56 protein-coding genes, 1 tRNA gene and 2 pseudogenes (1 of these 59 only partly in view) are annotated in these 55,788 nt (G+C 62.9%); 30 read left to right on the forward strand and 29 right to left on the reverse strand.

The genetic code is table 11. The annotated features are described in order from the left end of the window. The 4 genes from ACZYOF_RS00765 to ACZYOF_RS00780 all read right to left on the reverse strand — a co-directional run. On the reverse strand, positions 1 to 305 hold a 305-nt coding region (locus ACZYOF_RS00765; protein WP_463714457.1), incomplete at its 3' end, for a transposase. Positions 306 to 630: 325 nt separating this feature from the next. Then, a complete protein-coding gene (locus tag ACZYOF_RS00770; RefSeq protein ID WP_463714458.1) occupies positions 631 to 2,889 on the reverse strand; it encodes a xanthine dehydrogenase family protein molybdopterin-binding subunit in 2,259 nt (752 codons plus the stop codon). Further along, positions 2,886 to 3,368 carry a (2Fe-2S)-binding protein gene (locus ACZYOF_RS00775; RefSeq protein ID WP_463714459.1) on the reverse strand — a complete coding sequence of 161 codons (483 nt, stop codon included), beginning with the start codon at positions 3,366 to 3,368 and terminating at the stop codon, positions 2,886 to 2,888. The genes ACZYOF_RS00770 and ACZYOF_RS00775 overlap by 4 nt, the downstream gene beginning before the upstream one ends. Before the next feature lie 3 nt (positions 3,369 to 3,371). Beyond that, on the reverse strand, positions 3,372 to 4,232 hold the full coding sequence (locus ACZYOF_RS00780; protein WP_463714553.1) for an FAD binding domain-containing protein: 861 nt from the start codon (positions 4,230 to 4,232) through the stop codon (positions 3,372 to 3,374). Between the two features lie 331 nt (positions 4,233 to 4,563). Here ACZYOF_RS00780 and ACZYOF_RS00785 point away from each other — a divergent pair, with 331 nt between their 5' ends. The 6 genes from ACZYOF_RS00785 (at position 4,564) to ACZYOF_RS00810 (ending at position 11,001) form a co-directional block, all read left to right on the forward strand. Beyond that, entirely contained in the window at positions 4,564 to 5,181 is a 618-nt protein-coding gene (locus ACZYOF_RS00785) for a PilZ domain-containing protein (RefSeq protein WP_463714460.1), read from the forward strand. Between the two features lie 334 nt (positions 5,182 to 5,515). After that, the gene (locus ACZYOF_RS00790) at positions 5,516 to 6,142 is read left to right on the forward strand and encodes a transglutaminase-like cysteine peptidase (RefSeq protein WP_463714461.1); all 627 of its coding nucleotides are present in this window, start codon (positions 5,516 to 5,518) and stop codon (positions 6,140 to 6,142) included. A 931-nt stretch (positions 6,143 to 7,073) separates the two neighbouring features. Continuing rightward, positions 7,074 to 8,627, forward strand: coding sequence for a coiled-coil domain-containing protein (locus tag ACZYOF_RS00795; protein ID WP_282527191.1), 1,554 nt, complete (start codon positions 7,074 to 7,076; stop codon positions 8,625 to 8,627). A 70-nt stretch (positions 8,628 to 8,697) separates the two neighbouring features. Then, the gene (locus ACZYOF_RS00800) at positions 8,698 to 9,744 is read left to right on the forward strand and encodes a TAXI family TRAP transporter solute-binding subunit (RefSeq protein ID WP_463714462.1); all 1,047 of its coding nucleotides are present in this window, start codon (positions 8,698 to 8,700) and stop codon (positions 9,742 to 9,744) included. Beyond that, on the forward strand, positions 9,741 to 10,370 hold the full coding sequence (locus tag ACZYOF_RS00805; RefSeq protein ID WP_282527193.1) for a hypothetical protein: 630 nt from the start codon (positions 9,741 to 9,743) through the stop codon (positions 10,368 to 10,370). Before ACZYOF_RS00800 ends, ACZYOF_RS00805 begins: the two co-directional genes overlap by 4 nt. 25 nt (positions 10,371 to 10,395) lie before the next feature. Then, positions 10,396 to 11,001, forward strand: a complete 606-nt coding sequence (locus ACZYOF_RS00810) for a DsrE family protein (protein ID WP_245476352.1) — start codon at positions 10,396 to 10,398, stop codon at positions 10,999 to 11,001. 540 nt (positions 11,002 to 11,541) lie between these two features. On the opposite strand, the gene ACZYOF_RS00815 is transcribed toward ACZYOF_RS00810, so the two are convergent. From ACZYOF_RS00815 to ACZYOF_RS00850, 8 genes and pseudogenes are all read right to left on the reverse strand, one after another. Next, positions 11,542 to 11,802 carry a hypothetical protein gene (locus tag ACZYOF_RS00815; protein WP_245476353.1) on the reverse strand — a complete coding sequence of 87 codons (261 nt, stop codon included), beginning with the start codon at positions 11,800 to 11,802 and terminating at the stop codon, positions 11,542 to 11,544. Between the two features lie 75 nt (positions 11,803 to 11,877). Next, a complete protein-coding gene (locus ACZYOF_RS00820) occupies positions 11,878 to 12,135 on the reverse strand; it encodes a hypothetical protein (protein ID WP_463714463.1) in 258 nt (85 codons plus the stop codon). A gap of 154 nt (positions 12,136 to 12,289) precedes the next feature. Continuing rightward, positions 12,290 to 12,523, reverse strand: coding sequence for a hypothetical protein (locus tag ACZYOF_RS00825; RefSeq protein ID WP_282527194.1), 234 nt, complete (start codon positions 12,521 to 12,523; stop codon positions 12,290 to 12,292). Between the two features lie 159 nt (positions 12,524 to 12,682). After that, the gene (locus ACZYOF_RS00830; RefSeq protein ID WP_130580040.1) at positions 12,683 to 12,976 is read right to left on the reverse strand and encodes a hypothetical protein; all 294 of its coding nucleotides are present in this window, start codon (positions 12,974 to 12,976) and stop codon (positions 12,683 to 12,685) included. A gap of 138 nt (positions 12,977 to 13,114) precedes the next feature. Further along, a complete protein-coding gene (gene rpsU / locus ACZYOF_RS00835; protein ID WP_130580041.1) occupies positions 13,115 to 13,402 on the reverse strand; it encodes a 30S ribosomal protein S21 in 288 nt (95 codons plus the stop codon). A 309-nt stretch (positions 13,403 to 13,711) separates the two neighbouring features. Further along, positions 13,712 to 13,921 (reverse strand): cold-shock protein, encoded by a 210-nt coding sequence (locus ACZYOF_RS00840; RefSeq protein ID WP_130580042.1) that lies wholly within the window; start codon positions 13,919 to 13,921, stop codon positions 13,712 to 13,714. Positions 13,922 to 14,155: 234 nt separating this feature from the next. Further along, positions 14,156 to 14,632, reverse strand: a pseudogene (locus ACZYOF_RS00845) (autotransporter outer membrane beta-barrel domain-containing protein); the annotation flags it as partial. Positions 14,633 to 14,793: 161 nt separating this feature from the next. Then, a pseudogene (locus ACZYOF_RS00850) lies at positions 14,794 to 15,012 on the reverse strand (IS5/IS1182 family transposase); the annotation flags it as partial. Positions 15,013 to 15,310: 298 nt separating this feature from the next. Here ACZYOF_RS00850 and ACZYOF_RS00855 point away from each other — a divergent pair. Beyond that, positions 15,311 to 16,954, forward strand: a complete 1,644-nt coding sequence (locus tag ACZYOF_RS00855) for an ATP-binding protein (RefSeq protein WP_463714554.1) — start codon at positions 15,311 to 15,313, stop codon at positions 16,952 to 16,954. A 230-nt stretch (positions 16,955 to 17,184) separates the two neighbouring features. On the opposite strand, the gene ACZYOF_RS00860 is transcribed toward ACZYOF_RS00855, so the two are convergent. From ACZYOF_RS00860 to ACZYOF_RS00880, 5 genes are all read right to left on the reverse strand, one after another. Beyond that, complete coding sequence (locus ACZYOF_RS00860; RefSeq protein WP_463714464.1) at positions 17,185 to 20,340, reverse strand: AAA family ATPase; 3,156 nt, start codon at positions 20,338 to 20,340, stop codon at positions 17,185 to 17,187. Between the two features lie 65 nt (positions 20,341 to 20,405). Next, a complete protein-coding gene (locus ACZYOF_RS00865; protein WP_463714465.1) occupies positions 20,406 to 21,728 on the reverse strand; it encodes a catalase family protein in 1,323 nt (440 codons plus the stop codon). After that, entirely contained in the window at positions 21,725 to 23,146 is a 1,422-nt protein-coding gene (locus tag ACZYOF_RS00870; protein WP_463714466.1) for a Dyp-type peroxidase, read from the reverse strand. Before ACZYOF_RS00870 ends, ACZYOF_RS00865 begins: the two co-directional genes overlap by 4 nt. A 30-nt stretch (positions 23,147 to 23,176) precedes the next feature. Further along, positions 23,177 to 23,770: a hypothetical protein gene (locus tag ACZYOF_RS00875; protein WP_463714467.1), complete on the reverse strand. Its 594-nt coding sequence runs from the start codon at positions 23,768 to 23,770 to the stop codon at positions 23,177 to 23,179. Positions 23,771 to 23,796: 26 nt separating this feature from the next. Next, a complete protein-coding gene (locus tag ACZYOF_RS00880; RefSeq protein WP_130580049.1) occupies positions 23,797 to 24,399 on the reverse strand; it encodes a hypothetical protein in 603 nt (200 codons plus the stop codon). Positions 24,400 to 24,788: 389 nt separating this feature from the next. On the opposite strand from ACZYOF_RS00880, the gene ACZYOF_RS00885 reads away from it, so the two are divergent. From ACZYOF_RS00885 to ACZYOF_RS00895, 3 genes are all read left to right on the forward strand, one after another. Then, positions 24,789 to 25,676 carry an alpha/beta hydrolase gene (locus ACZYOF_RS00885; RefSeq protein ID WP_463714468.1) on the forward strand — a complete coding sequence of 296 codons (888 nt, stop codon included), beginning with the start codon at positions 24,789 to 24,791 and terminating at the stop codon, positions 25,674 to 25,676. A 147-nt stretch (positions 25,677 to 25,823) separates the two neighbouring features. Further along, the gene (locus ACZYOF_RS00890; RefSeq protein ID WP_282527200.1) at positions 25,824 to 26,306 is read left to right on the forward strand and encodes a hypothetical protein; all 483 of its coding nucleotides are present in this window, start codon (positions 25,824 to 25,826) and stop codon (positions 26,304 to 26,306) included. A gap of 468 nt (positions 26,307 to 26,774) precedes the next feature. Then, complete coding sequence (locus ACZYOF_RS00895; protein WP_463714555.1) at positions 26,775 to 27,584, forward strand: dienelactone hydrolase family protein; 810 nt, start codon at positions 26,775 to 26,777, stop codon at positions 27,582 to 27,584. Here ACZYOF_RS00895 and ACZYOF_RS00900 read toward each other — a convergent pair. After that, positions 27,559 to 29,688, reverse strand: coding sequence for a heavy metal translocating P-type ATPase (locus tag ACZYOF_RS00900; protein WP_463714556.1), 2,130 nt, complete (start codon positions 29,686 to 29,688; stop codon positions 27,559 to 27,561). The genes ACZYOF_RS00895 and ACZYOF_RS00900 overlap by 26 nt on opposite strands. Before the next feature lie 105 nt (positions 29,689 to 29,793). Here ACZYOF_RS00900 and ACZYOF_RS00905 point away from each other — a divergent pair, with 105 nt between their 5' ends. Next, on the forward strand, positions 29,794 to 30,195 hold the full coding sequence (locus ACZYOF_RS00905) for a MerR family transcriptional regulator (RefSeq protein ID WP_463714469.1): 402 nt from the start codon (positions 29,794 to 29,796) through the stop codon (positions 30,193 to 30,195). Between the two features lie 103 nt (positions 30,196 to 30,298). Here ACZYOF_RS00905 and ACZYOF_RS00910 read toward each other — a convergent pair whose 3' ends face one another. Next, a complete protein-coding gene (locus tag ACZYOF_RS00910; protein WP_165421210.1) occupies positions 30,299 to 30,442 on the reverse strand; it encodes a hypothetical protein in 144 nt (47 codons plus the stop codon). A gap of 137 nt (positions 30,443 to 30,579) precedes the next feature. Beyond that, complete coding sequence (locus ACZYOF_RS00915; RefSeq protein WP_463714470.1) at positions 30,580 to 31,113, reverse strand: hypothetical protein; 534 nt, start codon at positions 31,111 to 31,113, stop codon at positions 30,580 to 30,582. A 268-nt stretch (positions 31,114 to 31,381) separates the two neighbouring features. On the opposite strand from ACZYOF_RS00915, the gene ACZYOF_RS00920 reads away from it, so the two are divergent. Both ACZYOF_RS00920 and ACZYOF_RS00925 read left to right on the forward strand, forming a co-directional pair. Next, a complete protein-coding gene (locus ACZYOF_RS00920) occupies positions 31,382 to 31,624 on the forward strand; it encodes a hypothetical protein (RefSeq protein ID WP_130583540.1) in 243 nt (80 codons plus the stop codon). After that, positions 31,621 to 31,788 carry a hypothetical protein gene (locus tag ACZYOF_RS00925; protein ID WP_463714471.1) on the forward strand — a complete coding sequence of 56 codons (168 nt, stop codon included), beginning with the start codon at positions 31,621 to 31,623 and terminating at the stop codon, positions 31,786 to 31,788. The genes ACZYOF_RS00920 and ACZYOF_RS00925 overlap by 4 nt, the downstream gene beginning before the upstream one ends. Before the next feature lie 16 nt (positions 31,789 to 31,804). On the opposite strand, the gene ACZYOF_RS00930 is transcribed toward ACZYOF_RS00925, so the two are convergent. Beyond that, on the reverse strand, positions 31,805 to 32,335 hold the full coding sequence (locus ACZYOF_RS00930; protein WP_130583541.1) for a gamma carbonic anhydrase family protein: 531 nt from the start codon (positions 32,333 to 32,335) through the stop codon (positions 31,805 to 31,807). A gap of 156 nt (positions 32,336 to 32,491) precedes the next feature. After that, a complete protein-coding gene (locus tag ACZYOF_RS00935; RefSeq protein ID WP_130583542.1) occupies positions 32,492 to 32,821 on the reverse strand; it encodes a DUF6949 family protein in 330 nt (109 codons plus the stop codon). A gap of 220 nt (positions 32,822 to 33,041) precedes the next feature. Here ACZYOF_RS00935 and ACZYOF_RS00940 point away from each other — a divergent pair, with 220 nt between their 5' ends. Beyond that, positions 33,042 to 33,749, forward strand: coding sequence for a hypothetical protein (locus ACZYOF_RS00940; RefSeq protein ID WP_463714472.1), 708 nt, complete (start codon positions 33,042 to 33,044; stop codon positions 33,747 to 33,749). A 213-nt stretch (positions 33,750 to 33,962) separates the two neighbouring features. Here ACZYOF_RS00940 and ACZYOF_RS00945 read toward each other — a convergent pair whose 3' ends face one another. From ACZYOF_RS00945 to ACZYOF_RS00960, 4 genes are all read right to left on the reverse strand, one after another. Next, positions 33,963 to 34,175, reverse strand: coding sequence for a DUF3126 family protein (locus ACZYOF_RS00945; RefSeq protein ID WP_027583509.1), 213 nt, complete (start codon positions 34,173 to 34,175; stop codon positions 33,963 to 33,965). 131 nt (positions 34,176 to 34,306) lie between these two features. Further along, positions 34,307 to 35,134: a serine O-acetyltransferase gene (gene cysE, locus ACZYOF_RS00950; protein ID WP_463714473.1), complete on the reverse strand. Its 828-nt coding sequence runs from the start codon at positions 35,132 to 35,134 to the stop codon at positions 34,307 to 34,309. A gap of 251 nt (positions 35,135 to 35,385) precedes the next feature. Continuing rightward, the gene (locus ACZYOF_RS00955) at positions 35,386 to 36,138 is read right to left on the reverse strand and encodes an alpha/beta fold hydrolase (RefSeq protein ID WP_463714474.1); all 753 of its coding nucleotides are present in this window, start codon (positions 36,136 to 36,138) and stop codon (positions 35,386 to 35,388) included. A gap of 60 nt (positions 36,139 to 36,198) precedes the next feature. Next, a complete protein-coding gene (locus ACZYOF_RS00960) occupies positions 36,199 to 37,347 on the reverse strand; it encodes a hypothetical protein (protein ID WP_463714475.1) in 1,149 nt (382 codons plus the stop codon). A 235-nt stretch (positions 37,348 to 37,582) separates the two neighbouring features. Here ACZYOF_RS00960 and ACZYOF_RS00965 point away from each other — a divergent pair, with 235 nt between their 5' ends. Further along, positions 37,583 to 37,828 carry a zinc-finger domain-containing protein gene (locus ACZYOF_RS00965; protein ID WP_021077734.1) on the forward strand — a complete coding sequence of 82 codons (246 nt, stop codon included), beginning with the start codon at positions 37,583 to 37,585 and terminating at the stop codon, positions 37,826 to 37,828. Between the two features lie 21 nt (positions 37,829 to 37,849). Then, on the forward strand, positions 37,850 to 39,049 hold the full coding sequence (locus ACZYOF_RS00970) for an FAD-dependent monooxygenase (protein WP_463714476.1): 1,200 nt from the start codon (positions 37,850 to 37,852) through the stop codon (positions 39,047 to 39,049). Between the two features lie 7 nt (positions 39,050 to 39,056). Here ACZYOF_RS00970 and ACZYOF_RS00975 read toward each other — a convergent pair whose 3' ends face one another. Beyond that, a complete protein-coding gene (locus tag ACZYOF_RS00975) occupies positions 39,057 to 39,479 on the reverse strand; it encodes a hypothetical protein (RefSeq protein ID WP_282527208.1) in 423 nt (140 codons plus the stop codon). Positions 39,480 to 39,698: 219 nt separating this feature from the next. Here ACZYOF_RS00975 and ACZYOF_RS00980 point away from each other — a divergent pair. The 4 genes from ACZYOF_RS00980 to ACZYOF_RS00995 all read left to right on the forward strand — a co-directional run bounded on the left by ACZYOF_RS00980 (position 39,699) and on the right by ACZYOF_RS00995 (position 41,261). After that, a tRNA-Leu gene (locus ACZYOF_RS00980) sits at positions 39,699 to 39,785 on the forward strand. Positions 39,786 to 39,903: 118 nt separating this feature from the next. After that, complete coding sequence (locus ACZYOF_RS00985) at positions 39,904 to 40,167, forward strand: DUF3551 domain-containing protein (protein ID WP_394570176.1); 264 nt, start codon at positions 39,904 to 39,906, stop codon at positions 40,165 to 40,167. Between the two features lie 678 nt (positions 40,168 to 40,845). Continuing rightward, positions 40,846 to 41,016: a hypothetical protein gene (locus ACZYOF_RS00990; RefSeq protein WP_165421271.1), complete on the forward strand. Its 171-nt coding sequence runs from the start codon at positions 40,846 to 40,848 to the stop codon at positions 41,014 to 41,016. Between the two features lie 89 nt (positions 41,017 to 41,105). After that, positions 41,106 to 41,261 (forward strand): hypothetical protein, encoded by a 156-nt coding sequence (locus ACZYOF_RS00995; protein WP_463714477.1) that lies wholly within the window; start codon positions 41,106 to 41,108, stop codon positions 41,259 to 41,261. A 77-nt stretch (positions 41,262 to 41,338) separates the two neighbouring features. Here the strand turns inward: ACZYOF_RS00995 and ACZYOF_RS01000 are convergent, their stop codons facing one another. Next, complete coding sequence (locus ACZYOF_RS01000; RefSeq protein ID WP_130580776.1) at positions 41,339 to 42,943, reverse strand: ABC transporter substrate-binding protein; 1,605 nt, start codon at positions 42,941 to 42,943, stop codon at positions 41,339 to 41,341. A gap of 268 nt (positions 42,944 to 43,211) precedes the next feature. Between ACZYOF_RS01000 and ACZYOF_RS01005 the strand changes: the two genes are divergently transcribed. The 10 genes from ACZYOF_RS01005 (at position 43,212) to ACZYOF_RS01050 (ending at position 54,834) form a co-directional block, all read left to right on the forward strand. Beyond that, a complete protein-coding gene (locus ACZYOF_RS01005) occupies positions 43,212 to 44,342 on the forward strand; it encodes a M20/M25/M40 family metallo-hydrolase (RefSeq protein ID WP_463714478.1) in 1,131 nt (376 codons plus the stop codon). 245 nt (positions 44,343 to 44,587) lie between these two features. Next, the gene (locus ACZYOF_RS01010; RefSeq protein WP_463714479.1) at positions 44,588 to 45,529 is read left to right on the forward strand and encodes an ABC transporter permease; all 942 of its coding nucleotides are present in this window, start codon (positions 44,588 to 44,590) and stop codon (positions 45,527 to 45,529) included. Next, entirely contained in the window at positions 45,529 to 46,419 is an 891-nt protein-coding gene (locus tag ACZYOF_RS01015; protein WP_463714480.1) for an ABC transporter permease, read from the forward strand. Before ACZYOF_RS01010 ends, ACZYOF_RS01015 begins: the two co-directional genes overlap by 1 nt. Positions 46,420 to 46,561: 142 nt before the next feature. Beyond that, positions 46,562 to 48,202: an ABC transporter ATP-binding protein gene (locus tag ACZYOF_RS01020; RefSeq protein ID WP_130580773.1), complete on the forward strand. Its 1,641-nt coding sequence runs from the start codon at positions 46,562 to 46,564 to the stop codon at positions 48,200 to 48,202. 214 nt (positions 48,203 to 48,416) lie between these two features. Continuing rightward, positions 48,417 to 49,940 carry a M81 family metallopeptidase gene (locus ACZYOF_RS01025; protein ID WP_463714481.1) on the forward strand — a complete coding sequence of 508 codons (1,524 nt, stop codon included), beginning with the start codon at positions 48,417 to 48,419 and terminating at the stop codon, positions 49,938 to 49,940. 7 nt (positions 49,941 to 49,947) lie between these two features. Beyond that, positions 49,948 to 51,120 (forward strand): M20 aminoacylase family protein, encoded by a 1,173-nt coding sequence (locus ACZYOF_RS01030; protein ID WP_463714482.1) that lies wholly within the window; start codon positions 49,948 to 49,950, stop codon positions 51,118 to 51,120. Then, positions 51,113 to 52,534 (forward strand): amidase, encoded by a 1,422-nt coding sequence (locus tag ACZYOF_RS01035; protein ID WP_463714483.1) that lies wholly within the window; start codon positions 51,113 to 51,115, stop codon positions 52,532 to 52,534. Before ACZYOF_RS01030 ends, ACZYOF_RS01035 begins: the two co-directional genes overlap by 8 nt. 184 nt (positions 52,535 to 52,718) lie before the next feature. Then, positions 52,719 to 53,609, forward strand: a complete 891-nt coding sequence (locus tag ACZYOF_RS01040) for a crotonase/enoyl-CoA hydratase family protein (protein ID WP_463714484.1) — start codon at positions 52,719 to 52,721, stop codon at positions 53,607 to 53,609. Then, on the forward strand, positions 53,606 to 54,280 hold the full coding sequence (locus tag ACZYOF_RS01045; RefSeq protein ID WP_130580768.1) for an esterase/lipase family protein: 675 nt from the start codon (positions 53,606 to 53,608) through the stop codon (positions 54,278 to 54,280). The genes ACZYOF_RS01040 and ACZYOF_RS01045 overlap by 4 nt, the downstream gene beginning before the upstream one ends. 38 nt (positions 54,281 to 54,318) lie before the next feature. Beyond that, positions 54,319 to 54,834 carry a hypothetical protein gene (locus ACZYOF_RS01050; protein ID WP_282527218.1) on the forward strand — a complete coding sequence of 172 codons (516 nt, stop codon included), beginning with the start codon at positions 54,319 to 54,321 and terminating at the stop codon, positions 54,832 to 54,834. 120 nt (positions 54,835 to 54,954) lie between these two features. Here ACZYOF_RS01050 and ACZYOF_RS01055 read toward each other — a convergent pair whose 3' ends face one another. After that, positions 54,955 to 55,788, reverse strand: partial view of an NADPH:quinone oxidoreductase family protein gene (locus tag ACZYOF_RS01055; RefSeq protein WP_463714485.1) — the 3' portion only. It continues 141 nt past the right edge of the window; 834 of the gene's 975 nt are visible here — the last part of the coding sequence; its start codon lies beyond the right edge, outside the window — the gene reads right to left on this strand; its stop codon occupies positions 54,955 to 54,957.

The following is a 55,788-nucleotide window of genomic DNA, read 5'->3' on the forward strand; positions in this document are numbered from 1 at the left end:
GCCTCGATCCGCCCGTCCTTCTCGATCGCCGGCAACACCATCTCGCGGACCTTGGCCAGCACTTTCTCATCCGACCATGTCGCGACGCCGACGAAGTGCAGCAGCGACTGATGCTGCGGCGCCGTCCTGGCCGGAGCTGTCCGCGCCGCCATCGGCTCGACGCTCTTGCGCTCGCCGGGCAGTATCAAGCCCGTGCAATAGTCGCGCAGCGGCGCCGTCCGGTCCGCGTGCCCGATCACGCTCGCAAGCCCGTCCACATATGTCGCAAACCGCGCTTCACTCTCTCCATGCTGATCGAGATTCATCTGGCCCCTCCGTGCGCCAAATTCTGAATCTCTCCAAATACTTGATTCTCAGCCCTAACGGCCGCGACCTTCTGACTCAGTAAGATTAGCATTAGCGTAACCCGCCGTCTCTCCCGCGTGTGGTTCGGCGGATTACGCGGAGCCTGTCATCGGGCCGCGCGAAGCGCGGACCCGGTGGCTCATCCGCCCTACGCTCTACCCATCCAGCCGCAGCGTCATTGCGAGGAGCGCAAGCGACGAAGCAATCCATCTCTCCGCAAGTGGTGAAATGGATTGCTTCGCTCCGTTCGCAATGACGGGGGGCGCGGGTTGAGCGCCAATCTGGCTACTCTGCCGCCTGCCGTATCGGCTCCTCCAATCGCGCCAGCACCTTCGGTGGCGACATTGGCAGCGCGTAGAAGCGCTTGCCTGTCGCGCGGTAGATCGCGTTTGCGACGGCGGCCATCACGGGGACCAAGGGCACTTCGCCGACGCCCTTGACGCCTTGCGGGTGCTTCGGGTTCGGGACTTCGACCAGGATGGTGTCGAGCATCGGCAAATCCGAGCACACCGGCATGCGGTAGTCGAGGAAGCCGGGGTTATCGACCTTGCCGTCGCTGCGGTAGATGTATTCCTCGTTCAGCGCCCAGCCGATTCCTTGCGCGACGCCGCCCTGGAGCTGGCCTTCGACATAGCCGGGGTGCACGGCGCGGCCGACGTCCTGGACCGCCGTGTAGCTGATGACGCGCGCGATGCCGAGCTCGATGTCGACCTCGACGTCGCAGATGTGGGTGCCGAAGCCGCCGTCCGCGCCTTGGGTGTTGAGCTGCACGCCGGCGCCGATCGGGCCGCCCTGCTGCGGGGCTTTCTCGGCAAGCTGCTCCAGCGTCAGCGGCTCGAACTGGCCGGCGTTCGGGCTGGCGGGATGCGCGGCGCCGTTCTCCCATTTCACCGCTTCGGGATCGATTTCCCAGATTTTTGCCGCGCGCTCGCGCAGAGTGTTGATCACCTTCTCGGTCGCCTGCGTCACCACCATGCTGGAAGCAAACAGCACGCGGCTGCCGCCGGTGAGATTGGAGAAGCCGACCGTCTGGGTGTCGCCGATGATGACGGAGACGCGGCGGTAGTCGATGCCGAGCAGTTCGGCGCAGACATTGGCGATGCCGGCGCGCGAGCCGCCGATATCGGGATGGCCTGTCGTGACGACGACGTTGCCGTCCTCGGTGATGTTGACTTGCGCCGAGGATTCACCGCCGGCGTTGAACCAGAAGCCGGAGGCGACGCCCCTGCCCTGCAGTTTGCCTGTTGGCGTGCTGTAATGCGGCGAGTTCTTGGCCGCTTCCAGCGTCTCGATATAGCCGATGCGGGGGAAGACCGGGCCGTGCGCCGCTTTCGTCCCCTGCTTCGCGGCGTTCTTCAGGCGGAAGTCGAGCGGGTCCATCTTGAGCGCTTCTGCGACCTCGTCGAGCACGCATTCCACCGCATAGGCGCCGATCGGCGCGCCGGGCGCGCGATAGGCTGCGACCTTGGAGCGGTTGGAGCAGACGTCGTAGCCGACCGACAGCACGTTCGCGATGTCATAGGGCGCGAAGCTGCAGCCGGCGGCGCCGCGGATCGGCGAGCCCGGGAAGGCGCCGGCCTGCAGATAGAACGTGCCTTGCGCGGCGACGATGGTGCCGTCCCTCTTGGCGCCGATCTTCACCGTGCTCTTCGAGCCTGACGTCGGGCCGGTGGCGCGCATCACCTCCTCGCGCGTCATCACCATCTTGACCGGGCGGCCGGATTTCTTCGCGAGCAGCGTCGCCAGCGGTTCGAGATAGACGATGGTCTTGCCGCCGAAGCCGCCGCCGATCTCGGCGGGGATGGCGCGGATGTCGCTCTGCGGGATACCAGATAGCATCGATGTCATCGCGCGGACCATGAACTGGCCCTGGCTCGAGCTCCAGATCGTGGTCTTGCCGTCGGCTGTGACCGAGATCAGGCAGGCGTGCGGCTCGATATAGCCCTGGTGCACCGGGCGGGTGGTGAAGGTGCGCTCGATGACGACGTCGGCCTGCTTGAAGCCCTGCTCGATGTCGCCCTTCTTGTGCTCGAGTTGGCCTACGATGTTCGAGGGCTTGCCTTCGAACTTGTTGAACTCGTGCAGGATCGGGGCGTCAGGCTTGATCGCGTCCTCGATCTCGATCGACCAGGGCAAGACCTCGTAATCGACCTCGATCAGTTCGCAGGCTTTGGCGGCAATCGCTTCCGTGGTGGCGGCCACCGCCGCGACCGGGTGGCCGGGGAACAGCGCCTTGTCGCGCGCCATCACGTTCCGGCACATCCAGCGCATGTCCTGGATGCCGAGCATCACGGATTTATCCAGCGGGAAGTCGACGACGTCGCGCGAGGTGACGACGGCCTTCACGCCCGGTAGCCGCTCCGCCTTGGAGGTGTCGATCGAGCGGATGCGCGCATGCGGGTGCGGGCTGCGCAGGACCTTGCCCCAGATCATGCCGGGCATGGCGGTGTCGGCGGCGAAGGCGGCGCGGCCCGTGACCTTGTCGACGCCATCGGGACGGATGGTGCGCTGGCCGATCCACTTGTTGTTGACGACGATGTTCATTGCGCGGCCTCCCGGATTTCAGCGGCTGTCTCCAGCACGGCGCGGACGATCTTGTCGTAGCCGGTGCAGCGGCAGAGATTGCCGGCGAGCCAGAAGCGGACTTCCTCCTCGCTCGGCTCCGGGTTCTTGGCCAGCAGCGCCTCGGAGGCGACCAGCATGCCCGAGGTGCAGATGCCGCACTGCAGCGCGGCCTGCTCCAGAAACTTCTCCTGCAGCGGATGCAGTCGGCCGCCGCGCGCCATGCCCTCGATGGTCCTGATCTCGTGCCCTTCCGCTTCGGCGGCGAGCATCAGGCAGGAGCAGACCAGCCGATCATCCAGCGTGATCGAGCAGGCGCCGCAGTCGCCGGAGGCGCAGCCCTCCTTGGAGCCGGTGAGCGCGAGCTGGTTGCGCAGCGCATCGAGCATGGTCTCAGAGGGCTCGCAGAGGAATTCCAAGGGCTCGCCGTTGACGGTGGTGGAGACGTGCAGCTTTGCCATTTGTCATTTCCCTTGCGCGCGTTCTGCGGCGATCTTCGCGGTGCGCTTGAGCAGCACGCCGGCGATCTGGGTGCGGTAGGCGATGGTGCCGCGCTTGTCGTCGATCGGACGGCAGGCGGCGCGGCAGGCATTGGCGGCAGTGTTCAGCGCGGCGTCATCGAGGCGCGAGCCGATCAGCGCCTGCGCGGCCGGCTCGACCAGGAGCGCGGTCGGCGCCACTGCACCGAGGCCGACGCGGGCGTGGGTGCAGACGCCGTCCTTCAGCGTGAGACTGACGCCGCAGCCGACCACCGCGATATCCATCTCGGTGCGCGGGATCATGCGCAAATAGGCATCGCTCGAGCTTGGTGGGCGCGGCGGCAGCGTGAAGGAGACCAGGATCTCGCCGGGTTTCAAGTTGGTGCGGCCGGGGCCGGCGGGGACGTCCTCGACCTTCAATTCGCGGCTGCCGTCCGGGCCCTGCACGGTGACGACGGCGCCGGCCGCGATCATCGCGGGCACGCTGTCGCCGGCCGGCGAGGCGTTGCAGAGATTGCCGCCGGCGGAGGCGCGGCCCTGCACTTGCGTGGAGCCGATCAGGTTCACCGCTTCCAGCACGCCGGGCCAGACCTGCTTGAAGCGCGGATGCTCGGCCAGCACGGCGCCCGGGACTGCTGCGCCGATGCGGAAGCCGCCATCGGAAAGCTCTTCGACGGCAGTGAGTTCCGCAACTTTCTTGATGTCGACGATCAGGCCCGGTTGCACCGCGCCCGAACGCATCTGCACCAGGAGATCCGTGCCGCCGGCCAGGATGCGCGCGGCGCTGCCCGCCGCTGCATAAGCGCCGACCGCTTCATCAAGCGTCTGCGGCGCGACGTATCGGATATCGGTCATGCTCGTGTCCGATGCCTCCCTCGTTGTTTGTTGCCTGCCCTCTACGAGGCCTCGTGAGAAGAGTACACGCCAGCATGCCATCGGAACAGCCTCCGAGCCCGGACGAAGTGGCGCCCTCCCATGCGCAAAGGGAATTTGCACGCCGCCGCCTTCACGCAAAACGGTCATGATCCGCGCGGTCGCGGGCGTTCGCCGGCGGCGCGGATTGCGCCCATCGGTCGCGTGCGTGCCCATACTTGATGCAACCGCGGCTAACCGCTCATTAACCCTGTCAGCCGTAGGGTTCAGCCCACGCCGGAAGGCCGGTTGTCGGGTGGCGGTAATGTCGTTTGCACAAAAGAAACCTACGGTCTTCCCGGCACAGGAGGAACGGCGGCGCTTCCAGCGCGTCAAGGTGCACCTGCTCGGCCGCTACATGCTGCCCGACCGCCGCGAGTTTCCTTGCCAGATTATTAACATGTCCCCGGGCGGGCTCGCGCTGCTGGCGCCCGGCATCGGCAATGTCGGCGACCGCGTGATCGCCTATCTCGACCATATCGGCCGCGTCGAGGGCCGGATCACCCGCATCATCGACAACGGCTTTGCGATGACGATCGTCTCGACGCCGCGCAAGCGCGACAAACTCGCGGCACAGCTCACCTGGCTCGCCAACCGCGACATCCTCAATCTGCCGGAAGACCGCCGCCACGACCGCATCGTGCCGCGCAACCCGATCGCGCTGCTCACGCTGGAGGACGGCAGCAAGATGACCTGCCGCATCATCGACCTCTCGCTGTCGGGCGCGGCGATCGCCGCCGAGAACCGGCCGCCGGTGAAGTCGCTGGTGATGCTCGGCCGGGTGCAGTCGCGCGTGGTGCGAAACCTCGACGACGGCTTCGCGCTGGAGTTCGTCCACGAGCAGGCCGCCGAGACGCTCGAAGACGCGGTTACCGCGCGGTAAAGCCCGCGACGCTCAAATCCCCTGATTTTCAGCCCGAATGAGGCGGCATCCGCGATGGCGGACGCCGCCTTTGCCTTGTCTGGCGTCCTCCGCACGCGGTTAACGCGGGCGGATTTCGCGGCGAGAAAGAACTGCTGGCACGGCGTCAAGGTCGTTAATGCGTAAAATTTGAATCAATTGCAGTTGTCTCGAATTTTAGTCGAGTTCTCTTCAAGTATAGATCGAATTTGCCACCAGCTTTACTTGCATTCACGTCAAATCACCTTTGCTGATTTAGCCGCACCGCAAAACCTTTGTGCGAAACGTGGTCCCAACAAGAAAAACGGGGGCCACGATGGTTTTCAGGGGACAGGGGAAAGGATGGGCGGTTGCCGCCATCCTGTTCGGGTTGAGCGTCACTACAAGCGTCGCGGCGAAAGCAGGCGACGTGGTCTATGCCAGCCTCGGCGACACCACGCGTTCGCCGATCGGCTGGGTCGAATTCTGCGCCGACAACCCGGGCGATTGCCGCGGCGGCGCGACGCAACCGCGCGACATCGTGCTGTCGCAGACGGCATGGCGCGATCTGTTGCGGGTCAACAAATGGGTCAACGAGACCATCAAGCCGATGACCGACATGGATCATTGGGGCGTGATCGAGAAATGGTCGTTGCCGACGGACGGCTACGGCGACTGCGAGGACTACGTGCTCCTGAAGCGCAAGATGCTGATCGACGCCGGATGGCCGCGCGAGGCGCTGTTGATCACTGTTGTGCGCGACAAGAAGGGCGAAGGCCACGCGGTGCTCACGGTGAAGACCGACAAGGGCGAGTTCATCCTCGACAACCAGAACGAGGACGTCGTCGCCTGGACCGCAACCGGCTACCGCTTCGTCAAGCGGCAGTCGCAGAGCGATCCTAACGTCTGGGTCTCGCTCGGCGACAACCGCCCGGCGGTCGCCACCGCCAGCTCTCGGCAATAAGGGAACATCGAACACGCGACCCGGTCACATCCCCACCCCTCCCCGTCCCAGACCGGTTCGCGCGCGGCCAGGCTTCCCCCAAAGCCTGGCCGCAACTTTTTGGGCCAGCACGTGTGCAACGGTCACGAAACAATCGGTGCGGGTGACGAAACCGTTTTCCGGCTCGGTCGAAATTCTGCGGAAACGGGCGTGGACTATCTTCGCGTTGGGTGCTGAGAACGACGATCCGAAGGTATTGCGGGGACCGCTTTTTGAGGTGCGCCATGCGTGAAGAATTTGCCTCTTACAGCTTTCTCGCCGTCACCATTGCCGGGATCGTTCTGTTGTGCTCAGGCCTCGTCGCGCTTGCGCTGACGTGATCGACGCCGGCGAGCCCTGGGTCGGGGGTCGATGGCGCCAGCCAGATGCGTCGCCCCTGCTGGGTGAACCATCGCCGTGCCAACCGGCGCGCTTGCGCACGATAGCGCCTAGCTGAGGCGCCATTGATTGCAGAAAATGACCGCTTATCGGCGAAGGCTGGTGGTCGCAATCCCTGACACCGCCCATCCAACAAGAACAATCCTCGGATTGGCAATATTTTATTGCCCTCTTTCTTCTAATTAAATAATTAAATGATATTTTTATAATAATGCATACTAAATCTCAGGGAACTTGGTTTCACCGCAATGTTCCTGGCGCCGCGCCTTTCCACCGGAATTCCAAGGCTCATTCGGAGGTCTCACGCCTGCAAACCACGGCCACGCTCGATTGACGGAAGCGCGGCGCAACGGCTTCCGCCGAGATACATGCGATTTAATTTGACTTTAAATTATATTTAAATGATGTTTTTCTTCTTGCGACATTAGGGGTGCCGCGACCAACCGAATTGCTGCGGCGTCAGTCCGATTGCACATGGTCTGATTGAATACGAAGACATGCGAAGGCGTCATACATGCGCCGGCCAATTGATACTGCACCAAGGGACGGACAGGATATCTGGGTCGAGAGTGCGACCGGAGCCTTTGATATCGCTCATTGGTCACGTGAGGCGGGCGAATGGGTTTGGAAAAATGGGCATCCCATCAGGATCGCGCCGACGCATTGGTACCCAATAACCGAGGATGTGTTTCAAGAAGACGAGTCGAGCGGTCGGCTCCAGGTCGGTCGTGCGGGCCAATGGTTAGCGGGTTCTTTGATCGCCGCAATCCTCGTTGCGGCTGCGCTGATCGGTGTGTTCGACCAATCCAGCGGACCCGAGGTTTCGAAGACGATCGAAGCCGGGCGCGCCGTCGGGCTCGATCTGAAGCCTGAGGTCGCCGGGTGGCAAACGCTCGTTCAGCGCGGAACGACAGCAGTCCTCATGCAGGACACCGACCTTTCACGACAGATGCTGTTGGCGGACACAGTGCAGCGTCGCCAAGCGCTCGACGAAGAGACTTCGCACAGGGACGCACCGGCGGCGGCCACGTCCGCAGAATTACAGCAGTCGCTTTACCAGGAACGCGAAAAATCCGCCGCACTGACGGCCGAACTCGCGAAAGTCCGCGGCGACTTGGAGACGATGCTGGCGCTATCGAGCAAGTTTCAGGACGACGCGATACAGCGCTGGGAGGCTGCGGAAATTGCAGCAGAGGAACTGCGGCAGTCCCTTCAACAGGAACAGGCCCACGCTGCGGCGCTCGCGAACGAACTTGCCGGAACGCGCCGCGAGACCGAGACCCGGGATATACAGTCGCGCAACCCTGACGATGCGACCGCGCAACAGAGACAGACGACCGAGCGCGAGATCGCGGAACTGCGGCAGTCGCTGCAGCAGGAGCAAGAAAAGACCGCCGCCCTCACCCAGGAGGTCGGCGCGGCGCGCCAGGCGATGACAGCGAGTGCCGAGCAGCAACGCCGCGCGCTCGACGAGGCGCAGATGCGTGCCGCGGCACTCGCGAGTGAACTTGCCGGAACGAGCAGCGAGATCGAGACCCAGGCCGCGCAGTCGCAGAAGGCAGTTGATGAAGCCGTCCAGCAGAAGCAGACGGCGGAGGCCACCATCGCGGAACTGCGGCAGTCGCTGCAGCAGGAGCGAAGCAGAACCGAAGCCATGGCACGGGATCTTGCATCGGCGCGGCGCCCCGTCGATGAACGCGTGACCGTGGGCCGCGCAATTGAAGGCCCGATGATGCCGGTGACACAGACCGTGGCAGCCGCCGTATCGGAGCCGCCAACAGCCGCAGACCAGGACAAGGCGGAGGCGGCCCGATTGATCGCGCGCGCCAGCGCGTTGCTCGGCCAGGGCAATATCGGCGCGGCGAGGATAGTGCTCGAGCGTGCCGCCGAGAACGACAATGCGCGGGCAAGTTTTATGCTCGCGGAGACGTATGATCCCGCCGTTTTATCCGCCTGGGGCACCTATGGAACGCGCGGCGAAGCGGCTAAGGCGCGAGAGCTCTACGCGAAGGCACACAGTGGCGGTATTCGCGAAGCCAAGGACCGGCTCGACGCGTTGCCCCGGTGAGAGGATGAGATTGTTGCGTTCCACATGATGACGCTGGCTGCTGCAGTTGGTGATCAAGAGGGGGACTGACATGAACACGCTGCCAAGGCCACGCTCGTTGCTCCTGCTCGCCGTGCTGGTGCTGCTGGTCGCCATGATGCTTCAACCGGCTGACCTGGACGCACAGACCACGCAACCCTCCAAGGGCAATGCACAAGTGGTTCGACGGCCCTTGCCGCTGCAGACCGAAAAAGACCGCATGAACGCTTGGACCGTCGGGCTCGCTGGCGGCTTGCTGGAGGGAGCGCCAATCCGCCTGGCTGCGGAAATGGCCCGCGTGGTCGATGACGGAGCGAACATGCATCTGCTACCGATCGTCACCCGGGGCGCCACCGAGAATCTGAACTCGCTGCTCTATCTGCGCGGCGTCGATACGGCGATCATCAATTCCGACGCGCTCGAAGAGTACAAGATTCAAGTGCCGCAGATCCGAAGCCGCATCACTTACCTGCTCAATCTCTTCCCGTCCGAGCTGCATATTTTCGTCCGACCGGAAATCACAAGCCTGCAGGATCTCGCCGGCAAGAAAGTGAACTTCAACACGAAGGGCACCGCAGCCGCTTATTCGGGACCGCTGATCTTCAGCCGTCTCGGCATCGAGGTCGAGAAGACGTTCATTCCCCATCAGGTCGCCCTGGAACAGATGCGCAAAGGTGAGATGGCGGCGGTGGTGTTCATCACGTCGAAACCGGTCGACGCCTTCGTGCGCGGCCGCTGGGAGGCGGGATTCAAGTTTCTCCCGGTCCAATACGACAGCAAGTTCGAGGACTACTACCTGCCCGCGACACTGGAGACAAATGAGTATCCCAATCTGATCAAGCAGGGCGAGCGGGTGTCGACCATCGCAGTGCCGACCGCGCTTGTCGCGTTCAATTGGCCGCCGCGGTCGAACCATTATCAACGCGTCGCGCGCTTCGTCGACTACCTGTTCTCGCGAATCGACCGCCTGCAGGCACCAGGCTTTGACCCGAAATGGCAGTCGATCAATCTCGCAGCGACCGTCCCCGGACTAACCCGCTTCCCGGCCGCGCAGGAATGGCTGGATCACAAGGCGCGCAGCGCACAGGCGCCGCCATGAAGGCTGCTGCTTTTCCCCTCGCTGTCACGTTAAAAATGGCTTGCGGCATCGCCTACGCTCAAGGCACGAACGATCCGATGACAAATCTTCGGGCGTGCTCGGTGATGGAGGGACCGGCCCGGCTACAATGTCTGGACGATCTATCACGTAAGATAGCGCCGCCTGGTCGCCCGGCGCCGTACGACAACTGGCTGCTCAGCGAGACCACATCGCCGGTGGACTATTCGCCCATCGTCACCGCCACCACATCCGCTCGCGGTGACTCGGACGGCACCGCGATGCAACTCGCAATCCACTGCCGCAAAGGCCGCACCGAGCTCGTGCTCGCAGGACCGGCGGTATCAAGCCGTGCCGAGGAATACACCATCTTCTACCGCGTCAATGCGAATCCGCCGGTGCAGCTTGTGGCCGCCTCGCCGTCATTCGGGCCCGGTGCCGCTTTCCGGGGTGACGTCGTGCGTCTGCTGCAATCGTTACCCGAAGAGGGCGGCATCGCTGTCCGTCTTTCCACCCGCAGCGGCGCGGCTCAGGAGGCGCATTTCCTGCTCGGCGGATTGAAGACCGTGCGCGAAAAACTGGCGGCGGCGTGCAAATGGCCACATGCCGTCGCCAGACCAGGCGACTGATGGTCATGGGACAGGGAGAAGCAAGATGATCAGAATTGGAAATCTGGCGATAGCAGCCATTGCCGGCCTAGCGATGTCGCTCCTGATCGCGCCGACCGCGCAAGCGCAGCCAGACGATCAGATGAGGCCGCAAGCGAGTAAGCAGCACCGGGTGAGCACGCAGAAGCAGCCGAGCAGGCAGAAGGACGATCAGACGAGCAAGCACGACCAGGCGAGCAAGCAGAAACTGGTACTGGTGACAAAACCCACCGAGCTCCCCAGGAAGCCGCATCAGCTCCTGCTGCAGGTCAATTCCAACGATCCCGCGATGATGAATCTCGCACTTAACAATGCGACCAACGTCGCGCAATACTACCGCAATCTCGGTGAAGAAGTGTCGATTGAGGTTGTCACGTTTGGCCCTGGCCTTCACATGCTGCGCGATGACACCTCTCCGGTGAAGGCGCGCATCGAGGGGCTCGCAATGAGCAACCCGGAAATCTCCTTCAAAGCCTGCGGCAATACCCAGGAAAACATGCGTAAGGCGGAGAACAAGGATATCAACCTCGTTCCACAGGCGACGATCGTGAAATCCGGCGTCGTCCGCGTCTTGGAGCTGCAGGAACAGGGCTGGAGCTACGTCAAACTGTGAGGCACCGCTCCAGGCCATGGAGGCAAAGGCCGCTGAGCAGGATGTAGCCGTCCCGAGTGGTCTGGACGAGGGCCATGGTCCGCGCCGCTCCCCAGAGCATGATCCGGAAAAGTGGATACCGGTTTTCCGAAAACGAAACCGTTTTCCGGCTTGTCGAAATTCTGCGGAAATGGGCGCCCACTATCTTCGTGTCGGGTGCTGGAGAACGACTATCAAAAGGTATTGCGGGGACGCTTTTTTGAGGTGCGCCATGCGTGAAGAATTTGCCTCTTACAGCTTTCTCGCCGTCACCATTGCCGGGATCGTCCTGTTGTGCTCAAGCCTCGTCGTGCTTGCGCTGACGTGATCGGCGGCGGCGTCTCAACGCCGACCAAAGCCGACGTCTCGCCGGACGCGCATTTTCGCGATGCGAGCAGGTCTCGTACTTCGGCCGAGCCGAACGCCGAAAATGGCGGTCGGCAGACGATCAGCTCAAGATCGTTGCCCTCGGAGCCGACAAGGAAGAGACACCGCTTGCGCTACGAAGAGCGTCGCGGCGTTTCAGGCATAGGGCGGCACCTCGACCAGCGTCCCAATCAAACGCAACAGGGCTTGGTGCTCGGGTCCATTCACGTTGCTCCGCAAGAACTCGCCCAACTCAATGGGCGACAGCCGACCACCGGAAGGCGCATTCGGCTGATGGAGGATGAAAGCATTGCCGGTCGTCGGTTCGCGCGCAAGGAACCATGCATCGCCGTTTGGACTGCGGTACAGCTCTCTTCTCTCGGGCATAGGGTTGGTTGCTCCTTCGAACAGAGCCAACGGGAACAGCTCTTAGAACTGACACTCGGAAAGCGCTATTCGCCGGGGCATGAGCGATGCTTCAGCGGGCACAGCTTACTTGCTGCGCCTCGATCTGCTCGCAAAATCGCGGTTGGCCTCGCCGGCTGAGCGCTTTTTCTTGTCCGCGACGTTACCAGTCACCGCCGCTTCCCGAGCCAATCGCTCCGCCTTCAATCGCTCTCGATTTGCATGAAAGGCTTCTTGATTACGTTCATACTCGGACATCGCAACCTTGGTATCCGCTTCCCTGAAGGCCTTTTGGGCCGCTTGCTGAGCTGCGGTGGGCTTCTTCGATTCGTGGGTATAAGTCATTTCCTCCTCCTTCGGCCCTGGCTCCCGACCGGAGGGGCAAGTTGCCGGGGACAAAGATCCGACTCCTGACGGCCATGACGGTTCCAATTTGGCCGAGCGTGCGCCGACGTCGTGGCATCTGCCGAGGAAACACTGGCGGAACTGGAAGTCGCCCTCAATCGCGATGGCCCGCGGAGCCATTCTTGATCTGCCAAATGTACTCGTCGGCAAGCTCCAGGAGCCGGTTGGAGGTTAGCGGGTCCGTAATCTCCCTTGCTAAACGCCGACATTGCTCAACCTTGGCCAAAAGATTGGTCTGCAATTGCCCCACCCGCAAATACCGGGCGAGTGAATTCGAAGGCAGGCCGCCCTGCATTTTCTGCGCCGCATCGATTTCCGAAACGGCCACAACTCGGCAATCGGGTAAGCTGATCGCGCAGCGCTGGAAACTGGTCCTAAAGCGGGATGACTTTTCTTCGAATCGTCATCCCGCTTTAGCTCTTTGTTTGAGCGTGATCTTTTCGGAAAACCGGTGCCCACTTTTCCGGATCATGCTCTAGAAGCGATCTCAGTGTCGAACGTCTTTCAAGCGAACGACGACGCCCGTCGGTTCGGGCTGATGCGTCGTCAACTTTGTAAAGTCCGCGTCGCTCCAATCCGCAAGACTTATTACCTCTCCTTCCTCAGCTTCCATCCCAGGAACTTCGAGCAACTCGAGCACATGCAGCCCCTTGGGGTCGAGAAAGAAGGTATGCTGTCCGAACAATTCGCAAAATTGTGCCACTGCTGGATGATCCTCAGCAAGCACCTGCGCTCGAAACTGAGACAGCGTTTTGGTTATCTGGGCTTGGTTTAACTTCATGGCCTATCCCTGATCTTTAGCGCCTGAGTGCGCGTCGTCTGCCCCTCCTCGTCCATAGCTCACGACCTCACCAGGCGTCTGCGTTACACGGAGCCGCGGCGAATACGGCGCCAGCGGACGATCCGCTTCGCACGCTTGTTAGGTCCCTCGTGTGCCGCTAGTAACGGCGGGCAGCACTTGCGGACGCTTGCTCAAGACTCTTTCCTTTTTGGGTGGCGCGGCGATGAGCCCGTCGCGGATGGCCTGTTTCCGAGCAAGCTTGCGGGCACGGCGCACGGCGTCAGATTTCTCCCTGGTCTTTTTTTCCGAGGGCTTTTCGTAAGAACGACGACGTTTCATTTCCCTGAACACGCCCTCGCGCTGCATCTTCTTCTTTAGAACTCGAAGCGCTTGGTCGACGTTGTTGTCGCGAACGATTACTTGCACGGTTGTTGCTCCATCAGAGTTGCAGCGCCAGGTTGGCTGAAGTCGCGGCAGCCGAAGCGTTACAACGACTCCTTCGAAGTAAATCCCGCCCGTCTAAAGCGCGATGAGATGAGGATGAATCATCATCGCGCTTTAGGTTATTGTTTGAACATGATCTTTTCGGAAAACCGCTTCACACTTTTCCGGATCATGCTCTAGCGATCTAAATTGAAGGGATAGATTGCCCTTCGCGCGCAAAAGCCCGCTCAATCCCGAGATCGAGCGGGTCGCACAGTCATCCCAGTACATCCGTGGAATGACGAAAGCTGCTTACGCCAGCGAGAGGTTCTCGGCGCTGACCTTGCCACGCTTCGGGTCGGTCTTGACTTCGAAGTTCACTCGCTGCCCCTCAGCGAGTCCATGAAGCCCGGCCCGCTCGACCGCGCTTATGTGGACGAACACATCGGTTCCGCCATCATTCGGCTGAATAAATCCAAAACCCTTTTGCCCGTTGAACCACTTCACCGTACCTGTCGCCATAACATTTCTCCAAAGCGCAAACGCGCGCCTCGCGTGGATTCGCACGATCCCCAAACTCAATCCGACGATGTCTCTGGAAAAGGGCCGCCTGGACCATTCAACAAGGCACAACGGCTAATCGAATAACAGCAACGTATACACTTTCTTCGAGAACACAAGGGTTCCTTCAAGGGTTCTTTTTTCGGCCGCGCGAGGTCGCGCTTGCGTTGACGTGATCGCTGCCCGGCGCCTACCTCACCAGCTATATTTGACGACGCCCTTGCCGGCGTAGCTGGTGACGTTGGCGGAAAACTCGCCTTCGAATGTTGCGGCGAGCGAGAAGCCGTTCAGCCACTTCTGCTCGGCGCTGGCGCTGACGAGCGCGGAATCGGGATCCGGCCGCGCGCCGTTCACGACAAAGCTTGTGCCCGGCAGCGACTGGAAGATCGCACTCACCGCGCGGTCGGGATTGTAGTCATGCGGCCACGCCAGCCGGCCGCGCAGCGTCAGCACGCCATCCGCCATGGCGAACGACTTGTCGGTGCGCAGGCCGAGCTCGGTGCGGGTGTCGGTCGTGGTCTCGCCGGCATAGTTCAGTGCGAACAGCCCGCCGCCGACGAGGCTCCGCTCGGCATAGGCCGGCAGATCAAGGCTGATCACCTGGACCGCGGCGTAGGGCGTGATGCCGATCAGAGTTGTCGCGAACCGGTAGCCGCCTTCGAAGGCCCCGGATGTGCTGCAGTGCGCCGCACTTTGTTGCGGCGCATACGTCAGCAAATGGCACCTTTCGGACTGCGAGCCATTGTCCGACCAGCGTCCGAAATGCACACCAAAGCAGGCGCCCGCCCGCACACTCTGAATTTATGGATTCACGCCCTGGGTCCTGTGGACACTTATCGCATCAATAAGACGATGGCTGCGATGGTGACGACGGCGCGGTAGTTTCGGGCAGTCCTTTCGAAACGGATTGCGACGCGACGGAATTGCTTGAGCTTTGAGAAACAGCACTCCACGAGATGCCGCTCGGCATAGAGATGCTTGTCGAGCGGATATTTGAGCGCGCGTGATGGGTTGTTGGGGATGACGGCGAGCGCGCCTTTGGCGGCGATGGCCCTGGCGCATGTGCTGACGCGCGCCCGGGCTGCGTGCTATTCTCCCCAGGCCCCGTCACCGGTTGTGACGATCAGTATTGGGGCTTCTCGGGCGATGGAGATGACCTTGTCTCGCAAATGGACGAAGAGTCGAACGCGAGGTTGCAAGCTTCACCTGACCAAAACGAAGGCGCGGTTTGGTCGAGTTCGCCAGATCCGCGCCGATCTCGAACGACAGCTTGAAGCATGCAAACGGGAGACCGCCAACGTGCGGGAGCGCCTGATCGAGGCTACGAAGCAGCAAACTGCCACCTCCGAGATGCTGCGCATCATCTCGGATTCGCCGCTTCAGTCGGTGCTGGACGCGGTGGCCGAACATGCCGCACGCCTGTGCGACTCGAACAATGCGGAGATCTACCGCCTGGAGAACAACCTTCTTCGCTTGGTGGCTTCATACGGGGAACTTCCGGTGCATATTCAAGCCCGTGAGGGATTTCCCGCAAATCGCGACAGGGTGATAGGACGAGCCGTATGTGATCGGCGGTCGGTTCATGTCCACGATCTCGCCGCCGAGGATAGCGAGTACCCGTCGGGCAGCAGTGACGCAAAACGCCAGGGCCATCGCACCACGCTCGGAACACCGTTGCTGCGCGAGCGGACCCCCATTGGAGTCATTCTGTTCCGGCGATGGGAGGTCCGACCGTTCTCCGACAACCAGATCGCGCTTCTGGAGACCTTCGCCGAACAAGCGGTGATCGCGATCGAAAACGTGCGCCTGTTCGAAGCCGAGAAGCAACGCACGCTGGCGCTTGGCCACGCGAACCGCAATTTGCGGGAGAGCGAGGCGAAGTATCGGTCAGCCATTGACGGAATAGCCGGTCTCGTTGCGATCATGGCCCCCAACGGTGAACTCGAAACGGTCAATCGCCAAATCATCGAGTATTTCGGCCGCTCGCAGGAGGAGCTGACGACCTGGGAAACAAGCGATGCCGTACATCCTAAAGACCTTCCCCGCATCCTTGAGCTTTTCAAGAGATCAATCGCCGCCGGTGCTCCCTTCCATTACGAACTACGCCTGCGGCGGTTCGACGGCGAATATCGGTGGTTTGAAAACCGCGGTGTCCCAATTCGCGATGAGTCCGGACTCATCGTGCGCTGGTTCATCCTGCTGGTGGACATCGAGGATCGCACACGAGCGCTGGAACAAATGCAGCAGATGCAATCGGATTTCGCCCACATGAACCGCGTGAGCATGATGGGAGAATTGGCTGCCTCACTGTCTCACGAGATCACGCAACCGATCGCCGCGGCACACATCAACGCCTGTGCCGCCCTGAATTTTTTGGGCAAACAGCCGCCAGATCTGAGTGAAGCCAGGCAGGCGTTGGGCTGTATCGTGCGCGATTCCGATCGCGCTAGAGACATCGTCGGCCGCATCCGTGAGCAGATCAAGAAAACGCCTCCGCGAAAAGAGCGATTCGATCTCAATGCGGCAATCAATGAGGTGATCGTGTTGGCGCGAAGCGCAACCATCAGGAATGGTGTCTCGGTTCAGACTCGCCTTGCGGAAGGCTTGCTTCCTGTTCATGGGGATCGTGTTCAATTGCAACAAGTCTTCCTGAACCTGATCCTGAACGCGGTTGAAGCAATGGGCTCGGTTGAGGCGGGCGCGCGAGAGCTGTCGATCAGCACCGAGCAAGACCACACCGGGGTCGTCGTGGCCGTGCGCGATTCCGGACTGGGCATCGATCCTCACCATCTCGAGCGCGTTTTCGAGGCCTTCTACACCACGAAGTCCAATGGAACGGGGATGGGACTGTCAATCTGCCGGTCCATCATTGAGGCTCATGGCGGCCGGCTATGGGCAGAAGCGAATGAACCTCGCGGCGCCGTATTTCAGTTCACTGTGCCCGGCGTGGGAAAGGAACACAGGCTGCATGCTCAAGGGCGAGAAGCCTGCTGATCTGCCGATCCTGGACTCCACAGCTTGAGTTCATCAATCAATCTCAAAGCAGCCAAGGCGCTCGGCTTGACTGTCGGGCCCCGCTATTTGCCGGCGCCAACGAGGTGATCGAACAACGAACAATTTTGCCGCGATTGGTCACGGCAGCGCCTGGCCCTTTCGGGCTCCAGGCGATGTCTGGCCAGGGTCCGAAACGCGCACCACAGCGGACATCCGCCGGCACCCTGAATTTACGAGTTCACGCCCGAACTCAGTTGCTGCAGCAGATCATCCGCCTGCCGCAGATCGGCCGATGTCTCGGCGGAGGAGAATTTCGCTCGCGCTGATGCGAGCACGTCTCGTGCCTCGGTCAGGCTACGCCGGCTCTTGTTCCTGTTCATGAGGAGGCGCGCGAGCTCGATTGCAGTCCGCAATTCCCAGCCGACGGCTTCGAGCTTCCTCGCATAGGCAAGCGAGCGCCTGAACAGGCGGATGGCGGCAGCGTCGTCGCGATGCGGTTCGGCGTGCAGCAGCGAACCGTGGATCCGGTAGATCTCCGGGGCCAGCCAGCGTTCGCCGGTCTGCTTGATCAGGGACTCGGCCGAAGTCACCAATGCAAGCGCCCTGTCCTTCTGCCCGATCCGTCCGAACTCGGTGGCGAGCAGAGCCTTGTAGAGCGGCATCTGAATACATCGATTCTCCGCCGGCAATCTGCCGATCAGGCCGGAGAGCTTCTCGAGCACAACCGGCGCGGGGCCGCCCGCCGCCAGCGCCGAGGTCGCCCATAGCGGACCGATGACCTGGTACATCGGATAGCCGTAGTCGGCGGCGACCTTCATCCCGTGCTCGACGCAGGCCAGATTGGCTGCAAGGTCTCCGTCATACCAGTGATCGCCGACGCCAAGGATGTGGGCGAGCGCAATCATGAAGGGATGGCCGATCTCGTTCGCCAGCCGCCTTGCAGATTCACAGCACTCCCTGGCCCGGTTGGGACGGCCGAGCAGCCATTCGATGTGTCCGGAATAGACGAGCGCAACGACCAGAGGATCGTGCTGATAGGTTTGAACCAGCTTGCCGTGCTCACGCGGATTGTAGCGCGCTTCAATCGCGACCGCCAATTCGCGCGCTTCATTCAGACGGCCGGTGAAGAAATTGACGATCAGCGCCGCGGTGGACGCCATCAGGATGGCCTCATCGTCGCGCCACTCCTCGGCTCGCCGAAGGAAGTCCTGCGAATGCTCGAGCACTTTGGTGAGTTCGCAATTGACCAGCTCGGCCACCGCAACACCCCAAAGGACAGCGGTCTTCTCGCGGATCGTGCCATGGCTGCCGGAGAGCTTCAGCGCCCGATGATAGGGCTCGTAGACGTTCGGATCGGACCAGCCCGCAATCGCGGTGTATGCCATCGCAAGGTTGGATTGCAGCGCGATCTCGGCCTCGTAGCGGCGCGACGAAGCTGATAGCCTCGACAGCAAAGAGAGGCCCTCGCGCAGATGCGCCACCGCCTCCTTGGTGGCCGATCGGCTGAGCGCGGACTTGCCCGCCTGCAGCCAGGCGCCGATGGCTTCCGGAATGTTTTCTGCCTGCGCGTAGTGATAGCCGAGGACGGCGGGATCGCTGCTCTCCCCGATGTCGGCCTGCTGACGCAGCCAGGACGCTGCGCGCGCATGCAGCTTGCGCCGATCCTCCTTCAGCAGCGAGGAATACGCCGCTTCCTGAATCATCGCGTGCTTGAAAGCGTATAGCGTGCCTTCCAGTTCGTTGACGCGGTACACGATCCCGGCCCGCTCCAGGGCTTCAAGCGCTGATATCAGCGACTCGTCCTGGTCCGGGAGCAGGCTGAAAATGCCGCGATAATCGAACTGCCGCCCGAATACCGAGGCGATCTGGGCCACGCGCTTGGCGGTACCCAGCCGGTCAAGACGCTCCATCAGGGAATCGTGGACGCTTGCCGGCACCAGTGGCCCCGGCAATTTGCCATGGTCGGTGGCGCTCTCGATCGCCCCGGAATCCACCACCGCTCGCGTGAACTCCTCGATGAAGAGCGGCACGCCGTCGGTCCTCTCGACGATCTGGCTGGTGATCCGCGGAAGAAACTCGATGCCGGCAACGGCGGCAACCATCCGCTCGCACTCGTCTGCTGCAAGCTTTTGCAGAGTGATGCGCTTGATGGTCGGACCCGATAGCCAGCCAGCCTCGTAGTCGTCGCGGTGCGTGACCAGATACAGGACGCGCTCGCGCGCGCAGCGGGCGATCACCCGCGAAAGAAGGTCGACGCTCGTCGGATCGATCCACTGGACATCCTCGACGATGAACAGGACGGGCTTCCTTCGTGACGCCGCAACGAGAACCTCGATTATCACCTGGAAGGCACGCGCACGCTCGGAAGGAGAACGGAGATCGGCAGGCTCGTATCCTTCGCACGCCGGTATCGACAGCAGTGACCCGTAATAGGGAAGCGCCTGCCCGACATCGAAACCGGCTCTCCCCAGCAGATGACGCAATTTCGCCAGCGATAGCCGCGGGTCGTCGGTTTCGTGGATGCCCGTTGCGCGCTTCAGCCGCTCGATTTCCGGCGCAAGTGGCGAATTGACGTGAAACGGCGAGCACTGAACGGAGAGAACATCAACCGCGGACCGGTCGAGCGAGCTTCTGAACTCGCGGATCAGGCGCGACTTGCCGATGCCGGGCTCGCCGGAGATGACGCCGACGCGCCCTGCTCCGCCAAGGCTCTGCTCCCACAGCTCGGCCAGCAGCGCGCGTTCATCGTATCGGTTGATCATCGGCGGCAGCGGCAAGGTTCGCGCGCGGTCGAACCTGCTCTCGCCCGGCGAAACGCCGTTCACGCGCCAAGACTCGGCCGGCTCCTCGACGCCCTTCAGCCGGCGCTTGCCCAGCGGCTCACAATCGAACATGCCGCGGATCAACTCATAGGTCCCCGAGCCGATGACCACCGCGTTCTCGCCGGCGAGACCCTGAAGGCGAGCCGCGACATGCACCGAGCTGCCGAACACCTCCCGCCGCTCGGAGGGCTCGCCCGGCACGCTGCCGACGACCACCGGACCGGTGTTGACCCCGATCCTCACCCGCAGCCGGAGGAAGCTGCCATCCGACATCTGGAATTCCCGCTCCTTGATGGCGGCGGTGATGGCGAGCGAGGCGCGCACTGCGCGCTCGGGATCGTTTTCGTGCGCCTGCGGGACGCCGAAATAGGCGAGCAGTCCGTCGCCGATCATTCTGGCGATGTGACCGCCATAGCGGCAAATCTGCTCGTTGCAGAGATCGCGATAGGTCCGGATGACCGCGAAGAACTCCTCGGGATCGATCCGCTCGCTCAGCGGCGTCGAGCCGATGAGATCGACGAACACGACGGTAAGCTGTCGGCGCTCAGCCTGCAGCCCTGCCATCTCTGCGTTTGGCAGCGCCGCAACCAGCCGAGGTCCATCAAATTGGTCCGGTTTCGCCTGCCCGCTCAAGGTCCAACCATGTTGAGCTTCCGCCGTACCTGCAGGGACGCAAGGTACACGGCAAGCCGCATCCGGTTGATGCTACCGAGAGGTCGGTGCTGCTGCAAGCAGTTCCACGGGCTGAACATCATGCGTTCGCCATCGAAAACCCGATCCGGCGTTAGGAAATTCTGCCTTGGAATCCTGATCTCTCCGATCGACACGGTCCGATCCTGGGGACGGGTCCACTGCAGGAGAGCGTTCTCGACCTCTTCCGGTTTGGCCGAATGGCGCACCCGCACCGCGAAATCGAACACGATATCATCTCCAGGTGGAGTCGGATTGAGATCGCGAAGCATCGCCTCCTGGAGGAAGTTGTCGGGTCGCGATCCGAAAAAGAAACTCCACCACGATGGGACATCGTTCCGAGCCGGCACGGGACTGACGAGGTAGCGCACCACATGCTGCTCACCCAACAAATAGGGTGACATGCTGTGATAGGTCGCAGTCAGCGGGTTGTTGATCCTGACGATGGCGGTGCGAAGAAACGTGGCGAACTGGCGGTGGTTACGAACCGCAAACACGATCCATTTGAGGAGCCGCTTAAACTTTTCGCGCGAGGTCCCGCTCGGCGCCGCAACGGCTTCCATCAACTCGGAATAATCGAGCACATTCTTGCAGAAGAACACCGGGAAGCTGCTCAGCAAGAAATCGTGCTCGCCGGCCCGCGTTCTGCCGGGCTCGAGGCCACGCAGAATGGTCTCGTCTGCAACGTCGAAAAGTTTGATGGACATGCCGCGACCGTCGGGCTTGCGGTCGCTCTGTGGCTGGCCCTGTCCGTTGGAGAGCCGGACGATGGTCCGATAGCGGGCCCCCGGCCGAAACAGCGGTGTCGAGAACTCTGCCGGAAGATCGTCGCGGACGATAAACTCCGCATCGACGCAACCATGGGCCTTGGCATGCTGGTCGCGCATCGCACAGGCGGAAGGGTCCGAGGCCTTCATCTCACAGTAGTTCTTGACGACCAGGTTTGCGGCAATACGCGCCATGTTGGCGATCAGCGTTGCCTCGCCAGGCACGGCGCGCTCGAATTTCGTGAGCGGCATCGGCCGGTCCTGCAGCTCCAGCGCGTTCGCGAGCTCTTCATATCTTGCCGGCGTCGCCTCTGAACTCCGCGCCGGTGCCGAAGCGGATTGCGCGGAGCCGCGGGCCATTTGCCAGAATCGCTGGAAGTCCCGGAACACGCGGAACGACTGAACGATCGGATCTTCCCGCTGCGCCTGCGCGAAAGACACCGCGCCGCTTCCACGGCGACCGCGCAGCCATTGTTGGATCGTGTCCCGATTCATGCGACGTCAACTCCGCCGGACGCCAAAAGACCGAGCGCGGCCAGACTCGGAACGAAGAAATAGTCGCCGCCCCTGGTCGTGACGAAGCGCGGGATGTCGAAGCAGATGAACGGTCGTCGTCCCGTGGCTTCGTCACCCGGGATCATCATTTGCGCGCTTTGACGACCGCCGATGGTTGGACGATTGCCGGCGATCGGATCGGTGTCGTTGCCCTGCTCGAAATCGTCGCCGAAATTCATCCATTTCTGCTGCACGAACTCGAACTGGTCGAAGCCGGAATTGAGCGCAATGAAAATAATGCCGCGCTTTTCCTGGCTCTCGGCTTCCTCCTCGCTGCCCGGTTGCAGGAATTTGCCATAGGCGATTCCGCGGCGGATCAAGCGGTGTCGGCTCATCGTCTTGCCGCCGAAGCCGAACGCATCGCGCGGGTTGGCGCGCCGCACATGTGCACCGAGCGGACAGCGTGCGCCCGCGGGATCGCCGGCGTAGCCGAATGTATTGCGCGTGTCCTCACGAGGGGCGTCGGGGTGTTCGATCAGCGAGGATCCATCCGGCCATCGCCCCATCATCTTGGCGGCAAGAAACTTTTTCGCGCTGACGCCATCCGGCAGACGACCGGGAATGGTTCGGGCAAATGCGTCCGCCTGATCATCAAGGTAGCGACGGAAACGAACGACGTCCTGCTCCAGCTTGCGGTACACGAGATAGGTGCCATCGTGCGCGAGAAGATGCGGCAGCGGCATGGGAGCCATCTCGCCGCCCTCACCCGCGTGGCCGAGAAGAAACTCGCCAAGCGGAATCTTGCGAAATCGCCCCTTCTCATCCGGATTGCCAACGTCCTGACGGTCCCTGCCACCGTCGTCAGGCACTCCCTCGATCGCGGGGTTGCTCAAGCCGTCGAGGAAACCGAAGTGCTCCCTGCGAGTCTGTTCGCCGTTGATGTGCAGCAGCCCCGCCGGCTGACTGTCCTTCAATTCCTGCACGCCATTCGGCAGCAGATCCCTGAGCTGTTGACAGTGCGCCGCGAGCGCCGGCTCTGTCCGGCCGTAGATCGAAATCAGCATATGAACGCGATGCGTCTTCCAGGGATCGTCCCAGTGCTCCGGTGAACTTTCATCGATGTCACCGAGTTCGTTCGCACGAGGTTTCATGCCCTCCTGAAACTCGCAAGGAAACGTGGCAAGACTTTCCGTAGGCAGGCCAAGGGCGCGGAGGCCTTCAAAGGTGAAGGCGATGTTGAGAGTGGCGTCCGGCTTTGCGCGCCACAGTGCCGGCGTGACGGCGTTGGTCTCGAGCAGCCGCTGGATGAACGCCCTGGCATCATCAGCGTTTTGGATCTCGAAGAACAAGAACTGCGCGTGCGGAAACGAGGCGTAACCGCGAAGGATATTGCCTTGAATATTGGTAAGGTTGAGCATCGCCAGACCCCTGCTCTGATCGTTGCGTACTCACAAATCTCCCGGGGACGGCCTCTCGTTTTGGAGACCCTCCCACATTTGCCTGAACTCTCGTTGGAGCACTTCGGGAGGCCGTGGATTGGTTTGAACAAGCTTGACGAACTCGCCGAGGCGGCGTCGGCACAGTAGCGCCATGAGAATCTCGCCTACGCTCGCCTCAGGCTGGTCCGCCAGAAACAGCGTGGTCTTGAGTTGACACCGCTCGAAATATCCGGAGAGCAAATCGCGCCGATGGATACCCGGGAAGCCAAGACAGCGTCCCCAAATGGTCGCGACTTCGTTCGGGATATTGCTGGCCAGGGCCTGGACCAAAGGATCGACGCTCTCGCCATCGAATTCGCACATGAACACCAGATAGTCCGACTTGAGCGCATCGAACTTCGCCGGCGTGCCTTGATAGGCGAGGCGGTCGACAATGAACATTCGCGCCATGTGGATGATCGGCACATGGCTCAAAGGCGAGCCGCGCGGATAGGTTCGCGGGTCATCCAGCGTGCGCAGAAACCCACGCAGATCGTCAGATTGATTGGTTGCAATCGGAAACAGGCCTGTGAAGCCGTACTTCTCACCGTTTTGATTAGCCACGTCGCCAACTCCGTTCGACCGGCCTGCTACACTGGTCCAAATGTACCGAGCTTGTTCTGCACGCTGATCAGCAAGCGATCGAACTCGACCGCAAACCGTTCGGGAGACAGTCCGCTCGAATTCTGAAAAAGCTTCTCGACTTCGTTGCGCAGCTCGAGTGCCGAGCGCACATCGCGCACGGACGCACCCGGATACGCGCTATAGGAATGGTCCGACTCGATCTGGTTGCGCTGGATATAGGCCTTGAGCGGCCCGACCGGACGGGCGAACGGGTATCCGACGCTCCAGAACCAGACAAGGTCGAGCGGTTTGTAGAGCACGTCGGCAAAGGCTTCGATGTAAGGTCCCCAGGGACCGTTGAACGTGCTCAGAAAGAACAAATAATCGTAGTGCAAATTTTCCGCCGGCTGGCTGTCGCTCACCCGCGGAAAGCTGTCGCGCTTGACGACAACCCAGTGAACAAAGGGCAGAAACGCCAGCTCCTTCGCTGTGACTTGGGTCGATTTGAAGCGATCGAAGATAGACAGCAGCACTCCGACGACAAGGGTGCCGAAGCGCGTCATCGGCGTTATCACGTTGAAAGTAACGGCTTTGCCTAATCCATACTGATTACGTGCGCGATCGGCCATGCAACGTCTCGCCATGAATCATGGTGAACTCGGCGAGACACGCACGCTCGGCCCACCTGTATAATAATACCTTGGAGGATAGTACAACGTCAGGTAATAACGTTACTACTATTATCGAAAGTCGCTGCTCCGTCCAGTGCAATGAATGTTGTCGTGCACAACTGACTCTCGCACATCCGTCATGGATTGCTAATGCCGGCCAGCATCACAGCTCTGTCATACAGCGTGACGATCCATGTGATCGCGCAGTTCAGCGACAGCGTGCCAACGGCTTCGATCACGTGAGCAATCCCGCCAGCGATTGCGCGATGCCGCTCCGGTGAGCAACCTTTCCGGCGCTGGCGTGACCAACCATAGACGTGGTCGGCGCAATCATCAGGAAACAAGCCGTGGCAACCAATGAAATCGACGCCATTCGCGCGCTGCTTTCGTCAAAACCGCGGCCGATCGGATGGACCGAGCGGCGCGAACGCCTCGATGAAGTGGGTTCGGTCTGGCCGGTGGCCGATGACGTGAAGCTCGAAACAGTCGATTGCGACGGCGTGGCAGGCGAATGGTCGCTGGCGCCGGGCAGCGAGCCATCACGCGTGCTGCTCTATTTCCATGGCGGCGGCTACTGCTCCGGATCGATTCTGAGCCACCGCAGATTGGTCAGCGAAGCCGGGCGCGCCGCGCGCGTTCGAACGCTCGCAATCGGTTACCGCCGCGCGCCCGAGCACCCTTATCCCGCCGCGCAAGAGGATGCGATGAAGGCTTGGCACTTCCTGCACAGGCAGGGCATTCCGGCGCACTGCATCGCCGTCGGCGGCGACAGTGCCGGCGGCAATCTTACGCTCGAGCTAATCGGCCGGTTGCTGAGAGACGGCGAGGACTTGCCCGGCTGTGCCTGGCTGCTCTCGCCATGGACCGATCTCACGATGTCTGGCACAACCCTTGGCACCAAGGACGCAGTCGATCCGATCATCCACAAGACCTATCTGGAAGAGCTTGCGGACGCCTATGTGCCTGACACCATCGATCGCAGTTCACCGCTCATCTCGCCCTTGTTTGGCGATTTCACCGGCTATCCCCCGATGCTGATCCAGGTCGGATCGGCGGAGACGTTGCTCGCGGATGCCACGCGGCTCGCCGAGGCGGCCGGCGCTGCCGATGGCGAGGTGACGCTGGAGATCTGGCCCCACATGATCCACGCGTGGCCGCTATGGAATGCGAAGCTCGCTGCCGGCCGCCACGCGCTTTCCAAGGCGGGGCAATTCATCCGTGCCCGTTTGGCATAGTGCGCCTGGTAGCCGCTTGAGCCAAAAAACCTCGATTTCGCAGGTTTTTAGAGCCAATGCGTACCAACACGGGACAAATCACGGGGTTTTAGGCGCGCTGAGGTTGTGGTATTCGGAACCTTTAGAATTAGTCCGGTTTGGTGTCGAATGATGGACCTCACCCCCGGGAATTCCACCAGCGCCCTGCGCATTGGTGTGCAGCCGATTGCGGTCACCGCCGTCGGGCTGTTTCTCGTCCTATTCGGGATCGGAGCGATCGCGCTGTACCGGGTCTATACCGGCGCGTCGCCGGAGTCCGATCGGGTCGTCGCTAGCCGGCAATTGCAGGCCCGCACCGCGCAGGTGTCCGAACAGCTCGTCGAGAAAACCAAGGGGTTGGAGGCGACCCAGCAGGAATCCATCGACCAGCTCCAGATGGTGCAGGACCACTTGCAGACCATGCGCCGCATGCTCGCCGCCCAGCAGGCCGACACCAAGAAGCTGTCCGAGCAGGTCACGGCACTGACCGAGGCGGTCGAGGGCTTAAGGCAATCCTTCGCCAGCGCCCAGGCCAATGAGCCGGCGGCCGAACCCGTCCGCAAACGATCGCGGTCGCACGCGGTTCGCAGCGGGCGCAAGCGCCGCGGCTGAGTCGGTCGAAATCACCGCAAAACCCCTCACCGGCAGGACATATCCACCGTCGCTGCCGAATCTCGATACGGTTTTTTTCGCTGACTTTGTGAACTAGTTCACATTCGGGAACCTAATTCCGGGGCAAGGTGCACGCCACCGGATGGCGTGAGCCGATTTCAATATCCGGGGCTGGCAAGGTCGTTGGCGGTATACTGCGTCAACGGCCTTGTTCTTTTAAACGCCCTGCTTCCGCCGCGGGCGCCCTTTCTTACCGACTGCTTTGGCCGCCTCTCACGCTGGTGACTTGCCATCGGCAGGCTTTGCTTGCTGAATGCCGGCGCTTTTGAACCCGGTCCCGCCCACCCCTCGATCGGGTCGATGGTTTGCAAACCATTTTGAATGAGGCCACGCATGCGCGCTGAATCCCTGCCCACCTCGGATGTCATCGGACTGACAAAAACCGCTCCCTTCTCGCGCCGCGGCTTCATGACAGCTTCGGCCGCCGTCGCGGCGGGCTACACGCTCGCCGCAGGTCCGGTGCGGGCCGACGTGATCAAGACCGATACTACCGGCCTCACTGCGGGTGAGGCCAAGATCAGGGTCGCCGGCGGCGAGATGCCTGCGTATTTCGCGCGGCCGGCCGGTGTCAGCAATCCGCCGGTCATCCTGGTGGCGATGGAGATTTTCGGCCTGCACGAATACATCAAGGACGTGACGCGCCGGCTCGCCAAGCTCGGCGCGTTTGCGGTGGCGCCCGACTATTATTTCCGCAAGGGCGATCTCACCAAGATCACCGACATTCAGCAGATCCTGCCGATCGTGAACGCGAAGCCGGATGCCGAGCTCCTGTCCGATCTCGACGCCACCGTGGCCTGGGCGAAATCGCAAGGCGGCGACACCTCCCGCCTCGGCATCGTCGGCTTCTGCCGCGGCGGACGCACGGTCTGGGAATATGCCGCCCACAACACCGCACTGAAGGCCGGCGCCGCCTTCTACGGTCCGCCGGTCGATCCGCAGAATCCGGCCTGGCCGAAGAGCCCGATGCAGCTTGCACCCGAGATGAAGGCGCCGGTGATCGGCTTCTATGGCGAAGCCGACACCGGCATCCCAGTCTCGCAGGTTGAAGCCTTCAAGGCGGCGCTCGCCGAGAACAAGAAGACCGCGGAATTCAAGATCTATCCGGGGGCCCCGCACGGCTTCCATGCCGATTATCGCACGAGCTATCGCAAGGAAGCCGCCGAAGACGCGTGGGCGCAGATGCAGGCCTGGTTCAAGAAGTACGGCGTGCTGAGCTAAAGCGCCCGTCGCCATCTGCAAAGCGATGCGCGAGCAGGCGCAGCGCGTTGGCGGTGACGAGCACGGTGGCGCCGGTGTCGGCGAGGATGGCCATCCACAAGGTGGTCACGCCGAACAGCGTGGTGACAAGGAACACCGCCTTGAGGCCGAGCGCGATCGTGATGTTCTGCCAGATGTTGCCGAGCGTTGCTCTCGAGAGAGCGATCAGCTCGGCAACGCCGACAACGCGGTTCTTGAGCAACGCCGCGTCCGCGGTCTCCAGCGCCACGTCCGTTCCGCCGCCCATGGCGATGCCGATGGAAGCCGCAGCGAGTGCCGGCGCATCGTTGATGCCGTCGCCGACCATCGCAACCGGACCGGCTTGCTTGAGCCGCCCGATCTCCGCGAGCTTGGCGTCGGGCAGAAGCCCGGCACGCGCCTCAAGCCCGAGCTGACCGGCGATCGCATCGGCGGTGCGGGCATTGTCGCCGGTCAGCATGATTGCGCGGAGACCGCACTCCGTCAGCCGTTTGACGCCTTCGAGCGCGTCCTCCCGCGGCTCGTCGCGCAATGCGATCAACCCCTCGACCGCCTTGCCGGACAGCAGGACCACCACCGTCTTGCCCTCGCCTTCGAGCGCGCTGATCTTTTCGACGACGCCGGGATCGACGCTCGCCTGCTCGCTCGCGAAGCGGGGCGAACCGACCGAGGCGAAGCCGCTTCTCAGACGTGCCGTCACCGCTTTGCCAGGCGTCGCGACGCCGCCGCCGAAGGTCGCGGGAAGCTCGAGCCCGCGCCTCTCGGCTTCCTCGATGATGGCGCGCCCGAGCGGATGGCTGGTGTTGCGTTCGACCGCCGCCGCCTTGGCCAGAACCGTGTTCTCATCTCCGGCGATCGAGACGACATCCGTCACCTGCGGACGACCGCGCGTGAGTGTGCCCGTCTTGTCGAAGGCAATCGTCTTGACCTTACCCAGCGTCTCGAGCGCCGCTCCGCCCTTGATCAACAATCCCTGCCGGGCGCCGGAGGCAAGGCCGGACGCGATGGCCGCCGGGGTGGAGATCACCAATGCGCAGGGACAGGCGATCAGCAGCGTAGCGAGGCCCCGATAGATCCAGGTCATCCAGTCACCGCCGAAGACGAGCGGCGGGATCAGGACGACAAGCAGCGCGACGAGCATGGCGGCGGGCGTGTACCACCGGCTGAAACGGTCGATCATGCGTGCCGTCGGCGCCTTCGACTCCTGCGCTTCTTCCACCATGTGGATGATGCGGGCAATGGTGTTGTCGGCGGCGACATGCGAGATCTCGACACGTAGCTCGCCGTTGGCATTGATGCTGCCTGCATACACCTTCGCGCCGATTTCCTTGAGAACGGGAACGGACTCGCCGGTCACCGGTGACTCGTCGACCTCCGACGAGCCGTCGATCACGGTGCCGTCCGAGGGCACGCGGTCGCCGGGGCGAACCACCACGACATCGCCGACCGCGAGATCATCGACAGAAACCTCCTCGATATCGAGAGATGCCCCGCGCTGACGTCTGGCATTGCGCGGCACAAGGTCGATCAATGCCTCGATCCCGGCCCGTGCGCGACGGGCGGCGACCGTCTCGAGCAGTTCGCCCACCGCGAACAGGAAGACGACAACAGCCGCCTCCTCGGCTTCGCCGATGGCAACCGCGCCGAGTGCCGCTGTTGTCATGAGGGTCTCGATGGTAAAGGGCGAGCCGGACAAGGCGCCGGCAAGCGCGCGCCGCGCAAAAGGCAGGACACTGACAACCGCCGCCGCCGAATAGAGCCAACGCTCCAGCCCCGGGAACAGGCTGGCAAGCACGAACGCCACTGCAAACAGGACGCCTGTGCCGAGGACAAGCCTGCCCTTGGCTCCCTGCCACAGAGGGTGCCGTTCCTGCTTCCGCGGCGCCTTCCCTCCCAACACTGACGGCATGCCGGCCGGCTTGTAGCCCAACGCCCTCACCTTCTCCTCGATGAGGCGCGGCCCAGTGCGGTCCTGGTCGAGCCGGAAGGCGAGCGTTCCGGTCGTAAAGCTGACCTCTATGTCGGTGACTCCAGGCAGCCGCCGCATCGCGTTCTCGATCTTGAGCGCGCAAGCCGCGCAATCCATGCCCTCGATATGCAGCCTGTAGGAATTGGCGGTCGCCACAACGTCACCTCGACGAGTTCGATGTAGCCACCTATATGGACCCTGTAGCAACTACAGGGTCAAGGCATGAGCGGCGGCAGTTTGACGATAGGCGAGCTCGCACGACGGACCGGGACCAAGGTCGAGACCGTCAGGTACTATGAGCGGATTGGGCTCCTTGAGGCGCCAATGCGGACGGCCGGCAACTACCGCGCCTACGCGCCCGAACACCTGAACCGTCTGAGTTTCATCCGCCGCTCGCGGGACCTTGGCTTCTCGCTCGATCAGGTTCGGGCGCTTCTCGACCTGTCCGACGATCGAGATCGCCCCTGCGGGGCCGTCGATGCAATCGCGAGGGAACATCTGTCGGAGGTCGACCGCAAGATCGGGGATTTGCAGGCGCTCCGGCGCGAGCTCAGCAGCATGATCGATCAATGCCAATGCGGCACCGTCGCAGACTGCCGGATCATAGAGGCGCTTTCGCCCTGAGTATTAGAGCGTTTTCGAGCGAAGTGGACACCGGTTCGCGTGAAGAAAACGCGTCAAAACAAGAATCAAGAGCTCCGGTTCTGATTCAATCAGAACCCAAGCTCTAACCGAGACGATCGCGATTGCGATGCGGCTTGGCCAATTGCCGTTCGACTTCCCAGAACATCAGCACAAAGGCGGCGCCCAGGCTGATGACGATGCCCAGGAAGACGAAGGTGAAGGCGGCGGTGGTGAGTGTGCTCAGCATTTCGAAATCGCTGCAATCGACGTACCAGCCCCTATGCAGAAACGATGCAACCTCGATGCTGAAAACACCGAGGCTCCATCCATCTTCCCGATAATTTTCGCTGCAGCGCGCCAGGTTCGCAGCAGTATCGGTTGAGATCAGTCGCAGACATCAACCGACCTGATGCGCCAGCCATATGACGTCAAGACGCGCTGCTGGGCAACGTAGCAGCCGCCGTAGCCGGAATTGTCGTAATAGCCGTAGTAGGGATCGCCATAGTCGTAATCGCCATAGGGCCAGTCGCCGTAGAGCCCGTAGCCGAGGCCAACACCGACCGCCGCGGCGGCGAACGGAAATCCACGACGAAAACGCCCGAAGCCGGGACGGTAGAAGCCGCCACGAAATGCGGCCGAACGGAAGCCGCCGGCGCCGATCGCGGCCGAGCGGAAGCCGCCTCCGCTGAACGCCGCTCCGCGGAAGCCACCGCCACTAAAACCGCCGCCGCGGAAACCACCGAAGCCGCCTCCACGAAAGCCTCCGCCGCCAAAGCCGCCCCCACGAAAACCGCCGCCGCCAAAGCCGCCTCCATGAAAACCGCCGCCACCAAACCCGCCGCGGGCCGACGCCGTATCTATCGTCAAAATTCCAAGCGAGGCTACCGCCAGCAAGGCAACCATCGTTTTACGCAACATCACTGCTCCTCCATCACGGCCTGCCAATACCGGCGCGGCCTGCGCCAGCCGCCGCAAGCTCTGCCGCCAGTCTAGAGCGAGTTCCGGCCATGCGCCTTGACGATGCGCTCACTTCTACGCGACCGGGAAGTCGGGCAGAATCGGGCAAGAAGCTTCGCTCGGCCAGCCGACCGCAGAACCGGTCTTGGTGCAGGGCGAAGCAGGCCGCTCCCTTCCGGAACCAAAAGCTCCGGGAGCCATTTGGCCTTACGCGGTGCAAGGTGCGAGGATGCGCAAACTGATCGCTTTCGACGAGGATACGTTCGACAAGCTCAAGCAACTCGGGCGCGACAGGATGGCGACGTTTCAGGAATTGGCCGATGAAGCGTTCGCAGACCTGCTCAAGAAGCACGGCATTCCGATCGATCTGCGCGACGCGTTACGCAAGAGCGCCGCGCAGTCGAAGACAGATACCGCCAAGTCGCCAAGTAATTCGCCAAGGCCCAAGGCAAGGAAAGGACGTCACGCATGACGACAGACCCGGATCCGTTTGAGCAGGGGCAGCAAGCGGCGCGCGAAAACATTCCAGCCGAGGCCAATCCCTATCCGGACGGCAGCGAACGACATGCGCTATGGGCCGCAGGCCACGAGCAGGTGGCCTCCGCGACGGAGGCAGATGAATCCGAAGATACGTGACGGCCGCTCGGGCCCTTCAACCGATCTTGCGGAGGCCCTTTTTGAAGCGCGGCCCGTTGAGCTGATAGAACTTCGCCGCACTTCCCATCTTGGCGACCTGCGCAGGATCCAGTGTCCGGATCACGCGCGCGGGCGAGCCGATGATCAGCGAGTGTGGCGGAAACTCCTTGCCCTCGGTGATGACAGAGCCCGCGCCGACGATGCTCTCGCGGCCGATGCGTGCGCCGTTCATCACGGTCGAGCCCATACCCACCAAGGCGCCGTCTTCCAGCGTGCAGCCGTGCAGGATCACATTATGGCCGACGGTGACGTTCTTGCCGATCACGAGCGGAAAGCCGAGGTCGGTGTGGCAGGTGGAATTGTCCTGGACGTTGGAGCCCTCGCCGACCTCGATCCACTCATTGTCGCCGCGCAGCACCGCGCCAAACCACACGCTGGCCCCGCTCAACAGGCGCACCTTGCCGATCACGGTTGCAGTTTCCGCGATGAAATAGTTGCCGTCGGCCGGCAGATCGGGCCCCTGCCCGTCCAGTTCATAGATAGCCATGGATGTCTCCTCTTTCGCGGCGACATTGGCACAGCGGTCAAAGGCTTTTCAAGCGAGCGGCCAAAGCGTTTTCAAGCGAAGTGGACGCCGGTTCGCGTGAAGAAAACGCGTCAAAACAAGAATCTGGAGCTTCAGGAACTGTGGCGAAAGCAGCCTTCAGACCAGAACGCCGGCGGCGCGCAGCGTCATCAGGAAGAAGGTGCCGGACATCAGGCTCCAGAAGCCGGCGATGATGGTCGCCATCATCACGAATTCGAAGCGGCGACTTTCGATCCGGGCGCCGCGCAGCGTGTTGCGCATGATGATGAAGGGCGCGGCGAACACCAGGAACGGGACCGCCGCGAACGTCCTCGGCGCCGCGCCTTCCTGCAACAGGCCGAAGCCGGCCGGCCGCTGCGCCATCGCCTGATAGCCGCTGGCGAGCGCACCGGCGAGCGCGAAGCCGAGGCAAAGGGCGAAGAACGAGTTCAGCGCATCGGGCGACATGGCAAACTTCCGCTACTCAACAGACCGCGCGCTTCCTTTGGCAAAATTGCCGCTCCGCCGCTACATCATCCTTAAGAAAGGGTTAACATGCGCCCGACGCCGCCGCGTTTGCGCATGGCTCATCGCTTGCCGGATTCTCTGAAATCATACGGAAATTGGCCGCCGCGTGGCATATTCGCGGGATGATTCGGCATCACGCGAACCCATCCATTCTCGTTCGATGACATTGCTCTCGACGGCCCAGCATCTTGCGCGCGACACGCGCAGGAATCCGCGCGCGCACATCCTGCCGATCCTGATCGCAGCCGCCCTCGCCGGCAGCGCGATCGCGCTGGTCACCTACCTGTTGTGGCCGACCTGGACCACCGTACCCTTGAGCGATCCGTCGAGGTTGCCGGTCAGCGTCGGCGGCACGCTATTCAACGTGCCGCCGGCGGCGGTGCGCATGAAGATCCAGCGCCATTCGGGCGCGCAGGAGCGCGTTGACCTCAGCTTTGCCTATCCCTCGCTCGAACCGCCGGCGCCGAAGCATGTCACCGCCGAGACGGTGGAGGACAAGGTGCAGCCGATCGACAGGATCTTCCTCTCGATCGCGGCGCATCATGATCAGCTTGCCCCCGACACCCGCGTGCGCACGATCTATCCGCGCTATCTCGATCAGGCGGCAAGCACCGACGACGGCCTGACGGTGCGCGCGTTCCGCGACGGCTCGCCCTATGGCGGTGAGGATTTGTTCACGGCGACGTCGCCCACCCTCAGCGCCCGCTGCACGCGCGACGCGCCGACGCCCGGCATGTGCCTGAGCGAACGCCGCATCGACGGCGCCGACTTCACCTATCGCTTTCCGCGAAGCTGGCTCTCACAATGGCGCGACGTTGCCGGCGCCATGGACCGCCTGACGATGCAATTGCGCGGCCCGAAGGGGTAATTCCAACGTCATTGCGAGCGAAGCGAAGCAATCCATAGTGCCACTCGCTGAGGCGTGGATTGCTTCGCTTCGATCGCAATGACGGTCTTAACCGACGAGCCTACTCAGCCAGCTATTTCGTAGGGTGGGCAAAGCGCAGCGTGCCCACCTTGTCTTGCACCGCCGTGGATGGTGGGCACGCTTCGCTTTGCCTACCCTACAGATCAGCGCAAGCTACTCGGCCAGATCCTCTTCGAGGATCGCCATCTGGAATTGGAACGAGCGATCGTCGTCCTCATCGTCGACGAAGAGGACACCGACGAACTCCTCGCCGATATAGACCTCGGCAGAGTCGTCTTTCTTGGGCCGCGGCACGACGCGGATCTTGGGATTACCGAAGACGCGTTTGAGATATGCGTCAAGTTTCCTGACTTCCTGAACGTCCACGGGCGGTCTCCAATCGGATCGATGATTTTGGGACGGAGTTTTAGGACGGGACGGCGGCAATCGCCAGAGCCTTTTCGGCCCTGGCCCAATCTAATATTTGCAATCGAAACGATCGCGAAACACGAGTGAAATCAAAGCCCGATCGCGTTGAGCATCTGGTCCATGGTGCGCGACGGCTCGGCGCAGCCGGCTTCGCCCACGATCTTCGCCGGCACGCCCGCGACCGTGACGTTGTGCGGTACCGGCTTGACGACGACCGAGCCCGCGGCGATGCGCGCGCAATGACCGACCTCGATATTGCCGAGGATCTTGGCGCCGGCGCCGATCATCACGCCATGGCGAATCTTCGGATGGCGATCCTCGTTCTCCTTGCCGGTGCCGCCGAGGGTGACGCCATGCAGGATCGAAACGTCATCGTCGATGACGGCGGTCTCGCCGCAGACAAAACCGGTGGCGTGGTCGAGGAAGACGCCGCGGCCGATCTTGGCGGCCGGATTGATGTCGGTCTGGAAGACTTCCGACGAGCGGCTCTGCAGGTAAGCGGCGAAATCCTTGCGGCCCTTCAGATGGAGCCAATGCGCGAGCCGATGCGTCTGCAGCGCATGGAAGCCTTTGAAGTAGAGCAAGGGATCGATGAAGCGCGAGGTCGCGGGATCGCGGTCGTAGACGGCGACGAGATCGGCGCGGAAGGCGTTGCCGATGTCGGGCTCATCGCGCAACGCCTCGTCATAGGTCTGGCGGATCAGATCGCCCGACAGCGCCGAATGGTCGAGCCGCTCGGCCAACCGATGCACGATCGAGTCTTCCAGGAGCTCGTGATGCAGCACCGCGGAATAGATGAAGGTGGCAAGCTCCGGCTCGCGGCGAAGGATCTCCTCGGCCTCGCTCCTGATCCGATCCCAGATCGGATCGAGCGCGGCGACCTTGCCGCCTTGCGGATTGACCTGATGCACTGCCATGGCTGGCCTCGCGTGATCTTTGCAGAGCATGATCTGTTCGGAAAACCGGTCCCCACTTTTCCGGATCATGCCCCAGTTTCGGTGTGCGCTATAGCACGGTTAAGCGACGCTTGTCCCGATGAGGTTCGGCAAAGGACAAGCCTCGCTTAACCGCTATGCGGAGACGTCCCATCCAATTGGTCGGGATTTGCCGGAAATCAAGCAGGCTTAAGTCCGATTTCCGTAGAAGAACATTCTCCTGGCGTAGAAGATCATTCTCTTTGCGACAGGAAGTCGATCACGCCGGTCTTGTAGACCTTGTCGCCCACCGCCCGCATGTGATCGCGGTTCGGGATCGCAAGCACTTGCGACCGCGGGATGATGCGACCGAGCGCTTCCGCCGAGCCCGCGATCTCGTCATTGCTGCCGACCGCGATCAGGACGGGCACGTCGATGTCGGCTGCCTCCTGCCGTGTCATCAGCCGCCGCGAGCCGCGCAGGCAGGCGGCGAGCGCACGACGGTCGGAGCGGGTCTGATCGGCAAAGGCACGGAAGGTGCGGCCGACCGGATCGGTGACATCCTCCAGCGACGGCGCCTCCAGCGCGACCGCGACATTCTCCCCGGGGCCGCCGCCTTCGATCAGGCCGATGCCGATACCGCCGAGAATCGCCGAGCGCAGCCGCTGCGGCTCATTGTGTGCCAGCACCGCCGTCATCCGCGAGCCCAGCGAATAGCCCATGATATCCGCGCGCGGGATGCCGAGATGATCCATCAGCGCGATCACGTCGCTTGCCATGACGGCGATGTCGTATTGCGCGGGATCGTAGAGCTTGGCGGACTCGCCATGGCCGCGATTGTCGAGCGCGATCACGCGGCGGCCATCCTTGCGCAGTTCCGAGACCCAGCCGGGATAGACCCAGTTCACGTTCTTGCTCGAAGCAAAGCCGTGCACGAGGAAAATCGGATCGCCCTCGCCTTCGTCGAGATAGGCGATCTCAACAGCGCCGTGATGAAAACTCGGCATCGCGCCTTCCGTTGTTTGAGGGATTTTCTTGGATGGGCGACCGGCAAACGATCGCAGAGCTTAGCCGCAGGCGGTAGGGCCCGCCACCGCAACCTCGGATGGCGCTCCCGCCATCGCGAGTTGTTTCCGCAGGCGCCGCGCCTTGCTCCGCCGCAGCCATGCCAGCGTCAGGCGCTCGGTGGTCGCCTTGATTGAGGACAGGAAGCCGAACAGCGTCAGCAGCGCGCCGAACAGCCACATCGTGAGGTTGAACGTGCCGGCAGCGAGCAGCAGCGCGCCGCGGCCGAACAATTTCAGGATCGCGCGGGTCTGGCTGCCCTTCGCTTCCGCCAGCCGCGCGGCACGCGCGACATCCTTCGGCCCCTCCGCGATCTTGAGCGTCTCCAGCGCGCCGCGGGTGCCGGCCTTCTCGCCAATGCGTCCGACATCCTTGGCAAGGCGGACCAGCGCCCCGGCCTTTTCCACGCGGAACGCGGCCTTGATCGCGGTCATCGTCTGGCCCGGACGGAGCGCGGAAGCCGAGGCGACAGCCTCCTGCAGCATCGGCGCATCCACGACTTGGCGCGCCGAGCGGCCGGCCCAGGCCGTTAGCCCCTCGCTGATCCGGCCGACCTTGCGCGCATCCTTGACCAGCGACAGCCCGGCGCGCACCGGCGCGACACCGCCGACGGAGATATAGGTCGCGGCCGTCACCGCAAGACCGGCGGCGGCGAGGCCAAGGATGAGGTGGTCGGTGTCCTCGCCCATCGCCAGATGCTTGCCTTCGCGCACGACATCCCTGACATCACCGAACACGAAGAGATCACCCGCGACCGTGCCGGACAGACTGGCAAGATCGTCCGCGGTGCCGGTGACGAGGCCGGAGGCAAAGCGCTTGGCGACATGCGAGGTCGAGCTCGCTTCCGCAACGGCATCGTTCACGCGCGTGGTCAGGCCATCGCTGATTGCGACATTCTTCTCACGCGCAAGTTCGAGAAAGCTGTTGGCGAGATCGGCGTCATCAGCGGCCAGCGCCTGTTCGATATTCCGCTCGATCAGGAGCTGGTCGTTCCGTAAAGCAGAACTGATCTGCAGGTCGGCCAATTGCGCCGGCTCGTCCTGTGCGGCCAGCATGGCATACGCGTCGCTGGCATACGGCCACAGCGCGGCGCCAGCGGCGATGCTCACCAGCATCCCCGCCACCCCTATCCTGACCCGCGCTCGCTTCATTCGATAAAACCCAGGGTTTTGCTCAACTTGGAAATAGTGTGCCGTTTTTAAGACACAACAGCCCCGACGAAAGAAGGGCTTCTCTCCGACGACAAGATTGTGTCGAATTTGCATGAGCAAATGGATGGTCGGGGCTCTAGGAATCAACTCCACCCGCCAGTATGGTGCTGGGCATTTCGCAGTGCCGCATCGCGTTGATTGCGTCCGTCCGTTATTGCCATCCCAAGGTGAAGATATGTCCGACCACGTCGTCCCGCACTTCCATAACGACGCCGGAGTCTCGGTGATCGAGATCGGCTCGCAGGAGTTCATGTGCGTGGGCGCGAACCCGCCGTTCGACCATCCGCATGTGTTCCTCGATCTCGGCAATGACAACGAGATTATCTGCCCCTACTGCTCGACGCTCTATCGCTTCGCGCCCGACCTCGCCGCCGGCGAAGCGCGCCCGCCCGAATGCGTGCTGAAGGATAAAGTCGCCTGACTATTCGTGGCTGATTGATCCGTGACGATCACGCGCACCGTCGTTGTTGCGGGTGCCGGGATCGGAGGACTGACAGCTTCGCTTGCGCTCGCGGCGAAAGGCTTTCGTGTCGTCATCCTGGAAAAGGCGCCGCGGCTGGAGGAAGTCGGCGCGGGGCTGCAGCTTTCGCCCAATGCAAGCAGCATCCTGGTCGGTCTCGGCCTCGAACCGCGGCTGGCTCCGCGCGCGGTGACGCCGGACGCGATCAGCGTCGTCAGCGCGCGCGCCGGCGGCGAGATCGCCCGCCTGCCGCTCGGCGAGGCCGCGAGCACGCGCGCCGGCTCACCCTATTGGGTGATACATCGCGCCGATTTGCAGGGAGCGCTGCAGGCAGAGGTTGAGGACCATCCCGACATCGAACTCCGCCTGGGCTGGCAGTTCGAGGATGTCGCCGACCATGCCAGGGGACTGACGGTGGCCGCGCGCTGCGGCGACGCGCGGCAGCATGAGCTGGCGGCGGCGCTGATCGGCGCCGACGGCATCTGGTCGTCCGTGCGCAGCCGCCTGTTCCCGGAACTGCATCCACGGTTTTCCGGCCTGATCGCCTGGCGCGGCACGCTCGATGCGAAGGCGCTGCCGCGCGAATACACCTCGCCGCGAGTGCAACTCTGGATGGGACCGAACGCGCATCTGGTCGCCTATCCGATTGCCGCGGCACGCCGGATCAATGTGGTCGCGATCGTGCCGGGAACCTGGAACCGGCCGGGCTGGAGCGAGGCCGGCAATGCCAACGAGATCAAGAACGCGTTCTCCGCGGATTGGCCCGCCACCGCGCAGATGCTGATCGGCGCGGTCGAGGAATGGCGGCGCTGGGCGCTGTTCACGATGCCGGACGTCAGTGAATGGAGCGCGGGCGCGGTCGCCCTGCTCGGCGACGCCGTGCATGGCATGCTGCCCTTTGCTGCGCAAGGCGCGGGCATGGCGATCGAGGATGCCGCCGTGCTTGCCGATTGCCTCTCAGGCTGCACCGGCGAGGACATCTCCGGCATTCCCGCTGCGCTGAAGCGCTACACCAGGCTGCGCCGCGGGCGCGTCGATCGGGTGCGGCGCACCGCGCACCGACAGGGGCGCATCTATCACCTCACCGGACCGATGGCGCTCGCGCGCGATCTCGTCATCCGGGCGATGGGCCCGCAGCGAATGCTGGCGCGGCAGGACTGGATCTATGATTGGCGGGCGTGAAGGCGGCTCACCGCGCTGACGAACGCGCTCCTCTGGCGGGCGCAGGCGGCGCCGGTGGCACGATCGGCGCCGGCGCCGCCACGATCGTCTCATGGCATTTGTTGCGCCGCCAGTTTTCCTCGGCGAGCTTCTGCTGGGCACGCACCGCGACGTAATCGTTGCGGTAGGCCACCTCCGACACAACGGCGCCGCCGACGCCGGTCTCCGCCTTCGACATCAGCCCCTGCAACTCCGCCGCGCGCGCCGCCAGCGTCGTGCGCTCGGTCTCGAGTTGCTTGCAGTCGTAAAGATCGTATTTGGCGGGATCGACGAAGGCCGGGCTGAGCGTCTCGCCCATCTGGGCGCAACCGCAAAGCAGGCCGACAAGCGCAAGCAGCGCGGCGGTCACGGCCGCGCGCGGCGGCAGGTGGCGGAAGGTGCGGATGGACATGGCGCCTTGGTAAACGGTTAAGTGTTGAGATTGGCTAAAGCAGCGGGAAATGACGGGATTGAGGCTGGCGCGGGACGGCGGAGACCGCGCGGCGCGATCCGCAAGACTTCGCGCGCTGTCGCGTTCCGCGTTAAACTGTTGAAATAACATGTATTCGGCGACAATTATCCTGTTTCCACTTCGCCACCAAACGCGCTAGATATCCCTCTCCCGACGAACGCGGACGTGGCGGAATTGGTAGACGCAAGGGACTTAAAATCCCTCGATGGCAACGTCGTGTGGGTTCGAGTCCCACCGCCCGCACCAATCGAATCAGGCGCCTTTTGAATCCTTTGGCTACCCACGACGATACGACCAGCGCCGGCAAGTCAGCCAGCACAAGGCGGTCTGGACCCAGACCATAACCGATCAGGAATGAGGATTCATGATGCGCATTCTGGCTTTGGCTATCCTGACGGTCGTGATGCTCAGCAGGGCAACGCCTACCCAAGCTCAGACCTACGATCCGAACTATCCGGTCTGCCTGCAGGTCTACCAGGGCATGGTGGATTACTACTTCGAATGTCGCTACACCTCGATACCCCAGTGCCAGGCATCGGCCTCAGGCCGGGCGGCTCAGTGTGTGGTCAATCCTTACTATGCCAAGCCCGTTCCGCGCAAAAAGCGTCGCGCGAGCAAGTCGCGCTAGGCCGTGCACTTATAAACTTGGTGGCGTGACGCATCGACACAAGAAGTGTAGATCTGAGCCGCAGAAGGACGCCGCCGAGAAGTATCGGGAAGAGGTGTATGCCAAATGGAAAGCCAGGAGATCACCCGTACACGGACATTGTCACACATGGCCGAGACGTCTACTCGTCCCGTGCCGCGGGCCTAGTCCGCGAAATCGCCAAGCTCTCTGACGATAAGGCACGACGCAAGCTCGCTGACCTTCTCTTCTCTGAGTACAACGAGTTCAGTCGCCCTGACGTCAACAAGCTTGAGACTGTGCTCACCGAGATGCGCAACAAGGCTCTCCAAGACGCACGCGAACGCGGTCTGTAGAGAATGATTAGTCACTCGCCTAGCCCAAGGTTCTTGAGCGAGAGACCATGATGAATCGGATCGCGTCACTGCGCGCCACTCTCACAAGATAGTCCGAAACGACTCGACGCAAAGCGCAAGCTCAGCACGCTTTGATTGCTTGCTGGAGCACGAGAACGTTCGAGTTGCTACACGGCGACAACACGCTCGCGCACGCTCCCTCATCACGATCCCGTCAGATGTGGCTGGGTTCACATCGACGCTTGCCATCGAAAATTAGTCTTTGCGCGCCGACCGCAATCTTGCGGCTGTCAAATCTCAACGCGTATGGATTGGAGATGTGACGATGGCAAGTTCGGAGCAGGATCGGCTCGCGAAGACAGCCTGGATCGGCCGCGTAGCGATCATCATTGGCGCTCTGTTCTTATCCAGGCTGTTTCTCGTCGCGTTGTACGCCGCCTCGATGTCGCCAGGTACGGCACTCGGCGATTTCGCGACGATGACTGTGTTCCCGTAGATTTGGAGATTAGAGACCATCGCCGTGCGCGGCGGCCCGGAACATTCTCTCGCCGAAAATGTTGTACTGCAGCATTGGAGTGCAACGACATGGCGAAAGACTATCCAGGGGAACAACAGGCGGCGGAACAGCATCCGGAACCGCGCGAGCAGAAGCAGGAGACGCGCACGCCGGCTTCGCTGCCGGAACCCGCTCTGCCGCTCTTGAATGAAGGGCTGGAGCGCGTGCGCGAGAGTCACTGTTGAGTGAACACGGGCTACGCTTGAAATGAAAATGGCCGGGGCGGAGCCCGGCCATTTTGCTTTCCGTTCGATGAAGCGCCCTACTCGCTCTTGTCGATGTTCCAGAAGATCGGCGTCGCCGGGCCGTCGAGCACGCCGGTGAGCGATTTGCGCCAGCCAGCCGGGACAAGATACTGGCCGAGCGGAACGTACATCACCTGGTCATAGGCCTCCTTCTGGATCTCGGCGGCGATCTTCTTCTGCTCGTCCAGCGAGGCGGAACGGGCAAACTTGTCGCGCAGCTCTTCGATCTTGGCATCTTCTGCCCAGCCGAACCAACCGCCGTTCTTGCCGCGGCCGGTAATGGAAGCGTTGACGATGGGATTGGCAACGTCGGCAGCGACCCAGTTGGTGAAGAACATGTTCCAGCCGCCCTCCTTCGGCGGCTTCTGGCTGGCGCGGCGGGTCACCACCGTCTGCCAATCGGTGGCCTGCAGATCGACCTTGAAGCCGGCATCGCGCAGCAATTGCGCAGCGACGATCGGTTGAGCCTTCAGCGTGGTCACGTCGCCGGGCGCCATAACCACGACGGGCGTACCGTCATAGCCGGACTCGGCGAGCGCCTTCTTGGCTTCGGCCATGCCGTTGCCCTTCACCAGGGTCTCAGCACCGACTTCGGTCTCAAGTGGGGTTCCGCAACCAAAGAAGGCGCCGCAGACCTTCTGGTACTTTGCATTGCCGACCAACGCATCAAGCACGTCTTTCTGGTTCATCGCCAGGAACGCGGCGCGACGGACTTTCACATTATCGAATGGCGGATAAAGGAAGTTCATGCGTCCCAGCGTCTGAAAGCCAAACTTGTTCAAGACCTCGATCTTGAGATCCTTGTTGGGCTCCAGCACGGGAAGCATGTCGAAGGGCAGGTTCTCCATAAAGTCGATGTCGCCGGACTGCAGCGCGTTCACCGCGGTCTGCGCGTCAGGCATGGTGATCCATTCGACGCGATCGACCTTCACCACCTTGCCGCCGGAGGTCCAGCTCGGCGCCTCCTTGCGCGGCACATAGTCCTTGAACTTCTCATAGACCGCCTTCACGCCCGGCTGGAATTCGGCCTGCACGAACTTGAATGGGCCGGAACCGATCTGCTCGGGGATCGCCTTGTCCGGCGGTGTCTCGGCGAGACGCTTCGGCATCATGAACGGCACGCGTGACGACGGCTTGCCGATCGCATCCAGCACCAGGCCGTAGGGCTCCTTCAGTTTCAGCGTGATCGTCTTGGCGTCGGTCGCGGTGAGGCTGGCGGTGAAGTCCATCAGCTTCTGGCCCATGCCGTCGACCTTGCCCCAGCGCTGCAGCGAGGCGACGCAATCTTCCGCCGTCACCGGCGTGCCGTCATGCCACTTCAATCCGTCGCGCAGCGTGAAAGTGTAAGTGAGCTTGTCGTCGGAGACCTTCCAGTCCGCCATCTGCGGCTGGATCTTGAAATTGGAGTCGGTCGCGAGCAGCGTGTCATAGACCATGTAGCCGTGATCGCGGGTGATGTAGGCCGTGGTCATGATCGGATCGATCACGCGCAAATCCGAATGCATCACCGCGGTGATGGTCTTGCCGGCCGCGAGCGCCTGCGCGCTCAGCGCCACCGAGAGCGCAACGATAGATAACGCTGACGTCAGCGCTCTGCGCTTCCAACTGGACGTTTGGAACATTCATGTCTCTCCTGACGTGAAACTGATCAATGCCGGCTTATTCGTTGTGCAATCGGTCCGTTATTTGTGCGGACTAACATGCTGCAAGACCTGCAGATTCAAGACTTGCACCAAGCGTGTATTGCGTCAATCCGGTTTTGGTCGAGATCGGATGTACACAAACGAATGATGCGGCTCGCTGCGTTTGACGCTACAACTTCGAAAGGCCGATTTCGATAATCGCGATCTGACTGCATTACGCACCTGCAGCAACGAAGAGAGAGACCTCATGAATCCAGCCAATCTTCCCTTTGATTCCGAAGTGATGCTGCAGGGCCTGCGTAGCTGGGTGGAGTGCGAGAGTCCGACCTGGGACGCGGCGGCCGTCGAGCGCATGCTCGACCTTGCGGCGCGCGAGATGGCGATCATGGGTGCGACGATCGAGCGCATCGCCGGCCGCCAAGGCTTTGCAGGCTGCGTGCGCGCGCGCTTTCCCCATCCGAAGTTCGGCGAACCCGGCATCCTGATCGCGGGTCATCTCGACACGGTGCACCCGGTCGGCACCATCGAGAAGCTGAAGTGGCGGCGCGAAGGCAATAAATGCTTTGGGCCCGGCATCTTCGACATGAAGGGCGGCAATTATCTAACTTTGGAAGCAATCCGGCAGTTGATCCGCGCGTCGTTTACGACGCCCTTGCCGATCACCGTGCTGTTCACGCCGGACGAGGAAGTCGGCACGCCCTCGACGCGCGACATCATCGAGGCCGAAGCCGCGCGCAATAAATATGTGTTAGTGCCGGAGCCCGGCACCGCCGACAATGGCGTCGTCACCGGCCGCTATGCGATCGCGCGCTTCAACCTGGAGGCAACGGGACGGCCGAGCCATGCCGGCGCGACGCTTTCCTCCGGCCGTTCAGCGATCCGCGAGATGGCGCGGCAGATCCTCGCCATCGACGGCATGACCACGGAAGATTGCACCTTCTCGGTCGGCATCGTGCATGGCGGCCAATGGGTCAATTGCGTCGCCACCACCTGCACCGGCGAAGCGCTCAGCATGGCCAAGCGCCAGGCCGATCTCGACCGCGGCGTCGAGCGTATGCTGGCGCTGTCGGGCACGTCGAACGACGTCACCTTCAAGGTGGCGCGCGGCGTCACCCGCCCGGTGTGGGAGCCGGATGCCGGCACCATGGCGCTTTACGAAAAGGCCCGCGCGCTTGCGGAAGGGATGGGCTTGAGGCTGCCCCATGGCAGCAAGGGCGGCGGCTCCGACGGCAATTTCACCGGAGCGATGGGCGTGCCGACGCTCGACGGACTCGGCGTGCGCGGTGCCGATGCACACACGCTCAATGAACATATCGAGGTCGACAGCCTTGCCGAGCGCGGCCGGCTGATGGCAGGGTTATTGGCGACCTTGCAGTGACCTGTAGCCCGGGTGAAGCGAAAGTGTAACCCGGGGAAAGCGAGGACCCGGATTGCGCTGCGCTCCATCCGGGCTACGCTACCTCCAAGCTGTGACGGGTCATTCCTGGGGCATCCCGGAATGACGGGGGTTTGAAGACGCATCGGCGCCCGATGGCACGGGAATTGCTGAAATGCTACGCTGGTGACGGAACTCAGGTTAACGGCCGACGTCACTCCTAATGACCCTAATCTGACGGATCGACATTGCTGGGATATCTGCTTCGCCGAATCCTTGCCGCTATTCCCGTGATGGGCGTGGTGGCGCTGTTCGTGTTCCTCTTGCTGCGGCTGACGCCGGGCGATCCTGCGGCGATCCTCGCCGGCGACAACGCAACGCCCGAGCAACTCGAGCGCATCCGCACCTCGCTCGGATTGAACGAGCCGATCTATGTCCAGTTCGTGACCTGGATCGGAAAACTCCTGCACGGCGATCTCGGCGTATCCCTGATCTCGAACGTGCCGGTGCTGAAGATGATCAGCCAGCGCATCGAGCCCTCGATCTCGATCGCGCTCTCCACCATCGTGCTTTCGATCGTGGTGGCGGTGCCGCTCGGCGTGATCGCGGCCTGGCGGCACGGCACCTGGATCGATCGCTTCGTGATGGGACTGTCCGTGCTCGGCTTCTCCGTGCCGGTGTTCGTGATCGGCTACGTGCTGATCCAGATCTTCGCGATCGACCTGCGCTGGGTGCCGGTGCAGGGCTTCAAGAGCATCACCGCAGGTTTCGGTGCGTTCTTCCAGCGCATCATCCTGCCGACCTGTGCTTTGTCCTTCATCTATGTCGCGCTGATCGCACGCATGACGCGCGCCTCAATGCTTGATGTGATGGGTGAGGATTACATCCGCACCGCACGCGCCAAGGGCATCGGCGAGATGGGCGTGCTGCTGCGGCATGGGCTGCGCAACGCGGCAGTGCCTGTCATCACCGTGATCGGCAGCGGCTTTGCGCTTTTGATCTCCGGCGTCGTCGTCACCGAGAGCGTGTTCAATCTGCCCGGCATCGGCCGCCTCACCGTCGATGCGGTGCTGGCGCGCGACTATCCGGTGATCCAGGCCATGATCCTGTTGACGTCAGGCATCTATGTCGCCATCAACCTGCTGATCGACCTCGCCTATACCCTGCTTGATCCAAGGATCCGCTACTGATGGCGATCGATACCCTCCCCGAGCCGTCGCTCCCGATCACGACGCCGCTGCGGCCACGCTTCGGATTCCTGACCTCGACGCCGATCATGACGGTGGCGACGATCTGCCTGTCGCTGATCATCCTGATGGCGATCTTCGCGCCATTGCTGGCGCCGCACGACCCGGTGCAGCTCGCACCGGCGCTGCGGCTGAAGCCTGCCAGCGCCGAATTCCCGCTCGGAACCGACGCCTTTGGCCGCGATCTGTTGTCACGGATCATCTATGGCGGCCGGATCTCGCTTCTGATCGGCCTCGGCGCCGCCGTGTTCTCGATCAGCATCGGGCTCGTGATCGGTCTCGTCGCCGGCTTCTTCAAATGGGTCGACGCGGTGATGATGCGGATCATGGACGGCTTGATGGCAATCCCGAGCATCCTGCTCGCCATCGCCGTGGTCTCGCTGTCGGGCGCGAGCATCTGGACCGTGCTGGTGGCGATCACCATTCCCGAGGTGCCGCGGGTGGCGCGACTGGTGCGCTCCGTGGTGCTCACCGCGCGCGAGGAGCCCTATGTGGAAGCCGCGATCTCGCTCGGCTCCAGCCTGCCGAAGATCATGTGGCGGCACCTGATGCCGAACACGATCGCGCCCCTGATCGTGCAGGGCACCTATGTCTGCGCCTCCGCCGTGCTCACCGAAGCGATCCTGTCGTTCCTCGGCGCCGGTATCTCGCCGGAGACGCCGACCTGGGGCAACATCATGGCCGAAGGACGCGCCTATTTTCAGATCAAGCCGTCCCTGATCTTCTGGCCCGGCCTGTTGCTGTCGATCGCGATCCTCTCCGTGAACCTGATCGGCGACGCCGCACGCGATGCGCTCGATCCGCGCATGAAGCAGCGGGGGAGCGGGAAGTGACGGCTTCAAAGCATTTGAAGCCGTCATTCCGGGGCGCGCGAAGCGCGAGCCCGGAATCCATCAGGCCACGAGCGCAAGCTGAGAAATGGATTCCGGGCTCACCCGCTTCGCGGGCGCCCCGGAATGACGAGAGAGTGAGTGCATGACCAACACCGTCCTCGACATCGACAATCTCGTCGTTGCCCTCGGTAAGAAGCCGGGCGCAAGCCGCATCATCGACGGCATCTCGCTACAGGTCCGCGAGCGTGAGACGCTGTGCCTGGTCGGCGAAAGCGGCTCCGGCAAATCGGTGACGTCGCTCACGGTGATGGGCCTGTTGCAGAAGGGCTCGCTGATCCCGACCGGCGGCAGCGTCAAGCTGGTGGGCGAGGAATTGCTCAGCGCGAGCGACCGGCGCTTGCGGCAATTGCGCGCCACCCGAATGGCGATGATCTTCCAGGAGCCGATGACGGCGCTCAATCCGGTGGTGCCGGTCGGCCGCCAGATCGACGAAGTGCTGCGCGTGCACACCGATCTCGACGCCCGCACGCGGCGGCAGAAGATCCTGGCGATGATGGAGCAGGTGCGGCTGCCGGATGTGGAGCGCATCTTCGCTTCCTACCCGCACCGGCTCTCCGGCGGACAGCGCCAGCGCATCATGATCGCGATGGCGCTGGTGCTGGAGCCAAAGCTTCTGATCGCGGACGAGCCGACCACTGCGCTCGACGTCACCACGCAGAAGCAGATCCTCACGCTGATCCGCGACCTGCAGCGCGACCATGGCACCGCGGTGCTGTTCATCACCCACGACATGGGCGTGGTCGCGGAGATCGCCGACCGCGTCGCGGTAATGCGTCACGGCCGGCTGGTCGAGAGCGGGCCGCTGGACGGCATCCTGCGCAATCCGTCGATGGAATATACCCGCAACTTGCTGGCCTCGGTGCCGAGCCTGGTGCCGCGGTCACCGCGCGAGGAGACCAGGGAGCCGGTGGTGCTGGAGGCCAACGAACTCTGCAAGGTCTATCGCGAGCGCTCCTTCCTTGGCAAAGTCCGCGAGGTCGCGGCCGCCAAGGATGTCACGCTGACGCTGCGCAAGGGCCGCACGCTCGGCATCGTCGGCGAGAGCGGCTCAGGCAAATCGACAGTGGCGCGCTGCATCGTGCGCCTGATCGACCCGACCTCTGGTGGCGTGCGGCTGGTCGGCCGCGAAATCTCCGAACTGTCGCGGCGGCTGTTGCAGCCGCACCGCAAGAAAATCCAGATCATCTTCCAGGACCCCTATCGCTCGCTCAACCCGCGCGTCACCGTCGGCGAGTCGATCGCGGAAGGCCCGATCAATTACGGCATGCCGCACAAGCAGGCGCTGAGCAAAGCGCGCGAACTGCTCGAGCTGGTGCACCTGCCGGCGGACGCGATCTCGCGCTATCCGCACCAGTTCTCCGGCGGCCAGCGCCAGCGCATTGCGATTGCGCGCGCACTCGCGCTCGACCCTGAGGTGCTGGTGGCGGATGAGGCGGTGTCCGCGCTCGACGTCTCCGTGCAGGCGCAGGTGCTGGATCTCCTGGATGAAATCCAGAAGCGGCTCGGCATTGCGCTGCTGTTCATCACCCACGATTTGCGCGTTGCGGCGCAAATCTGCGACGATGTCGTTGTGATGCAGCATGGCCGCGTCGTCGAACAGGGGCCGGCGGCGGAAGTGCTTACTCACCCGAAAGAGGCCTATACCAAGGCGCTACTTGATGCCGCACCCGGCCGCGGCTGGGATTTTGCCAATTTTCGGCCCGTGGCCGAGGCCGCGGAGTAGTCCCGCCCGTCATTGCGAGCGAAGCGAAGCAATCCATGCCGCCACTTGCGGGGACATGGATTGCTTCGTCGCTGCGCTCCTCGCAATGACGGCCTGGGCGCATGAGCCAATTCCCAACGCCCATGCGGCATGCAAATCCGGAATGCTTCGCCGCTTGCGCTGGCCGCAGCGACACGCTTAACGTCGCCCTTCACGAACCCAGAGACCTTGATCAATGACCCGCATCGCCGTCGGCGGCTTCCTGCACGAGACCAATACCTTTGCGCCGACCAAGGCGACCTATGATGATTTCGTGCATGGCGGCGGCTGGCCATCGATGGCGCATGGCGCCGACGTGCTGAAGGTGATGCGCAAGATCAATGTCGGGCTTGCCGGCTTCGTGGAGGCGGCCGAAGCCAATGGCTGGGAATTGATTCCGACGATCTCGTGCGGCGCAAGCCCGTCGGCGCATGTGACCGAAGATGCGTTCGAGCGCATCGTCAAGGAGATGGTCGACGGCATCGCCAATGCAGGTCCGCTCGACGCCGTCTATCTCGACCTGCACGGCGCGATGGTGACCGAGCACCTGGACGACGGTGAAGGCGAGATCCTGGCGCGCGTGCGCAAGGTGATCGGCAACGACCTGCCGCTGGTCGCGAGCCTCGATCTGCACGCCAATGTCACGCCTGAAATGGTCGAGCATGCCGATGCGCTGATCGCCTACCGCACCTACCCTCACGTCGACATGGCCGACACCGGTCGCGCGTCCGCAAGACATCTCGCACTGCTGCTGAAGACCAGGCAGCGTTTCGCCAAGGCATTCCGGCAATTGCCGTTCCTGATCCCGATCAGTTGGCAATGCACCAACGACCAGCCGACCAGGGGCATCTACGAGAAGCTCGCCGCGATGGAGAGCGATACGGTACCGACCCTGTCCTTTGCGCCGGGCTTTCCCGCGGCCGATTTTGAACATTGCGGGCCGAGCGTGTTCGCTTATGGCACGACACAGGCCGACGCCGATGCCGCCACCGACAAGCTTGTCGCATTGATCGCCGGTCATGAGGACGATTTCGACGGCCGCATCTATTCGCCCGACGACGGCGTGCGCCATGCGATGGCGTTGGCGAAGGCCGCGACCAGGCCGATCATCATCGCCGACACCCAGGACAATCCCGGCGCCGGCGGCGACTCCGACACCACGGGCATGCTGCGGGCGCTGGTGCGCAACAATGCCACCCGCGCCGCAACCGGCGTGATCTACGATCCCCAGTCGGCAAAGGCCGCGCATGCCGCGGGCGTCGGCGCCACGGTAACGCTCGCGCTCGGCGGCAAGTCGGGCATTCCGGACGACGCGCCCTACAAGGAAACCTTTGTCGTCGAGCAGCTCTCGGATGGAAAGTTCGTGGCGCCCGGCCCCTATTACGGCGGCCGCGACATGGATATGGGACCATCGGCGTGCCTGCGCATCGGCGATGTCAGGGTGGTCGTCAGCTCGCACAAGGCGCAGCTCGCGGACCAGTCGATGTACCGCTATGTCGGCATCGAGCCGACCGAACAGGCGATCCTCGTCAACAAGAGCTCAGTGCATTTCCGCGCCGATTTCGAGCCGATCGCCGAGAAGCTCTTGATCTGCGCTGCCCCCGGCGCGATGCCGGCCGACACCGCGTCGCTGCCGTGGACCAAATTGCGGGCGGGGATCCGCATCAAGCCGAACGGCCCCGCCTTCGCGCCTGTCAACACATCACGTTCAACCGGATAAGGACCAAATGCCCACCATCGAACGCATCGAAGGCTTTGCCGACGAACTCACGGCGATCCGTCGGGATTTCCATGCCCATCCCGAGATCGGCTTCGAGGAGGTCCGCACCTCCGGCATCGTCGCCGAGAAGCTCGCGAGCTGGGGCATCGAGGTGCATCGCGGCCTCGGCGGCACCGGTGTGGTCGGCGTGCTCAAGGGCAAGGGCAATGGCGACAAGCGCATCGGCCTGCGTGCCGACATGGACGCGCTGCCGATGGAGGAAAACACCAACCTGAAATGGCGCTCGACCATTCCCGGCCGCTTCCATGGCTGCGGCCATGACGGCCACACCACCATGCTGCTCGGCAGCGCACGCTATCTGGCCGAAACCCGCAATTTCGACGGCACCGTGCATTTCATTTTCCAGCCGGCCGAGGAAGGCCTTGGCGGCGCCCGCGCCATGATCAAGGACGGGCTGTTCGAAAAGTTTCCCTGCGACGAGATCTACGGCCTGCACAATGCGCCCGATCTGGACCACGGCGAGATCGCGGTCCTGCCGGGGCCGGCAATGGCCGGCGCCGATTTCTTCGACATCACCATCCAGGGCTACGGCGCGCATGGCGCGATGCCGGAGCGCTCCAAGGATGCCGTGGTGATCGCGATGACACTCGGCCAGGCGCTGCAGACCATCGTCAGCCGCAACGTCGATCCACTGCAGGCGGCGGTATTGTCGATCACGCAGATCCACTCGGGCTCGGCCTACAACGTCATTCCCGGCGACGCGAAGCTGTGCGGCACAGTGCGCGCCTTCTCCGACGAGGTGCGCGCACTGATCCGCGAACGCATGCGCACGATCTGCGCCGGCATTGCCGCGACATTCCAGGCCGAGATCACCGTCGACATCCGCGACGGTTTCAGCGTGCTCGTCAACCAGGAAGAACAGTCGCGGGTGGTCGAGCAGGTCGCGCGCACCGTGGTCGATCCATCGAAGGTCATCACCCGCTCGCAGCCGAAGATGGGCAGCGAGGACTTTGCCGACATGATGATGGCGGTGCCCGGCGCCTATTTCTGGGTCGGCCATGACGGCTCGGTGCCGGTGCACAATCCCGGCTATGTCCTCGACGACAAGATTCTGCCTGTTGGCGCCAGCATGTTCGCACGCATCATCGAGACTCGTTTGCCGGTAGGTGCCCATGCATAAACCAGCCCCCGAAGACGCCGTCACCTCGCTGCACGATCTTTCCGCGACCGACCTGATCGCGGGCTACCGCGCCAAGCAGTTCTCACCGCTCGAGGTGCTGGACGAGGTGATCGCGCATGTCGCGCAGTGGGAACCGCACATCAAGGCGCTCTACCTGTACGACCCGGAGGGCGCGCGCGCAGTGGCCAAGGCCTCGACCGACCGCTGGCAGGCCGGGGAGCCGATGGGCACGCTCGACGGCGTGCCTGTCACGATCAAGGACAATGTCGCCACCAAAGGCCAGCCGGTGCCGCTGGGCGCGGCCAGCGTCAAGCACGTGCCGGCCGAGAAAGACGCTCCGCCCGCCGCGCGCTTGCGCGAGGCGGGCGCGGTGATCTTCGCCAAGACCACGATGCCGGATTACGGCATGCTGTCCTCGGGACTCTCCTCGTTCCATCCCCTCACCCGCAATCCCTGGGACCTCAGCAAGAATCCAGGCGGCTCGAGCGCGGGCGCAGGTGCGGCCACTGCAGCCGGCTACGGCCCACTGCATCTCGGCACCGACATCGGCGGCTCGGTGCGGCTGCCGGCGTGCTGGTGCGGCCTGGTTGCGCTGAAGCCGAGCCTCGGGCGCATCCCGATCGATCCGCCCTATCTCGGCCGCGTCGCTGGGCCCATGACCCGCATCGTCGATGACGCCGTGCTGATGATGAGCGTGTTGTCGCGCCCCGACCGCCGCGACGGCATGAGCCTGCCGGCGCATGAGATCAACTGGAAGACGCTGGAGAAGTCGCCGCGCAAGATGCGCCTCGGCCTGATGCTCGATCTCGACGTCGGCCAGGCGCTCGAGAAGGAAGTGCGCGACGTCGTGGTGAAGGCGGCGAAAACCTTCGAATCCGCCGGCGCCGTCGTCACCGAGGTCGACGGCTTCTTCACGCGGCAAATGCTCGAGGGTCTCGACAATTTCTGGCGCGCGCGGATGTGGGACGATCTGTCGAAACTGTCCGCGGAAGAGCGCGCAAAGGTGCTGCCCTATATCTACAAATGGGGCGAGGCCGGCGCGAAACTGTCGGGCGTGGACGTGATCCGCGGCTTCAACCAGACCATGGCGATCCGCGCTGCCGCAGCCAAACTGTTCTGCGATTTCGACTACATCATCTCGCCGGTCTCGCCGGTGGTGAACTTCGCGGCCGAACTTGCCGCACCGCTCAACGATCCCGACAAGCCGTTCGAGCACATCTGCTATACCGTGCCGTGGAATATGTCGGAGAACCCGGCGCTGTCGATCAACGGCGGCTACGACAAGAATGGCTTTCCGATCGGCGTGCAGATCATCGGCCGCCGCTTCGACGACATCGGCGTGCTCGGCATGGGCAAGGCCTTCGAGGCCCTGCGCGGCCCGCAACGGCCCTGGCCGCAGCCGCCGGCGAAATAAATTACCTCCACTCGTCATTCCGGGATGACCCGAAGGGTCAGGCCCGGAATCCATCTATCCACGCTCACAGCGCGGATGAATGGATTCTCTGATGTGCAATTGCACATCATAGCTCGCGCTTGCGCGCGCCCCGGAATGACGTGCTAGAGATGATCACGAAGGAAACAAGAGGAAGGAAACAACCATGGCGTATGAGACGATCAAATACGAGGTCGCCGAGCAAATCCTCACGATCACGCTGAACCGCCCGGACAAGCTCAACGCCTTCAATGCGACGATGCAGCAGGAACTGATCGACGCCTTCGATGCCGCCGACAAGGACGACGACATCCGCGCCATCATCGTCACCGGCGAGGGCCGCGCCTTCTGCGCCGGCGCCGACCTTTCCTCGGGCGCCAACACCTTCGATCGCGACGCGCGGCGCGGGCCGGTGAAGCGGCTGGCGAGCGGCGCGGTCGACTATAGCGATCCCAATGTGCGCGACGGCGGCGGCCAGGTGACGCTGCGCATCTTCAAGAGCCTCAAGCCGGTGATCGCCGCGGTGAACGGGCCTGCGGTCGGGATCGGCGTCACGATGCAGCTCGCGATGGATATCCGCATCGCGAGCGAGGCCGCGCGCTTCGGCTTCGTGTTCTCCCAGCGCGGCATCGTGCCCGAGGCGGCCTCGAGCTGGTTCCTGCCGCGCATCGTCGGCATCTCACAAGCGCTGGAGTGGTGCTACACCGGCCGCGTCTTCCCGGCGCAGGAGGCGCTTGCGGGCCGTCTCGTCAGCAAGGTGGTGCCGCCGGAAGAGCTGTTGCCGACCGCCCGCGCGCTGGCAAAGGAGATCGCCGCCAAGACCGCACCGGTCTCGGTGGCACTGATCCGCCAGATGATGTGGCGCATGCTTGGCGCCGACGATCCGATGGAAGCGCACAAGGTCGACAGCCGCGGCATCTACGCCCGCGGCCGTTCGGACGACGTCAAGGAAGGCGTGGTCTCGTTCCTGGAGAAACGCCCCGCGCAGTTCAAGAACAAGGTCTCGTCCGACATGCCCGACTATTTCCCCTGGTGGCAAGAGCGCGAATATAAGTGAGCACGCCTGCGACGACGCCGGCACAGGACGGCGTCGTCCTCCTGCACGGCATCAGCCGGACAGCCCGTTCGTTCCGCAAGATGGAAAGCGCGATCGCGCGTTCCGGATATGCGACGCTCAATCTCGATTACGCCAGCCGCCGCAAGGCGCTCGAGGCATTGGCCGCAGACATTCATCCCGATATCAAAACTTTCGCTAGCCGTCTCAGTGGCCAGATGCACGTCGTCTGCCACTCCATGGGCGGGCTGCTGACGCGCGTCTATCTCGCCAAACATCGGCCGCCAAATCTCGGTCGCGTGGTGATGCTGGGCACGCCCAATGGCGGCAGCGAGATTGCGGACCGCTTGAAGAACGTCGTGCTCTACCGCGCATTCTTCGGCCCCGCCGGACAGCAGCTCGGCACGCTGCGCGATGCCGCGACCATGGCGCTGTTGCCGCCGATCGAGTATCCGGTCGGCATCATCGCCGGGAAGCGCTCGATCTACCCGGTCGCCTCGGCCTTCCTGCCGCGTCCGCATGACGGACGTGTGTCGGTCGCGAACACGAAGCTCGACGGCATGACCGATCATATTGTCGTACGCACGTCGCATCCGTGGCTGGTGCGCAGTGACGAGGCGATCGCGCAGACGATCACGTTCCTGCGGGAAGGAAAGTTCACAGCGAATTCCTAAAGTGGGCAGCGATAACGTGCCACCTCGCTTTTTGATCCATGCCGATCGCGCATGGAGGCGAGCAGCACTTCCACTGCACTGCAAATCCGCAACGCGATATCGTCTGTGCGAACCCCGTCACTGAATCGGTGCCGATGCGACTTTGCCTGCGGATGCTTATCCTGGCACCCCTCGTCCTGGCCGGCTGTGCCGAACGGGAAGCCGAATGGGCGCGACGCGGCAGGGAAAGCCTGATCGGACTTAGTCAATCAAATATCCGGATGTGCGCGGGGCTGCCGACTGGAACCGCCAAGGACGGCACCGGCCAAATCTGGATGTATGAGCACGCCGCCAGCGCGCCCGGCGGAATCGCGCCGCCGGCCCTCACGATCCCGCCCGGGCTGAACATCGGCGGACAACCTCTGACCGGATATTGCCGCGTGCAACTCCGCTTCGTCGGCGGCAAGGTCGCGGAGGTGCAATATGCGGGGAATACCGACATCGGCGAGGCGCGAGACGCCGTCTGCGGCCAGATCGTGCGGGCGTGTCTCGGCTACGCGCAGGCGGGCAAGTGAGGCCAGTACCCGTCATCACCCGCGAAGGCGGGTGATCCAGTATTCCAGAGGCGGTTGAGATTCACCGAGAGATCGCGGCGTACTGGATGCCCCGCCTTCGCGGGGCATGACAGAGAAGAATCACCCCATCATCAACGCCACGCGGCCGATCGCCTTGCGTTCCAGCAACAGGCGCATCGCTTTCGCTACATCCTCCAATGGCAGACGGTGCGAGATGTTCGGGCGCACCTTGCCGGCTTCCGCCCATTCGGTCAGCACCTTGATCCGCACCTCGCCCAGCGCCGGATTCCTGCGCACGGCTTCGCCGGCGCGGATGCCGAGCACGCTGGCGCCCTTGATCATCAACAGATTGGTGCGGGCAAGTCCGATGCCGCCGGTGAAGCCGATGACGAGCAGCCGCGCGCCCCAGTTGATGCAGCGCATCGAGTTCTCGAACACCTCGCCGCCGACCGGATCGAACACGACGTCGGCGCCGTTGCCATCCGTGATGCGTTTCACGGCGTCACGAAACGGCTCACGCGCGTAAAGCACGAGATGGTCGGCTCCCCTCGCCTTGGCGATCGCAAGCTTCTCCTCGCTGGACGCGGCCGCGATCACGACGGCGCCAAGCAGCTTGCCGATCTCGACCGCGGCGAGGCCGACGCCGCCGCCGGCGCCATGCACCAGCAGCACCTCGCCGTGCCTGAGCTGGCCGCGGTCGATCAGTGCGTGATAGGCTGTGCCATGCGCGGCGAGGAAGGTCGCTCCTTCAGCATAGTCGAACGTCGACGGCATCCGCGTGAGTTGTGACGGCGCAGCTACCGCCTCGTCGCTGAAGGCGCCATGGCGCATCTTCACGATGACCTTGTCGCCAACCCTGACGTGACCTGCGTCATTCACCTCGACCACGTCGCCGGCGGCCTCCATGCCCGGCGTGAACGGCAATGGCGGCTTGAGCTGATACTCGCCCGCCGC

This window comes from Bradyrhizobium sp. LeoA1Lang (genome assembly GCF_055413685.1).

Bases quoted from the DNA above. Each gene is read 5' to 3' on its own strand.
- ACZYOF_RS00770 (WP_463714458.1), bottom strand. From the start codon at position 2,889: ATGAACATCGTCGTCAACAACAAGTGGATCGGCCAGCGCACCATCCGT.
- ACZYOF_RS00775 (WP_463714459.1), bottom strand. From the start codon at position 3,368: ATGGCAAAGCTGCACGTCTCCACCACCGTCAACGGCGAGCCCTTGGAA.
- ACZYOF_RS00785 (WP_463714460.1), top strand. From the start codon at position 4,564: ATGTCGTTTGCACAAAAGAAACCTACGGTCTTCCCGGCACAGGAGGAA.
- ACZYOF_RS00790 (WP_463714461.1), top strand. From the start codon at position 5,516: ATGGTTTTCAGGGGACAGGGGAAAGGATGGGCGGTTGCCGCCATCCTG.
- ACZYOF_RS00795 (WP_282527191.1), top strand. From the start codon at position 7,074: ATGCGCCGGCCAATTGATACTGCACCAAGGGACGGACAGGATATCTGG.
- ACZYOF_RS00800 (WP_463714462.1), top strand. From the start codon at position 8,698: ATGAACACGCTGCCAAGGCCACGCTCGTTGCTCCTGCTCGCCGTGCTG.
- ACZYOF_RS00805 (WP_282527193.1), top strand. From the start codon at position 9,741: ATGAAGGCTGCTGCTTTTCCCCTCGCTGTCACGTTAAAAATGGCTTGC.
- ACZYOF_RS00810 (WP_245476352.1), top strand. From the start codon at position 10,396: ATGATCAGAATTGGAAATCTGGCGATAGCAGCCATTGCCGGCCTAGCG.
- ACZYOF_RS00820 (WP_463714463.1), bottom strand. From the start codon at position 12,135: ATGACTTATACCCACGAATCGAAGAAGCCCACCGCAGCTCAGCAAGCG.
- ACZYOF_RS00830 (WP_130580040.1), bottom strand. From the start codon at position 12,976: ATGAAGTTAAACCAAGCCCAGATAACCAAAACGCTGTCTCAGTTTCGA.
- ACZYOF_RS00840 (WP_130580042.1), bottom strand. From the start codon at position 13,921: ATGGCGACAGGTACGGTGAAGTGGTTCAACGGGCAAAAGGGTTTTGGA.
- ACZYOF_RS00855 (WP_463714554.1), top strand. From the start codon at position 15,311: ATGCTGCGCATCATCTCGGATTCGCCGCTTCAGTCGGTGCTGGACGCG.
- ACZYOF_RS00860 (WP_463714464.1), bottom strand. From the start codon at position 20,340: ATGGCAGGGCTGCAGGCTGAGCGCCGACAGCTTACCGTCGTGTTCGTC.
- ACZYOF_RS00865 (WP_463714465.1), bottom strand. From the start codon at position 21,728: ATGAATCGGGACACGATCCAACAATGGCTGCGCGGTCGCCGTGGAAGC.
- ACZYOF_RS00870 (WP_463714466.1), bottom strand. From the start codon at position 23,146: ATGCTCAACCTTACCAATATTCAAGGCAATATCCTTCGCGGTTACGCC.
- ACZYOF_RS00880 (WP_130580049.1), bottom strand. From the start codon at position 24,399: ATGGCCGATCGCGCACGTAATCAGTATGGATTAGGCAAAGCCGTTACT.
- ACZYOF_RS00890 (WP_282527200.1), top strand. From the start codon at position 25,824: ATGATGGACCTCACCCCCGGGAATTCCACCAGCGCCCTGCGCATTGGT.
- ACZYOF_RS00895 (WP_463714555.1), top strand. From the start codon at position 26,775: ATGACAGCTTCGGCCGCCGTCGCGGCGGGCTACACGCTCGCCGCAGGT.
- ACZYOF_RS00900 (WP_463714556.1), bottom strand. From the start codon at position 29,688: ATGGATTGCGCGGCTTGCGCGCTCAAGATCGAGAACGCGATGCGGCGG.
- ACZYOF_RS00905 (WP_463714469.1), top strand. From the start codon at position 29,794: ATGAGCGGCGGCAGTTTGACGATAGGCGAGCTCGCACGACGGACCGGG.
- ACZYOF_RS00910 (WP_165421210.1), bottom strand. From the start codon at position 30,442: ATGCTGAGCACACTCACCACCGCCGCCTTCACCTTCGTCTTCCTGGGC.
- ACZYOF_RS00915 (WP_463714470.1), bottom strand. From the start codon at position 31,113: ATGTTGCGTAAAACGATGGTTGCCTTGCTGGCGGTAGCCTCGCTTGGA.
- ACZYOF_RS00920 (WP_130583540.1), top strand. From the start codon at position 31,382: ATGCGCAAACTGATCGCTTTCGACGAGGATACGTTCGACAAGCTCAAG.
- ACZYOF_RS00925 (WP_463714471.1), top strand. From the start codon at position 31,621: ATGACGACAGACCCGGATCCGTTTGAGCAGGGGCAGCAAGCGGCGCGC.
- ACZYOF_RS00930 (WP_130583541.1), bottom strand. From the start codon at position 32,335: ATGGCTATCTATGAACTGGACGGGCAGGGGCCCGATCTGCCGGCCGAC.
- ACZYOF_RS00935 (WP_130583542.1), bottom strand. From the start codon at position 32,821: ATGTCGCCCGATGCGCTGAACTCGTTCTTCGCCCTTTGCCTCGGCTTC.
- ACZYOF_RS00940 (WP_463714472.1), top strand. From the start codon at position 33,042: ATGACATTGCTCTCGACGGCCCAGCATCTTGCGCGCGACACGCGCAGG.
- cysE (WP_463714473.1), bottom strand. From the start codon at position 35,134: ATGGCAGTGCATCAGGTCAATCCGCAAGGCGGCAAGGTCGCCGCGCTC.
- ACZYOF_RS00955 (WP_463714474.1), bottom strand. From the start codon at position 36,138: ATGCCGAGTTTTCATCACGGCGCTGTTGAGATCGCCTATCTCGACGAA.
- ACZYOF_RS00960 (WP_463714475.1), bottom strand. From the start codon at position 37,347: ATGAAGCGAGCGCGGGTCAGGATAGGGGTGGCGGGGATGCTGGTGAGC.
- ACZYOF_RS00965 (WP_021077734.1), top strand. From the start codon at position 37,583: ATGTCCGACCACGTCGTCCCGCACTTCCATAACGACGCCGGAGTCTCG.
- ACZYOF_RS00975 (WP_282527208.1), bottom strand. From the start codon at position 39,479: ATGTCCATCCGCACCTTCCGCCACCTGCCGCCGCGCGCGGCCGTGACC.
- ACZYOF_RS00985 (WP_394570176.1), top strand. From the start codon at position 39,904: ATGATGCGCATTCTGGCTTTGGCTATCCTGACGGTCGTGATGCTCAGC.
- ACZYOF_RS00990 (WP_165421271.1), top strand. From the start codon at position 40,846: ATGGCAAGTTCGGAGCAGGATCGGCTCGCGAAGACAGCCTGGATCGGC.
- ACZYOF_RS00995 (WP_463714477.1), top strand. From the start codon at position 41,106: ATGGCGAAAGACTATCCAGGGGAACAACAGGCGGCGGAACAGCATCCG.
- ACZYOF_RS01000 (WP_130580776.1), bottom strand. From the start codon at position 42,943: ATGTTCCAAACGTCCAGTTGGAAGCGCAGAGCGCTGACGTCAGCGTTA.
- ACZYOF_RS01005 (WP_463714478.1), top strand. From the start codon at position 43,212: ATGAATCCAGCCAATCTTCCCTTTGATTCCGAAGTGATGCTGCAGGGC.
- ACZYOF_RS01015 (WP_463714480.1), top strand. From the start codon at position 45,529: ATGGCGATCGATACCCTCCCCGAGCCGTCGCTCCCGATCACGACGCCG.
- ACZYOF_RS01020 (WP_130580773.1), top strand. From the start codon at position 46,562: ATGACCAACACCGTCCTCGACATCGACAATCTCGTCGTTGCCCTCGGT.
- ACZYOF_RS01025 (WP_463714481.1), top strand. From the start codon at position 48,417: ATGACCCGCATCGCCGTCGGCGGCTTCCTGCACGAGACCAATACCTTT.
- ACZYOF_RS01030 (WP_463714482.1), top strand. From the start codon at position 49,948: ATGCCCACCATCGAACGCATCGAAGGCTTTGCCGACGAACTCACGGCG.
- ACZYOF_RS01035 (WP_463714483.1), top strand. From the start codon at position 51,113: ATGCATAAACCAGCCCCCGAAGACGCCGTCACCTCGCTGCACGATCTT.
- ACZYOF_RS01040 (WP_463714484.1), top strand. From the start codon at position 52,719: ATGGCGTATGAGACGATCAAATACGAGGTCGCCGAGCAAATCCTCACG.
- ACZYOF_RS01050 (WP_282527218.1), top strand. From the start codon at position 54,319: ATGCCGATCGCGCATGGAGGCGAGCAGCACTTCCACTGCACTGCAAAT.